Here is a 48,513-nt window from a genome sequence, read left to right as displayed (position 1 = left end):
ATCTGGCACAGGTTGCAGCCTACGCACTCCTCTTCGATCACACGGTGACCAGCGTGATCTTGCGGGGAATAGGGCTGGCGCCGTGAACCGGCATACCAAGTGGACGTGGTCTTTTTGTGGGAGCGGCCTTGTGTCGCGATGGGCTGCAAAGCAGCCCCAATAGTCGATCAGTTAACGCGGAATGACAGGCTGACGCGGCTTCTTGTTGCCCTTGCCGCCCTTGCTCGCCTCTTTGCGCTCCTTGGCCGCCTGCTGGTTGCGCGCAAACGCTTCGGCCTTGGCCTTCTCGCGCTTGTCCCACGGCTTGCTACCATCGCTGCCACGCGGCGGCAGGCCGGTGTGCTGGGTCAGGATCTTCTGGTCCTTGCCCACCTTGTGGCTCCCCGCCGGGGTCGAGTTCTTGCGGCGCGCGCTCTGGTAGCTGTCGGTCTGCGGCTGGTGCGCCGGAATCAGCTGGTGCTTGCCCGGCCCGATCAGGTCGGCGCGGCCCATACGCTGCAGCGCTTCACGCAGCATCGGCCAGCCCTTCGGGTCGTGGTAGCGCAAGAACGCCTTGTGCAGACGGCGTTGCTCGTCGCTCTTGACGATCTCCACCCCTTCGCTCTTGTAGGTCACCTTGCGCAGCGGGTTCTTGCCTGAGTGGTACATGGCCGTAGCCGAGGCCATTGGCGACGGGTAGAACGCCTGTACCTGGTCGGCACGGAACCCATTGCCCTTCAGCCACAGGGCCAGGTTCATCATGTCTTCGTCGGTGGTACCGGGGTGCGCGGCAATGAAGTACGGGATCAGGTACTGCTCCTTTCCCGCTTCTTTCGAGAATTTCTCGAACATGCGCTTGAAGCGGTCATAGGTGCCGATACCCGGCTTCATCATCTTGTCCAGCGGGCCACGCTCGGTGTGCTCCGGGGCAATCTTCAGGTAGCCGCCAACGTGGTGGGTGACCAGTTCCTTGACGTACTCCGGCGATTCCACCGCCAGGTCGTAGCGCAGGCCGGAAGCAATCAGGATCTTTTTCACACCCGGCAAGGCACGGGCCTTGCGGTACAGCTCGATCAACGAGCTGTGGTCGGTATTGAGGTTTTCGCAGATACCCGGGAATACGCACGACGGCTTGCGGCAGTGCTTCTCGATTTCGGGGCTTTTGCAGGCGATGCGGTACATGTTGGCAGTCGGCCCGCCAAGGTCCGAGACCACGCCAGTGAAGCCCGGCACCTTGTCACGCATCTCTTCGATTTCGTGCAGGATCGACTCGTGCGAGCGGTTCTGGATGATGCGGCCTTCGTGTTCGGTGATCGAGCAGAAGGTACAGCCGCCGAAGCAGCCACGCATGATGTTCACCGAGAAACGGATCATCTCGTAGGCCGGGATGCGCTCCTTGCCATAGGCCGGGTGCGGCACACGGGCGTAAGGCATGCCGAACACGTAGTCCATTTCCTCGGTGCTCATGGGGATGGGTGGCGGGTTGAACCACACATCCACTTCGCCGTGCTTCTGCACCAACGCGCGGGCGTTGCCCGGGTTGGTCTCCAGGTGCAGCACGCGGTTGGCATGGGCATACAGCACCGGGTCGTTACGCACCTTTTCGAACGATGGCAGGCGGATCACCGACTTTTCCCGGGTCACGGCCGGGCTGTCGAGAATCTGCACCACCTTGGCTTCGTTCGGGTCTTCCTGGTCGCCCTTGGCCTGTTCGATGGCACAGGCCTGGGTGTCCTGGGTGTTCACGTACGGGTTGATGATCTTGTCGACGCGCCCCGGGCGGTCGATACGGGTGGAGTCGATCTCGTACCAGCCCTGCGGGGTATCGCGGCGCACGAAGGCAGTGCCGCGCACGTCGGTGATGGTCTCGATCTTCTCACCGCTGGACAGGCGCTGGGCCACCTCGACCACCGCACGCTCGGCGTTGCCGAACAGCAGGATGTCGGCGCTGGCGTCGATCAGGATCGAGTGACGAACCTTGTCCTGCCAGTAGTCGTAGTGGGCGATGCGGCGCAGCGAAGCCTCGATGCCGCCGAGCACGATCGGCACATGCTTGTAGGCTTCCTTGCAGCGCTGGCTGTACACCAGGCTGGCACGGTCCGGACGGCTGCCAGCCAGGCCACCCGGGGTGTAGGCATCGTCGGAACGGATCTTCTTGTCCGCGGTGTAGCGGTTGATCATCGAGTCCATATTGCCGGCGGCCACACCGAAGAACAGGTTCGGTTCGCCGAGCTTCATGAAGTCGTCTTTCGACTGCCAGTTCGGCTGGGCGATGATGCCCACGCGGAAGCCCTGGGCCTCCAGCAGACGGCCAATGATGGCCATGCCGAACGACGGATGGTCGACGTAGGCATCACCGGTCACGATGATGATGTCGCAGGAATCCCAGCCGAGCAGATCCATCTCCTCCCTGCTCATTGGCAGGAAAGGTGCTGGCCCGAAGCATTCGGCCCAGTACTTGGGATAGTCGTAGAGTGGTTTGGCTGCTTGCATGTCAGTGACCGGTTCTGGTGTGCAGGGAAATCGCGGGCGCGGAATATAGCACAAATTTTGACCAAATCCGACTGGATTCGTGGGGATTGGTGAGGAGAGCGACAGTTGGGGGGGGCGTCAGGTGGTTGGTTTGGTGGGTGTGGTGAGGGCGCCAGGTGTACGACACAGCAGTTTCAGCGCCTGTGAAATCGAGCGCCGCCCGCGCGGCGCATCGCGACGCAAGGCCGCTCCCACATTTGTTGCAACGTGCCAAACCTGCAAGGCCATGGTTGCCCGTTGCCCGTTGCGCGTTGCCCTTTGCCCGCCTTGGCCGATTTGCAACGAATGCGGGAGCGGCCTTGCGTCGCGATGGGCCGCAAAGCAGCCCCTACAAGGGCCCCTGCTAACGCAATGAGTTATTCGTCGTCATCGAAGTTGTACATACCCGGCGCCAAGTTCTCGAACCGGGTGTACTTGCCGATAAACGCCAAACGCACGAAGCCGATGGGGCCGTTACGCTGTTTGCCGATGATGATTTCCGCCACGCCCTTGTGCTCGGTCTCGGGGTGGTACACCTCGTCGCGGTACACGAACATGATCACGTCGGCGTCCTGCTCGATTGCACCGGATTCACGCAAGTCGGAGTTCACCGGGCGTTTGTTCGGGCGCTGTTCCAGCGAGCGGTTCAGCTGCGAAAGGGCAATGACCGGGCAGTTGAATTCCTTGGCCAGGGCCTTGAGCGAGCGGGAAATCTCGGAAATTTCGTTGGTACGGTTATCACCGGCCGACCCCGGAATCTGCATCAGCTGCAGGTAGTCGACCATGATCATGGCGATTTCACCATGCTCACGGGCCAGGCGGCGGGTACGTGCGCGCATTTCCGAGGGGCTGATACCCGCCGTATCGTCGATGAACAATTTCCGGTCGTTGAGCAGGTTCACTGCCGAGGTCAGGCGCGGCCAGTCGTCGTCATCCAGCTGGCCGGAACGGACCTTGGTCTGGTCGATACGACCCAGAGACGAGAGCATACGCATGATCAGCGACTCACCTGGCATCTCGAGGGAGAACACCAGCACCGCCTTGTCGGTCCGCAGTACGGCGTTTTCCACCAGGTTCATGGCGAAGGTGGTCTTACCCATCGACGGACGGCCGGCGACGATGATCAAGTCCGCCGCCTGAAGGCCGCTGGTCTTCTCGTCGAGATCGGTGTACCCGGTGGAAATACCGGTGATGTCACTGTCGGAGTTGAACAGCGTATCGATGCGGTCGATGGCCATGGTCAACAGTTCGTTGACGCCCACCGGGCCGCCGGTTTTTGGCCGCGCCTCGGCAATCTGGAAGATCTGCCGCTCGGCATCGTCGAGAATCTCGGCAGCGTTGCGCCCCTGCGGGTTGAACGCGTTGTCGGCGATGTCGGTACTGATGCTGATCAGCTGGCGCAACGTGGCCCGCTCGCGAATGATCGCGGCGTAGGCCTTGATGTTGGCCACCGAAGGGGTGTTCTTGGCCAGCTCGGCCAGGTAAGCCAAACCGCCGATCTGCGAGGACAGGCCTTCCTTGTCCAACTGCTCGTGCAGGGTCACCACGTCGAATGGCTGGTTGGCGTCGGCCAACTTGTGCACAGCGCGGAAGATCAGCCGGTGGTCATGCCGGTAGAAATCGCCGTCCGACACCTGGTCCAGCACCCGCTCCCAGGCATTGTTGTCCAGCATCAGGCCACCGAGCACGGCCTGTTCGGCCTCGATGGAATGCGGCGGTACCTTCAGGGCTGCGGTTTGCAGGTCAAGCTGTTCGGAGGTGGTGATCTCGTTCATGGCCACGAAAGAATTCTGGAGGATGAAAAAGACAAAGGGCACGGCCTGTCAAAAACAGGACCGTGCCCGATGTTAACCGCCTGACTCGCAAGGAGCCAGCCAGTTAGCGCAGCTTAGGCAGCTACGACGACCACGCGTACGGTGGCTTCAACGTCGCTGTGCAGGTGCACGGCTACGTCGTATTCGCCAACCTGACGGATGGTGCCGTTCGGCAGACGAACTTCAGCCTTGGCCACTTCAACGCCGGAGGCGGTCAGGGCGTCAGCGATGTCGTGGGTGCCGATCGAACCGAACAGCTTGCCTTCGTCGCCAGCGGTGGCAGTGATGGTCACTTCCAGCTCGGCCAGTTGGGCAGCGCGGCTTTCAGCCGAAGCTTTCTTGTCAGCGGCTGCTTTTTCCAGCTCGGCACGACGCTCTTCGAACGCAGCCAGGTTGGCGGCGTTGGCAACGGTGGCCTTGCCGAATGGCAGCAGGAAGTTACGGCCGTAACCAGCCTTAACTTTTACTTTGTCGCCCAGGTTGCCCAGGTTAGCGACTTTTTCCAGCAGGATCAGTTCCATTTGGTAAAACCTCTTAACTTTTAACCTTCACCGTTCGCGGAGTCTTTCCCCGGAGGGGACTTGCGACCGCGAAAATCAATCAGGCTGTCGACAATGGCCAAAACCATCAGCAACGGATAAATCAGCTGCATGATCAGCGGTAGCGTCACGTACATCCCCACCAGCCAGAAACCGGCCAGTCGGCCCTGTGCCACCAGCCCGTGCATCAAGGCGATGCCGGCCAGCACCAGTACCAGGCTGGAAGCCGATGCCAGGATGATGAACTGCGGGCCGATAAACGGCGCCACCACCATCACTGCCACCAAGACCGCCATGGTCTGTTTCGGCAACTTCAGTTCGCGAAACTCGCGACCGAAGCCTCCAGGGTTGTACAACGCTGCCTGCCAATAGCGCGCCAGCATCAACGCCAGCACACTGAACAATTGCACCGTCACTGCTGTGGAAGCGACCAGCACAGGGCGGATCAGCTCACCGGAGAGCACCGGTTGCCCTTCGATTTGCGGCATGGCTTCGGCAAACGCCTTGGCCAGCACATCGAAGGTTTGCGCCAGCGCCAGATCAAGCACGAGGCTGAAAGCCACGGCGAACACGGCACTGGCGAGCAACACCCGGCTCCAGGGATGCTCGGCACGCAACATGGCGGCCAGGGCCAAGGCACCCGCAATCACCAGAAAGGTGATGGGATCGCCCATGACCCACACGGCCAGCCCGGCCAGCAAGCCGCCGGCGATGACCGATGTAGCATCCTTGAACCCACGCCGCAGCAGCACAAGGCTGCCGGCAGCGGCACTCAACCAGAACAGCAGCGGCAGTACCGCGCTGATGACCACCACCAGGGTGGCCTGCACACGACCGCGCATGATGAAACTTGCTAACGCTCGCATGCTAATCCCTTACTGCTTGTCGACGACCCGGTCTCAGCGGCCGTGGCTGTCGGTGTAGGGCAGCAGGGCCAGGAAGCGGGCGCGCTTGATAGCGGTAGCCAGCTGACGCTGATAACGAGCTTTGGTACCGGTGATACGGCTTGGAACGATCTTGCCGGTTTCGGATACGTAAGCTTTCAGGGTGTTGAGATCTTTGAAGTCGATCTCTTTCACGTCTTCAGCAGTGAAGCGGCAGAATTTACGACGACGGAAGAAACGTGCCATTTAATAGGCTCCTCTAAAGGTCCGTGGATTACTCGTCAGCGTTATCGCTGGAGTCGCTGTCATTGCTGTCGTCGCCTTCGGCGGAGTCAGCATGCTCAGGACGCTCGCGACGCTCACGGCGCTCGCTGCGGTTCTCTTCAGCCTTCAGCATCTCGGACTGGCCGGTAACGGCTTCGTCGCGACGGATGACCAGGTTACGGATAACGGCATCGTTGTAGCGGAAGTTGTCTTCCAGCTCGGCCAGGGCCTTGCCGGTGCACTCAACGTTCAGCATCACGTAGTGAGCCTTGTGAACATTGTTGATTGCGTAGGCCAGTTGACGACGGCCCCAGTCTTCCAGGCGGTGGATTTTGCCACCATCTTCTTCGATCAGCTTGGTGTAACGCTCAACCATGCCGCCGACTTGTTCGCTCTGGTCCGGGTGAACCAGGAAGATGATTTCGTAATGACGCATGAATGCTCCTTACGGGTTAGTAGTCTGCCAGTGAATCTGGTCAGACAAGGAGTGAATGACACTGTATGTCTTGCACGGAGGGGAGGCACATGAGCGCCTGCCAGCTCGGCAAGGGGCGCAATTGTAGAGAAGCCGGGGCGCACAAGCAAGGTGATTGGTGAATATTTGAACAGCCTGAAACATATTTACAGGCTGCGGGCCCTTTCGCGGGTGAACCCGCTCCTACAGGGGAACGCAATCACCCTGTAGGAGCGGGTTCACCCGCGAAGAAGCCGGAACAGGCCGAGAATCAGCGCTTGGCCTGACGCTGACGCACGGCTTCGAACAGGCAAACCCCGGTCGCCACCGACACGTTAAGGCTGCTGACGCTACCTGCCATCGGCAACTTCACCAGGAAGTCGCAATGCTCACGGGTGAGCCGACGCATGCCCTTGCCTTCCGCCCCCATGATCATCACCAGTGGCCCGGTCAGGTCTTGCTGGTAGATCTCCTGCTCGGCCTCGCCAGCGGTACCCACTACCCACAGGCCACGCTGCTGCAACTTCTCAAGCGTACGCGCCAGGTTGGTCACAGCCACCAGCGGAATGACTTCTGCTGCACCACAAGCCACCTTTCGCACAACCGGCGTCAACGTTGCGGATTTGTCCTTGGGCACGATCACTGCCGTGGCACCGGCCGCATCCGCGGTACGCAGACAAGCGCCGAGGTTGTGCGGGTCGGTCACGCCGTCCAGCACCAGGATCAGCGGCGGCGTTTCTGTGCGCTCAAGCAGCTCTTCGAGCATCAGCTCGCCCCACACCTGGCTCGGACTGACCTCGGCCACAACGCCTTGGTGCACACCTTCGACCCAGGCATCCATCTCACGGCGCTCGGCCTGGCCGACCGGCACGCGGTTTTCCGCGGCCAGCGCCAGCAAGGTTTCGAGGCGTGGCTCGCTGCGCCCTTCCGACAGCCAGATCTGCTTGACCCGCTTTGGATGGTGCTGCAGCAATGCCTGCACGGCGTGTACGCCGTAGATCTTTTCCAGCTGACTCATGAATTGCTCTTGTTTTTGCGTGGTGCGCCGGACTTCGGCGGGCCTTTACGGTGCTTGGTCGGTTTGCCGGACGGCTTGCCACCTTTCTCCGATTTGCTGCCAGCACTGCTGCGCGCGTCGGTCATCAGCGCTTTTTTCATCTCGCGGCTTTTACGCACTTCAGCGTTTCGCTGCACAGCATCCTTGGGGAAGTACGCTTCGGACGCTTCGCTTTTGCGGCTGCGCGGCTTGGGCGTGGCTTTCGCTTCGGTTGCCGGCTGCTGCTCGGCTTTTTCGGCAACCGGCGCGGCGCCACGCTGCTTGCGGCCGATCGGTGCGGCGAGGGTCTTTTCCGACACTTCGAAGTCGATCTTGCGCTCATCCAGATCAACACGCATGACCTTGACTTCGATGGTGTCGCCCAAGCGGAAGCTGCGACCGGTGCGCTCGCCAGCCAGGCGATGGTGTACCGGGTCGAAGTGGTAGTAGTCACCTGGCAACGCACTGACGTGCACCAGGCCCTCTACATAGATATCGGTCAGCTCGACGAACAGGCCGAAACCGGTCACCGCCGTGATCACACCCGGGAAGGTCTCGCCCACGCGATCTTTCATGAACTCGCACTTGAGCCAGTTGACCACGTCACGGGTGGCCTCGTCGGCCCGGCGCTCGGTCATCGAGCACTGCTCGCCGAGTTGCTCCAGGGTGTTTTCGTCGTACGGGTAGATACGCGCCTTGGGGATGCTCATGGCGCCGGCACGCTTGACGTGCGGGGTATCGACCTTGGAGCGGATGATGCTGCGAATGGCGCGATGCACCAGCAGGTCCGGGTAACGACGGATCGGCGAGGTGAAGTGGGTGTACGCCTCGTAGTTCAGGCCGAAGTGGCCGTTGTTCTCGGTGCTGTACACGGCCTGGCTCAGCGAGCGCAGCATCACCGTCTGGATCAGGTGGAAGTCCGAGCGACCGGCGATGCTCGCCAGCAGGGCCTGGTAATCCTTCGGTGACGGGTCCTTGCCCTTGTGCAGGCTCAGGCCCAGCTCGCCGAGGAAGGCGCGCAGTTTTTCCAGGCGCTCCGGCGGCGGGCCATCGTGCACGCGGTACAGGGCCGGTACGCCGTGCTTCTGCAGGAACTCGGCCGTGGCCACGTTGGCCGCCAGCATGCATTCCTCGATCAGCTTGTGAGCATCGTTGCGCACGGTCGGGCGGATTTCGGCGATCTTGCGCTCGTCGCCGAAGATGATGCGGGTTTCCTGGGTTTCGAAGTCGATGGCGCCACGTGTGTGACGCGCCTCCACCAGCACCTTGTACAGGTTGTACAGGTTCTTCAGGTCGGGCACGACTTCCTTGTATTCCTCGCGCAGCGCCTTGCCCTCACGGGTACGCGAGTGCTCGAGCATGCTGCTGACCTTGTTGTAGGTCAGGCGGGCATGGGAGTGGATCACGCCTTCGTAGAACTGGTAGTCGACCATCTGGCCGGCTTTGTTCATGGTCATTTCACAGACCATGGCCAACCGGTCGACATGCGGGTTCAGCGAGCACAGGCCGTTGGACAGCTCTTCTGGGAGCATCGGCACCACGCGCTCGGGGAAGTAAACCGAGTTGCCGCGCTGCTGGGCTTCGACATCCAGGGCAGAGCCCAGACGCACGTAGCTGGACACGTCAGCGATGGCCACGTACAGGCGCCAGCCACCGGAGAACAGACGCAGCTTGCCCAGCGGTTCGCAATAAACGGCATCGTCGAAGTCGCGGGCGTCTTCACCGTCGATGGTGACGAACGGCAGATGGCGCAGGTCGACACGCTTCTCTTTGTCCTTCTCCTCGACTTCGGAGCGGAACTTGCGTGCCTCCTTGACCACATCATTGGGCCAGACGTGCGGAATGTCGTAGCTGCGCAGGGCAACGTCGATTTCCATGCCCGGCGCCATGTAGTTGCCGATGACCTCGACCACATCGCCTTGCGGCTGGAAGCGCGGCGTTGGCCAGTGGGTGATCTTGATCTCGACGAACTGGCCGATCTTGGCACCGCCGTTGCGCCCGGCGGTCACCAGCACTTCCTGCTGGATCTTCGGGTTGTCCGGGGTTACGTAACCGATGCCGCCTTCTTCGAAATAGCGGCCGACCACGCTTTCGTGGGCACGGGAGATGACTTCGACCAGCACGCCCTCACGGCGGCCACGGCGGTCGACACCGGAGACGCGGGCCAGGCCACGGTCGCCGTCGAACACCAGTCGCATCTGCGACGGGCTTAGGAACAGGTCTTCGCTGCCGTCATCGGGAATAAGGAAGCCGAAGCCGTCGCGGTGGCCGGAGACGCGACCGCAGATCAGGTCCAGCTTGTCTACCGGGGCATAAGTGCCGCGCCGGGTATAGATAAGCTGGCCATCGCGCTCCATGGCACGCAGGCGGCGGCGCAGGGCTTCGATCTGGTCTTCTTCATACAGACCGAACTCTTTTGCCAGCTCCTCGCGGGCAGCAGGTTCGCCTCGGTCGGCGAGACGCTGCAGGATCAGCTCACGGCTGGGAATGGGGTTGTCGTATTTTTCCGCTTCGCGAGCGGCCTCGGGATCGAGGGATTGCCAATCGGCCATCAGAAGGGGTTCACCTTGGGGTATATAGATATGAATTCTGGCATAGGCGTATTGAAACCGGAAATGTCTGCCTTGGACAGCCCCCGCTGCAGTGCATAAACAGCAGAAATAGGCTTGTGGAATCAACAAGTTGAATTTTTTGAATTTTTTTTCGATTGGGGGCTTTACAGCCTTGGGGAGCGTCCGTATAGTGCGCACCACAACGACGGACAACCCCGAAGTTGTAGTAGAGATGAACGACGCTGTAAAGCATCAAGTAACCTCGAATGTGTGCCCAGGTGGCGGAATTGGTAGACGCGCTGGTTTCAGGTATCAGTGACCGCAAGGTCGTGGAAGTTCGAGTCTTCTCCTGGGCACCAAGTATTTTCAAGTAGCAGATGACCAAGGATCTGTTACTACTGTGTGAAAGCGAACGATAGTCGCCTTCTACAGATGATGTAAAGCTTTGCCCAGGTGGCGGAATTGGTAGACGCGCTGGTTTCAGGTATCAGTGACCGCAAGGTCGTGGAAGTTCGAGTCTTCTCCTGGGCACCATACAAAAACCCACTAGCTTGCTAGTGGGTTTTTTCTTGCCTGCGTTTTTTGTACCCCCTCCCACGATACGCGCACGTCGTAGGAGCGGGTTCACCCGCGAAGAGGCCCGTACAGGCAACACACGCCCAGCCCCCCCCCCTTGCACCATGGTCTGACCATGAATTTCTCGTCACCCGGCCACTTGAGAAACAATTTCGTTTACCATTGTTTCCAAATATGTAGCCGTAAGCGAGGAAGTACCCGCATGACGATCCGCCCGCAACCGCTGATGCGTACCCTGGCCGCCGCAGTGCTGAGCCTGGTCATCGGCGCTCCGGCCGCCATGGCAGACGCACCGGTCACGCTGACCATGTACAACGGTCAGCACAAGGAAATCGGCGAAGCCATTGCCAAGGCCTATGAGGCCAAGACCGGCATTCACATCGACATTCGCAAAGGCAGCAGCAACCAGCTGGCCAGCCAGATCATCGAGGAAGGCGACCGTTCGCCAGCCGACATCATCTATACCGAAGAGTCCCCGCCCCTGAACAACCTGGGCGAGCTGGGCCTGCTGGCCAAGATTGACGACGCCACGTTGAACATGATGCCCAAGGAGTACGTTGGCGCCAACGGCACCTGGATGGGTATCACCGCCCGTACGCGCATCGTGGTGTACAACCCGAAGAAAGTCGACGAGAAAGACCTGCCAACCACGGTGATGGACTTCGCCAACCCTGAGTGGGAAGGCCGCGTCGGCTACGTCCCTACCAGCGGTGCGTTCCAGGAGCAGGCCGTGGCCATTCTGAAGATGCACGGGCGTGAAGCCACCGAGGAATGGTTGACCGGCCTGAAAGCCTTCGGCAAGACCTACACCAACAACATGGTCGCCCTCAAAGCCGTGGAAAAAGGTGAAGTGGCTGCGGTACTGGTGAACAACTACTACTGGTACGCGCTTGAACGCGAACGCGGCAAGCTGGACACCAAGCTCTATTACCTGGCCGACGGCGATGCTGGCAACCTGGTCACTATCTCCGGCGCAGGCGTGGTCAAGGCCAGCAAACACCCGAAAGAAGCCCAGGCCCTGCTCAACTGGATGGCCAGCGAAGAAGGCCAGCGCGTGATCACCCAGACCACCGCCGAGTACCCGCTGCACAAGGGCATGGTTTCTGACCGCGGCCTGAAGCCGTTCGACGAACTGCGCCCGCCGAAGATCTCGCCAGCTGACCTGGGCAATGCCGAGGAAGCCATCGAGCTTGAGCGTGAGGTCGGCCTGCTCTGATGACTGCCGCCCTGTCCGAACCGGTGCCGGTACGCTTCGTACCGCGCCGCAAGCGCCCTTCCATCTGGGTAGTGCTGCCTGTGCTGTTCCTAGTGGCAATGAGCTTGCTGCCACTGGCTTATGTCGCCATCAAAGCCTGGGAGGCCGGCTGGCGCGAAGCCTTGCACCTGCTGTGGCGGCCCTTTGTCTGGGGGCTGATGCGCAACACCCTGATGCTGATGGTCGGGGTGACGCTGACCTGCATGGTGGTCGGCCTGGCACTGGCCTGGCTGCTGGAGCGCAGCAACCTGGCCGGCCGCCGGTTGTGGGGCGTGGTGCTGTGCCTGCCATTCGCCGTGCCGTCGTTCGTCAGCAGCTTCACCTGGGTGTCGCTAAGTTCGGACTTTGAAGGCCTGGGCGGCGCGATCATGGTCATGGCCCTGTCCAAATACCCGCTGGTGTTCCTGCCCGTTGCCGCGACCCTGCGCAACCTCGACACGTCGCTGGAGGAGTCGGCACGCACCCTGGGTTGCAGCCGCTGGGGGGTGTTCAGCAAAGTCACCCTGCCGCTGCTGTGGCCGTCGATGCTCGGCGGTGCGCTACTGATTGCCCTGCATATGCTGGTAGAGTTTGGCGCATTGTCGATCCTCGGCCTGCAAACCTTTACCACGGCGATCTACCAGCAGTTCGAACTGGAGTTCAGCAACGCCAACGCGGCCATGCTGTCTGCCGTGCTGCTGGCGATGTGCCTGGCAATGCTGTGGCTGGAACTGCGGGTGCGCGGCAAAGCCCGCCATGTACGCATCGGCCAGGGCGTAGCGCGCCGTGCGCAACCGGTGCGGCTGCGCGGCTGGGCGGTGCTGGCGCAACTGTTCTGCGTGGGCCTGGCGGTGCTGGGCAGCGGCATTCCGCTGGCGATGCTCGGTTACTGGCTGAGCGTGGGTTCGTCGGCGGCATTCCCGGTGGCGGCCATCTCGAAGGCGTTGTTCACCTCGCTGTCGGTGTCGCTGGGCGGTGCCGGCTTCTGTGTGCTGCTGGCTCTGCCTATCAGCTTTTTGGTGGTGCGCTACAAAGGCCGCCTGGCGATTTGGGCTGAGCGTCTGCCCTACCTCCTGCACGCCCTGCCCGGCCTGGTGATTGCCCTGACCCTGGTGTTCTTCGCCCTGCACTACGTGCCGGCGCTGTACCAGACCACGGCCTTGCTGCTGTTGGCCTATGCGCTGCTGTTCCTGCCGTTGGCGCAATCACCGGTGCGCACCGCGCTGAACAAGGCTTCACCGACGCTGGAAGAAGCCGCACGCACGCTAGGCGCGAGCAGCTTTGCCGCGTTCTGCCGGGTGACCTTGCCGATCATCTTCCCGGCCATGGCAGCGGCCTTTGCACTGGTGTTCCTGGATGCCATGAAGGAGCTGACGGCTACCCTGCTGCTCAGCCCGACCGGCATGACCACCCTGGCCACCGAAGTGTGGGCGCATACGGCCAATGTCGAGTTCGCGGCGGCGGCGCCGTATGCGGCGCTGCTGATCGTGGTGTCGGGGTTGCCGGTTTACTTGCTGACTACGCGGATGTATCTGAACAAGGCATGAACTTCTTCGCGGGTTTGCCCTCAGGTACAGCACTGGTCTCAGGGCCTGCGCTGTACCTGTGGGGGCTCGCCGGTGATCAGGCCATCAGATGTTACGCAGCATGCGCCGCACAATTGGCCCATGGGCCTTGCCGACCGGCAACATGTAAAGCCGGCCGAAGGTGTTGAAGCACTGCACCGAGGTGGTCACGCCCAAGCGCTGACCCCCCTCCCCCTGATCATCTAGATCCACACTCACCATTACAGCCAGGTGCGTATCACGCGAGGTCAGGACCAGTTGCTGGTCGCTGATGGCCTCGACAGTGAAGAAGTCCAGGCGCTCACCGACGGCTGGCACATGCGTTGGATCGCCGCGAGAGAAGCCGTGGATATCGGCGACATTGAAACGGCGTGAGATGAAGTCGCGAATGCGGAAGGCCCGGGCCAGCCAGCCGGGGACGTCCGAGGTCATGGCGCAGTAGGCTTGCAGGGCGGTCATCGGGTCAGTGAGCCGTACGCTGTCACTGTGCAGGAAATTCAGGTCGGCCTGGGCGGCGATTAGCTGGGCGGACATGAGCAACTCCTTTTGCCATGTGTCGCCGACAGCATAGCAACACCGCTCAGGTGTGGGAGCGGCCTTGTGTCGCGAAAGGGCCGCATAGCGGCCCCGGCAATTTCCGCGTTTATGCAACAAACCTGGGGCTGCTATGCAGCCCTTTCGCGACACAAGGCCCACAAAGGACCGCGCAGGATTCAGGCCCGGAACTGGCCCAGGCTGGCGCGCAGCTGAGCCGCCAGATCATCCAGCACCTTGCTACTGGCCGTGGTCTGCATCACCACCTCAGCCGAGCGTTCGGCCTGGGCATGGATGTTCTCCACCCGCCCCCGCACCGCCTGAGCGCCATGGGCCTGTTGTTCGGCAGCGCGAGTCGCCAAACCAATGGCCGCGTGCACCTGCTCCACGGCCGCCTGCACCGACTGCTGGCGGCGTTCGTTGTCACGCAGCACCAGCAACCCTTCACTGGCCTTGAGCCCGGCCTGGCTGATGGTGGCCACGGCTTCCTTGGCGCCCTTCTGCAGCGCAGCGATATGGGCCTGGATATCCCCGGTGGAGCTCTGCGTCTTGCTCGCCAGTGCCCGTACCTCATCGGCCACCACGGCAAAACCACGCCCGGTTTCACCCGCACGGGCTGCCTCAATGGCAGCGTTCAGGGCCAGCAGGTTGGTCTGTTCGGCAATCCCGTGAATCACCGTCAGCACCACTTCGATCTGCTCGCTCTGCTTGGCCAGGCGCTCGATCACCTGGGAGCCGGCATCCACCTGCCCAGCCAGGTTCTCGATCAAACCGGCAAGCTGGGTCGAGGTGCGGCTGTTTTCATCGGTCGCCTGGCGGATATCCACCACTTGCTGCAACGCCGCCTGCATCGCATGACTTTCGGCTTGTGCTTCATCAGCCATGCTCGACAGGTCGCGCAGGCTCGCCGCTACTTCGTCGCGCTGCAACGCGGCGGCAGCATCGGCACCGGCATTACGCTGGGCCATCGCGCCAATCTCGACACCAGTGCGCTGCGCCACTTCACCCGCCTCGCGCACAATAGGCTGCAACTTGTCGACAAAGCGGTTCACTGCTGAGGCCATGTCGCCGATTTCATCTCGGCTGTCGAGCGGCACGCGCTTGGTCAAGTCACCTTCGCCGGCCGCCAAGTCATCGAGCGCGGCAATCAACAGGCGCAGCTTGCTCAGTACCCGGCGGCCTAGCACCAAAGCCACCACTACCAGCACCCCGAGGCCGACCAGCACCAGGCCCAGACCGATACGCCAGCGCAGCTCTGCAGCAGCATCGCGCACGGTTTGCGCGGTATTGGCCTGCATGGCAGCAGCACTGCCCTGCGCCTTCTCCAGGCGCTCACGCAGGGTTTTGCCGCTGTCGGCTGCGGCCCCCACCAGGCTGTCGCCAACCAGTTGCTCACCGCTGGCAATCAGCGCCGCGAAGCGCTGGTCCAAGGCCTTGAGCTCCTGGTCGATGCCCGCCGTGGAAACCCCCATCACCACCTTGCCGATTTCTGCGCCATTGGGGTTGATCGAAGCTTCGACAAAGTACACCGCCGGGTCGTGTCGGGCGGCATTGATCACCTTGTCCAGCGCACGCTCGCCCTGGCCCTTGTCCATCAAAGCCTGGTTGATCGGATTTTGCCGGTTCAGGTACCGGGTCAGGTGCTGGCCCTGTGCATCGTCGTAAACCACGAACAGCACGTTGGGGTTGCGCTGGGCACGCCGGGCAAAGTCGGAGAGCACTGGCACATCGTTGTCCCAGATCGCCCGCGGGGCAACCGAAGCCAGCAGTTCGGCCATGTCGTTGGCGGAGTCCTTGAGGTTCTTTTCCAGGGTGCTGCGCAGTTGCTGCTGTTCGCTTTGCAGGCGCTCCGACAACCCTGCGCTCAGGCGCTGGCGGGTACTGCTGGACAGGCCGTCGAGCCCAGAGCGCACATCTTGCCCGGCTTGCTCCAGATCGCTTGCGAGTTGGCGACTGTCATTACCCAGTCGCTCGCCAAGTTCAGCCTCCAGGGCGGTGACTGTGCTTCGGGTGAGCGCAACGGCAACCAGCACCTGCACCAAAAGAGCGATACCAAGGGCAACAAACACAGGCCGCAAGAGGCGGCTTCGTAACAGTGAGAGGATGGCAGACACGGTGTAACCCTCGTGTTTTCTGGCGCCACTATTTTGATGGCATCTACAGAAACTTCTTACAGCAAGGGTTGTGCCGTAGGCAGCAGGGAAATGCGCCAAGGTCTAGCAAAGGGTTTTCGTGTGCAGGCCCATTCGCGGGTAAACCCGCGCCTACAACGGCCTGTGCCCAACCACCGTTGTGTGCCCACACCCAATCAGTGTAGGAGCGGGTTTACCCGCGAATACGGTAGCGGCGGCAATGGTGGATTACCGGTGGATTGGCCAGCGCCGGCATACCCACAAATGAAAACGCCGCGGCCCTTATCAGGGCCACGGCGTCAGATCAGCCTGGAGGGCAGATCAGGCGAACGGATGACGCAGCACGATGGTCTCGTTGCGGTCCGGGCCGGTCGAAATGATGTCGATCGGAGCGCCAACCAGCTCTTCGATACGCTTGATGTAATCACGCGCAGCTTGCGGCAGCTCTTCCAAGGTTTTCACACCCAGAGTCGACTCGCTCCAGCCTGGCATCTCTTCGTACACCGGCTCCAGGCCAATGTAGCTGTCGGCATCGGAAGGCGCGTCGATGACGGCACCGTTCTCGTTCTTGTAGCCAACGCAGATGTTGATGGTTTCCAGGCCGTCCAGTACGTCCAGCTTGGTCAGGCAGATGCCCGAGATGCTGTTGACGTCGATGGCGCGACGCAGAATCACGGCATCGAACCAGCCGCAACGACGGGCACGGCCGGTGGTGGAGCCGAACTCGTGGCCACGCTTGGCCAGGGTAGCACCAGTCTCGTCGAACAGTTCGGTCGGGAACGGACCGGAACCTACGCGAGTGGTGTAGGCCTTGGTGATGCCGAGGATGTAGTCGAGGTACATCGGGCCGACGCCGGAACCGGTGGAAATACCGCCAGCCGTGGTGTTGGAGCTGGTGACGTACGGGTAGGTGCCGTGGTCGATGTCCAGCAGCGAGCCCTGGGCACCCTCGAACATGATGTCCTTGCCGGCGCGACGCAGGTTGTGCAGCTCGGCGGTGACGTCGAGCATCATCGGCTTGAGCTGTTCGGCGTAAGCCATGCACTCGTCCAGCGTCTGCTGGAAGTCGATGGCTGGCTCTTTGTAGTAGTTCACCAGCTGGAAGTTGTGGTAATCCAGCAGCTCACCCAGCTTGGCTGCGAAACGCTCGCGGTGGAACAGATCACCCACGCGCAGGCCGCGACGTGCCACCTTGTCTTCGTAAGCTGGGCCGATACCACGGCCGGTGGTGCCGATCTTGGCTTCGCCACGGGCTTTTTCGCGGGCCTGATCCAGGGCCACATGGTACGACAGGATCAGCGGCGCAGCCGGGGAAATGCGCAGGCGCTCGCGCACCGGTACGCCTTTCTCTTCCAGCTTGGTGATTTCACGCATCAGTGCATCCGGGGCAACGACCACGCCGTTACCGATCAGGCACTGTACGCCTTCACGCAGGATGCCGGACGGAATCAGGTGCAGAACGGTCTTTTCACCGTTGATCACCAGGGTGTGACCCGCATTGTGGCCACCCTGGTAGCGCACTACGGCGGCAGCATGTTCGGTCAGCAGATCGACGATCTTGCCTTTGCCCTCATCACCCCACTGGGTGCCCAGGACGACGACATTCTTACCCATTACATTGGTCCTCATTCACGCAAACTTGGTTGCCGGCCTGTCGCCGACGCAGAAACTCACTGGGTCAGCGGCAGAACCTGCCAGCGCCCGTCTTGCTGAATCAATTGCCGATCACAATCCGCCTCGAGAGCAGCACTCAACGGCTGGCCAGGCAGAGCCTGAACCACACGCTGGCCCTCGTTGCGCAACTGGCAGACTTGCTGCCAGAGGGCCGCATCGCCACTGTCCGGCATCCAGATGCCGCCAGTTGGCAATACGACCTCCGCTCGCCCCAGTGTGACCAGGGTCTTCAAATCCGTGGAGAAACCAGTGGCCGGGCGCGCCCGGCCAAAGTCGGCGCCGATATCGTCGTAGCGCCCGCCCTGGGCGATCGATTGGCCTTCGCCTGGCACGAACACGGCGAACACCACGCCCGTGTGGTAGTGGTAGCCACGCAGCTCGCCGAGGTCGAAGTACAGCGGCAGGTCCGGGTAGCGCGACGCCAGGCGATCAGCGATCGCCAGCAGGTCGTCCAGCGCCGCCAGCACGCTGGCCGGGGCGCGACCGAGGCGCACGCGGGCTTCAGCCAGTACTTCACGACCACCGCACAGCTCGACCAGGGCGCGCAGCATGCTGCCCAGGTCTTTCGGCAGGTCGGCGGTCAGCGCCTGCACTTCATCGACAGCCTTGCGTTGCATGGCGTCGAACAGCTGCTGTTCGACCGCGCCGGACAGGCCGGCGGCACGGGCCAGGCCGCGGTAAATACCGACGTGGCCCAGGTCCATGTGCACATCCGGCACATCGGCCAGTTGCAGCGTGGCGAGCATCAGGCTGATGACTTCGACGTCGCTGGTAGGGCTGGCATCGCCGTACAGTTCGGCACCCAGCTGGATCGGGCTGCGCGAGGTGGACAGGGCACGCGGCTGGGCGTGCAGCACGCTGCCGGCATAGCACAGGCGGCTCGGGCCCTCACGGCGCAGTGTGTGCGCATCGATACGCGCTACCTGCGGGGTGAAGTCGGCGCGGAAGCCCATCAGGCGGCCGGACTGCGGGTCCACTACCTTGAAGGTGCGCTGATCCAGGTCCTGGCCGGCGCCGGTAAGCAGCGACTCCAGGTACTCGATATGCGGGGTGACGACCAGTTCGTAGCCCCAACTCTGGAACAGGTCCAACACCTGGCGGCGCGCGATCTCGATGCGCGCAGCCTCAGGTGGCAGTACTTCCTCGATGCCATCTGGCAGCAGCCAGCGGTCTACCGTTGCCATTACGCCATTTCCCCTCTGGTCCGGGCGGCTTGCCAGCGGGCAAACCGTCAGAAAAGCCGGTATCGCGCACAGCAGCGGGCAGCACTGATCCCAGCGCAGCCACCGTACCCGACACCCTCAAATTGCCTTGCGAGCTGACCAAACCGTCAACCGGCGCTGAGCCAATCAACCTTGCAGACGCAAAAAAGCCGGGAAATTTCCCGGCTGCCTCATCATACACCCCTTTTCATTCAGGATGCACCCCGCCTGGTGCATTAGCTGCCAGGCGGGGGGCCGCTGCATGAAAATCAGGGCCTGAGCATCACGGCCTGCTCTTGTCCAGGTAACGGAAGAATTCGTTCTTCGGGTCCAGGACCATCACGTCGCTCTTGCTCGAGAAGCTCTCGCGGTATGCCTGCAGACTACGGTGGAACGCATAGAAATCAGCGTCCTGGCTGTAAGCCTTGGCATAGATAGCGGCCGCTTGGGCATCACCATCACCACGGGTTTCTTCTGCTTCGCGATAAGCCTCGGCCAGCAGCACACGGCGCTGACGGTCGGCATCGGCACGGATACCCTCAGCCAGCTCGTTACCCTTGGCACGGTGCTCGCGGGCTTCACGCTCACGCTCGGTGCTCATGCGGTCGAACACGCTGCGGTTGACTTCCTTCGGCAGGTCGATGGCCTTGACGCGCACGTCGACCACCTCGATGCCCAGTTCCTTGCTCGCCATGCGGTTCAGCGATGCAGTGATGTCAGCCATCAGTGCATCACGTTCACCGGAAACCACTTCGTGCAGGGTACGTTTACCGAACTGGTCGCGCAGGCCACTTTCCAGACGACGCGACAGACGCTCGTCGGCGATCTGCTTCATGCCGGACGTGGCGGTGTAGAAGCGTTCAGCGTCCTTGACGCGCCACTTGGCGTAGGCGTCGACCATCACCGCTTTCTTCTCCAGGGTCAGGAACCGCTGGGTAGGCGCGTCGAGTGTCATCAGCCGGGCGTCGAACCTGCGCACCTGGTTCACGTACGGAATCTTCACGTGCAGGCCTGGCTGAACATCCGCCTGGACCACCTTACCGAAACGCAGCAGTACCGCCCGCTCGGTCTGGGACACGATGTAGAAGCTGTTCCAGGCCACAATGGCCAGGACCACGGCGGCGATCAGGGCGATCAGCGATCTATTGCTCATCAGCGGCTCTCCCTAGTACGCAGCGGCTGCTGTTGCTGTTGCATGTCCTGCGCGGCACGAGCGGCCGCATCGTTAGCCGATGGCGACGCGCTGGTGGTTGGCACGGACGGCTTGCGGCTGCCTTCGACCATCTTGTCCAGCGGCAGGTAGAGCAGGTTGCTCTGCCCGTCCTTGGTTGCCACCATGACCTTGCTCGAGTTGCTGTAGACCTCTTGCATGGTCTCCAGATACAGACGCTCACGGGTTACGTCAGGTGCCTTGCGGTACTCGGCAAGCAGCTTGGTGAAGCGGTCTGCCTCACCCTTGGCGCGGGCAATGACTTCGTCGCGGTAACCATTGGCATCCTCGATGATGCGCTGGGCCTGACCACGGGCTTCCGGCACCACGCCATTGGCATAGGACTCGGCCTGGTTGCGGGCACGCTGCTCGTCTTCGCGGGCGCGGATCACGTCGTCGAAGGCTTCCTGCACTTCACGCGGGGCTGCCGCGCTCTGTACGTTGACCTGGGTAACGGTGATACCGGTGCGGTAGTTGTCGAGGAAGCGCTGCAGGCGTTCGCGGATATCCACGGCCATCTGCTCACGACCCTCGGTCAACACCTGGTCCATCGAAGTGGAACCCACCACGTGGCGCAGGGCGCTGTCGGTCGCGTGCTGCAAGCTCACCTCAGGCTGGTCGACGTTGAGCACGAAGTCCTGCAGGTTGCTGATCTTGTACTGGACGGTCAGCGGCACCTCGACGATGTTCTCGTCTTCGGTCAGCATCTGGCCCTGCTTGGTGTAGGCACGCTCACGCGTGACGTTTTCCATGTACTTGCGATCAATCGGCGGGAAGTAGATGTTCAGGCCGGGACCGACCGTCTCATAGTACTTGCCGAAGCGCAGCACAACCGCCTGCTCCTGCTCGTCGACCACATACACGGCGCTGTACAGCCAGATTGCAGCCAGCACCGCCAGGCCGATGCCCAGCAGGCCCAGGCCACCGCCCTTGCCGACATTGCGATCACCGCCGCCACGTTTCTTGCTGCCGCCGAACATGCCATTCAGGCTGTCCTGCAGTTTGCGGAAGGCCTCGTCCAGATCCGGTGGACCTTTCTTGTCACCACCGCCGCCACCGCCACCGCGGCGGCCGCCCCAGGGATCCTGATTGTTCGAGTTGCCACCCGGCTCGTTCCAAGCCATAGCGCTCTCCATCTGATAAAGCAAAGACGCGCCCACGGCGCGCCGTCCAATGCTACAGAATGCCTGTCACTGCTGCCCGGCGACCTCGACGAGCATTTATTGCAAAGTGTGTTGCTGGACAAACACTTGCGGCTCCATGCCTTCGCGGCTGACCAGGCGATTCAGTTCGACCATGGGCAGTCGCACGCTCAGCAGGCTGCGCCCTTCTTCATCATGCTCTTCACTCTGCACGGCACCCAAGGCAAAGAATTGCGCGCGCAAGCGGGCAAAACGCTGCTCCAGGCACAGGGTACCGACAAACAGATCATCCCCCAGCAACTCGGCAACCGCCTGGCCAACCAGCTCCAGGCCACGCCCATCGCGTGCCGATACCCAGACCCGTTCCGGCTTGCCATCGGCATTGCGCTGGATCTGTGGTTCGACATCTTCGAGCAAGTCGAGTTTGTTGTACACCTCCAGGATCGGCAACCCCTCGGCACCAATCTCGCCCAACACCGCCAGCACCTGCTCGATCTGCTCCATGCGCTCTGGCTCATGGGCGTCGATCACATGCAGCAACAGGTCGGAGTTGCTCGACTCTTCGAGCGTAGCCCGAAATGCCTCGACCAGCTTGTGCGGCAGGTGGCGAATGAAGCCTACGGTATCGGCCAGCACGATCGGCCCCAGGTCGTTGAGCTCGAGCCGGCGCAGGGTCGGGTCGAGGGTGGCGAACAACTGGTCCGCGGCATACACCTCGGATTCGGTCAGGGCGTTGAACAGCGTGGACTTGCCGGCGTTGGTATAACCCACCAGCGACACCGAGGGGATATCCGCGCGCTTGCGCCCGCGACGCGCCTGCTCACGCTGGCTGCGCACTTTCTCCAGGCGTGACTTGATCTGGCGTATACGCACCCGCAACAGGCGGCGGTCGGTTTCCAGCTGGGTTTCACCCGGGCCGCGCAGGCCGATACCACCTTTTTGTCGCTCAAGGTGAGTCCAGCCGCGCACCAGCCGCGTGCTCATGTGCTCCAGCTGGGCCAGTTCGACCTGCAGCTTGCCTTCATGGGTACGCGCCCGTTGGGCGAAGATATCGAGGATCAGCCCGGTACGGTCGAGCACACGACACTCGAACACACGTTCAAGGTTGCGCTCCTGACTGGGCGTGAGGGTGTGATTGAAAATCACCAGGTCTACCTGTTCGGCATGGACCAGATCGTGCAGCTCTTCGACCTTGCCACTGCCAATCAGGTATTTGGCGGAAGGCTGATGCCTTGTCACCGTGACCAGCGAGACGATGTCGGCACCGGCCGACAATGCCAACTCCTGAAACTCCTGCGGGTCTTCGCGCGCCTCAGGGTTCTGACCTTCTAAGTGAACGAGCAACGCCCGCTCACCACCACCGTGGCGCTCAAAGAACAATGCAGGCTCCTATCAGGCGTTGCCTGGCTCGCTGTCGCCGTGCTCGCTGTCGGTCGGGCTTGGCAGGCGGACTGGACGGGCCGGAACTACGGTCGAGATGGCGTGCTTGTAGACCATCTGGCTGACGGTGTTCTTCAGCAATACCACGAACTGGTCGAACGATTCGATCGAGCCCTGCAGTTTGATACCGTTGACCAGGTAAATGGACACCGGGACCTTTTCTTTTCTCAAGGTGTTCAAGTAAGGGTCTTGTAGCGAATGCCCTTTTGACATATGCCGCACTCCTGTAAGGATAAATAATAGAAAATCAATAAAATCGATAAATTAGGCCGCCCCTTCGCAAGAATAGACGGCAATCAGCAGGGACTCAGCTCAATATGGAGATGGCCCCAAGGTATTTCAAGGTGCGGGACAGATTGTCGCAGGCCAGGCTGTCAAGCCAGTGCACGTCAGGCCAGCCACGCAACCAGGTGAACTGCCGCTTGGCCAGCTGCCGGGTAGCGATGATACCGCGTTCACGCATCTCATTCTCAGTCAGCTTGCCATCCAGGTAATCCCAGACTTGCCGATACCCCACTGCCCGTATAGACGGCAGCCCGGCGTGCAAGTCACTTCTGGCTCGCAGCGATCGGACCTCGTCAACGAAGCCCTGTTCCAGCATCTGCGAAAATCGTAACGCAATTCGCTGATGCAAAATGTGACGATCTGTAGGAGCAATCGCCAAACTGGCGACAGTATAGGGCAAATGTCCGCCGGCGCCTGCGTCTGCGCCGCGACTTTCCGCGAATTGACGCCGACGATGAGCTGTCATGCTCTCGCCGCTCACCCGGTATACCTCCAAGGCCCGGATCAGCCGCTGCGGGTCATTGGGGTGGATACGTGCCGCGGACTCCGGGTCCACTTCGGCCAACTGGCGGTGCAGCTCGGCCAGGCCCAGGGCTTCAGCCTGCGCTTCCAGCTCGGCGCGCACCGTCGCATCGGCGGCCGGCATATCGGCCAGGCCATCGATCAACGCCTTGTAATAGAGCATGGTGCCGCCGACCAGCAGCGGGATCTTGCCGCGCGCGGTGATCTCGGCCATGGCCTCCAGCGCGTCGGCACGGAACTGCGCGGCGGAATAGCTCTGGGCCGGGTCGCGAATGTCGATCAGCCGGTGCGGGTGAGCAGCGAGGATTTCTTTCGACGGCTTGGCCGAACCGATATCCATGCCACGGTACACAAGTGCCGAATCGACGCTGATCAGTTCACACGGCAGCACCGTGGTCAGTTCGATGGCAAGATCGGTCTTGCCGGCCGCCGTCGGACCCATCAGGAATATTGCAGGGGGCTTGCCGCTCATTTCATCGACCGCGCAGGAAAAGTTTGTCCAGATCGTCCAGGCCCATCTGAGTCCAGGTAGGACGGCCATGGTTGCACTGGCCGCTGCGCTCGGTGTTTTCCATGTCGCGCAGCAGGGCGTTCATCTCGGGAATTGCCAGGCGCCGGTTGGCGCGCACGGCACCGTGGCAGGCCATGGTACCGAGCAGTTCGTTGAGGTGCGCCTGAATGCGATCACTGGTGCCGTACTCCATAAGGTCGGCAAGCACGTCCTGCACCAGGCGGTTGGCTTCAGCCTGCTTGAGCAAGGCCGGGATCTGGCGAATCGCCAGGGTCTCAGGGCCCAGGCGCTGCAATTCGAAGCCCAGGCGCTGAAACCACTGTGCATGCTCTTCGGCACAGTCGGCTTCACGCTGGCTAAGGGCCAAGGTTTCAGGCACCAGCAGCGGCTGGCCGCTCAGACCCTCGCTGGCCATGGCCACCTTGAGGCGCTCGTACATTATCCGCTCGTGGGCGGCGTGCATGTCCACCAGCACCAGGCCAACAGCGTTCTCGGCCAGGATGTAGATACCCTTGAGCTGCGCCAGGGCATAGCCTAGCGGGGGAATGTCGCCCTGGCTTTCGGGCAGTGCCGTCGCAGGCGCTGCACCGGTTTCCAGCGGTTTATAGAACTCGCGATACACCGCCTGCGCCTCTGCGGCCGGCAGCGGCTGTGAGGGACGTGGGGTGTATTGATACTGGTAACCGGCGCCACTGCCACCATTGGAAAACGACTGTTGTGGGGCTCGAGGCTGTTCAAGCACCGGCGAGGCCAGGCGCATTTCACCCTGAGGCCCGAACTCACCGGCCTGCTGGCCCGTGGGACGAACCAGCTCAGGTACGGCAGCAGGCGCGGCCAGCTGGTCTTCCGGACGTACATCGGCCAAGGCACGGTGCAAGGTGCCATACAGGAAGTCATGCACCGAGCGCCCTTCACGGAATCGCACTTCATGCTTGGTAGGGTGCACGTTCACATCGACGCCGTTGGGCTCCAGCTCCAGGAACAGCACGAACGTGGGGTGACGGCCGTTGAACAGCACGTCCCGGTAGGCCTGACGCACGGCATGGGCGACCAGTTTGTCGCGCACTGCCCGGCCATTGACGAAGAAGTACTGCAGGTCTGCCTGGCTGCGCGAGAACGTCGGCAAGCCGACCCAGCCCCAAAGGCGCAGGCCGTTGCGCTCGACGTCGATCGGCAGTGCCTGCTCCATGAAGCCCGGGCCGCAGATGGCACCCACCCGCCGTGCACGGGCGGTTTCGTCGTGGGCCTCGTGCAGGCTGAGGATGCTCTTGCCATTGTGGCGCAGGTGGAAGCCGACATCGAAACGGGCCAGCGCCAGCCGCCGGATCACTTCCTGCAAGTGATCGAATTCGGTTTTCTCGGCTTTGAGGAACTTGCGCCTGGCCGGGGTATTGAAGAACAAATCGCGCACTTCCACCGAGGTACCGACCGGGTGCGCCGCCGGCTGCACGCGCGGCGTCATGTCACGGCCTTCGGTTTCTACTTGCCAGGCCTCACTGGCACTGGCGGTACGCGAGGTCAGGGTCAGGCGCGCCACCGAACTGATCGAGGCCAAGGCCTCGCCACGGAAGCCCAGGCTCAATACCCCTTCAAGGTCTTCCAGCTCGCGGATCTTGCTGGTGGCGTGTCGGGCCAGGGCCAGCGGCAGGTCGTCGGCAGAAATGCCGCTGCCATCGTCCCGCACCTTGAGCAGTTTGACGCCGCCCTGCTCGACTTCGATATCGATGCGCCGGGCACCGGAGTCCAAGCTGTTTTCCAGCAGTTCCTTGGCTACAGACGCCGGCCGCTCGACAACCTCGCCGGCAGCAATCTGGTTGGCCAGCCGCGGGCTGAGCAGCTGAATTCGCGAACCGCCACTCATCATTGCGCAGCCAAGGTTGTGGCGGGTACATCCAGGCGCTGGCCAACCTTCAGCTCATCGGTCTTCAGGCTGTTGATGCTGCGCAGACTGGCCACACTGACCTGGTAACGCACGGCGAGCATCGCCAGGGTTTCGCCAGGGCGCACGGTGTGTTCACGCGGGCCGGCGGCGATCTTGCCGGTGTCACGCAGCCAGGCGATGTAGGTGCCAGGTGGCGGGTTCTGCTGGAAGTACTGGTGCACCCCAGTGCGGATCGACCGGGCCAGCGCCTGCTGGTGGCTGGAGGAGGCCAGTTTGGCTGCTTCGTTGTTGTTCGAGATGAACCCGGTTTCAACGAGGATCGACGGAATATCCGGCGACTTCAGCACCATGAACCCGGCCTGTTCCACACGCTGCTTGTGCAACGAAGTGACACGCCCCATGTTGCCCAATACCTTTTGCCCCACGTTGAGGCTGGAGCTGAGCGTAGCGGTCATCGACAGATCAAGCAGCACGCCCGCGAGCATGCGGTCCTTGTCGTCGAGGCTGACATTACCCGCACCACCGATCAGGTCAGAACGGTTTTCCGTGTCGGCCAGCCAGCGCGCCGTCTCGGAGGTGGCGCCACGATCGGACAGGGCGAACACCGAGGCGCCAAAGGCTGCGCGCGACGGGGCCGCGTCGGCGTGAATCGAAATGAACAGGTCGGCGCCTTTCTTGCGGGCGATTTCCGTACGCTTGCGCAGCGGGATGAAGTAATCACCGGTGCGGGTCAGCTCTGCACGGAAACCTTTTTCGCTGTTGATCTGACGCTGCAGCTCCTTGGCGATCTGCAACACGATGTCTTTTTCGTGCTGGCCACGCGAGCCGGAAGCGCCAGGGTCTTCGCCGCCGTGCCCGGCATCGATGGCAACCACAATGTCACGCTTGCCACTGGGTACCGGTGGCAGCTTGATCGCCGGCTGGGTCGGCGTCACCGGCACCGCGGGCGTTGTCGCAGGCGTTTGTACCGGGGCCGGCGCAGGTGGCGGCGCGCTGGCCGCGATAGCGTCAGCCTCCTGGTCATACAGGTCGACCACCAAGCGGTTGCCGTACTGTGCATTGGGCGCCAGGGTGAAGCTTTTCGGGGTAACCGACTTTTTCAGGTCGACCACAACCCGAAGGTCGGTTGGCGTACGCTGAGCCGAACGCACACTGCTTATCGGCGTGTTGGAGGTGGCCACATTCAGTGGCGCGGCCAGTGTTGCGCCATTGATGTCGATGACCAGGCGATCGGGTGCGCTCAGGGTGAAGACACTGTGCTGCACGGGGCCAGACAGGTCGAAGACCAGCCGCGTGTTGTCCGGTGCGCGCCACAGGCGCATGCTCTTGACTTGAGTGACGGCCAGAGCCTCAACGGTCACCGTTGTCAGCAGCAGCCCAACGATGGCGACCAGTGCGCGTATGCGCATACCTACCCCACTTACTGTTTATAGTGTTCGGCCAGTGCCACGCACCAGGCCTCGCCGCGAGCCCCCTGCGGCGAAAGGTTCAGCGAGCGTCCACTCGCTTGGGGGCTTATGGTAATGGTCAGGTCAGGCTTTGGCAAAACGCCCGCACCCTTTTGTGGCCATTCGAACAGGCACAGCGGGTCGCCCTCGAAATAGTCACGAATGCCCATGAACTCAAGCTCCTCCGGGTCGACCAGGCGATACAGGTCGAAGTGAAAGGCTCGGACCTCGCCGATTTCATAGGGTTCGACCACGGTGAACGTCGGGCTTTTCACAGCCCCAGTATGGCCCAGACCGCGGATCAGGCCACGCGACAGGGTTGTTTTACCCGCGCCCAGGTCGCCCTCGAGGAAAATCACGCCGCGACCGCCGGTCACCTCGGCCAGCGCTGCACCGAATTTGACCGTGGCCTCTTCATCGGCCAGAAACAGATTTAAGCCAGACACGCAGAATGCTCCTCCAACAACTCACGAATGACCGGCGCCAGATCACTGGCCGCCAGGCCTCTACCTTTTTTCCCAAGGCGCTCGCCGGCACAGGCGTGCAGCCACACCCCCAGACAGGCTGCGCCCCAGGCATCCAGGCCTTGGGCCAACAGGGCTGCCAGCACGCCAGTCAGCACATCGCCCAGGCCGGCGCCGGCCATCGCCGGGTGCCCGCGCTCGCACAACGCCAGCTGCCCGCTCGGGGCTGCCACCAGGGTGCCGGCACCTTTGAGTACACAGACGCTGTTATAACGGCGCGCCAGCTTGCGCGCAGCACCAGGGCGGTCGGCCTGTACGGCCTCAGTGGCAATGCCCAGCAGCCGCGCCGCCTCCCCCGGGTGCGGAGTAAGGATGCTGCCACTGGGCAGGGCCAGCGGGGTTCGCGCCAGCAAATTCAAGGCATCGGCATCCCACACTTGCGGCCGCTCGGCGTTGGCCACCGCCGACAACAGGCTGCAGCCCCACGCCGCCTGCCCCAGGCCGGGCCCGACCACCAGGACCGAGGCGCGCTCCAGCACACCCATCAGTTGGTTGGCCGAACGGACACCCAGGCACATGACCTCGGGCAGGCGCGCCAGGCTGGCCGACACGTGCTCGGGCCGGGTTGCCACGCTGACCAGCCCGGCGCCGCAACGCAGGGCGGCTTCGGCACTGAGCAACACAGCGCCTCCGGTACCCAGGTCGCCACCGACCACCAGTACATGGCCAAAGTCGCCTTTGTGGGCATGCGCCTGCCGCGCCGGCAGGCGGGCAACCGTCACGCTGCTGAGCAATTGTGGGGCATTACTGGGGTGTTTGGTCTGCGGCATGGGGTCAAAGGCTCCAATGTCTGGCAGAATTATACGCACCTGAGCCCGTATTGCCTTGCCCATCCATGTCCGCCTCTACACCTGACCTCGCCCAACTGGCCCAATCGATCAAGATTTGGGGCCAGGAACTCGGTTTTGCCCATGTTGGCATCGCCGGGGTCGACCTTGGCGAACACGAACACCACCTGCAGCGTTGGCTCGACGCCGGTTATCAGGGTGAAATGGAATACCTGGGCGCCCACGGCAGCAAAAGGTCACATCCCGACCAGCTGATCCCCGGCACGGTACGCGTGGTCTCGCTACGTATGGACTACCTGCCCGGCGACACGCAGATGGCGCAGCGCCTTGCCCAGCCCGAGAAGGCCTACGTGTCACGCTACGCGCTTGGCCGGGACTACCACAAGCTGGTGCGCAAGCGCGTGCAGTTCCTCGCCGACCGCATCCAGGAAGCCATCGGCCCGTTCGGCTACCGCGCCTTTGTGGACAGCGCCCCGGTACTGGAAAAAGCCCTGGCCGAACAGGCTGGGCTGGGCTGGATCGGCAAGAACACGCTATTGCTCAACCGCAAGGCGGGTAGCTACTTCTTCCTTGCCGAACTGTTCGTCGACCTGCCGTTGCCGGTGGACGAAGCCACCACCAGCGAGCACTGCGGGCGTTGCCAGGCCTGCCTGGACATCTGCCCGACACAAGCGTTTGTCGGGCCCTATGTGCTGGATGCGCGACGCTGTATCTCGTACCTGACCATCGAGCTGAGGGGCGCGATCCCTGTCGAGTTACGCGCAAAGATGGGCAACCGGGTGTTCGGTTGCGACGACTGCCAGATCGTCTGCCCCTGGAACCGCTTTGCCAAGCACAGCCAGGAGCAGGATTTCCAGCCACGGCATGGGCTGGAAAATACCGACCTGGCGGCGATGTTCCTGTGGGATGAACGCACCTTCCTGCGCAAGACCGAGGGCGGGCCTTTGCGGCGTGCGGGGTACGAGCGGTTCTTGCGCAACCTGGCGGTGGGGTTGGGCAATGCGCCCTCCACGATTCCGGTGATCGAGGCGCTGAAGGCCAGGCGTGACGATGAATCTGAATTGGTGCGTGAGCATGTGGAGTGGGCGCTGGCCCGACACGGAGCTCAATAGCGACCAGCCTCAGAGCATGCGCCATCCTTGTGGGAGCGGGCGCGCCCGCGAAGCAGGCAACACAGGGAATGGCACCGGCTTCGCCGGTGTTCGCGGGCACGCCCGCTCCCACATGGGCCATGTTGCGCTTATAAATTGCGTCACTGCTGGTCGTTGTAGTGGAACTTGGGCATTTCCCAGTGGAAGCGTATCGCCAACAGGCGTACCAGGAAGCCGCCAAACAGAGTCAGCAACGTCGCCTGCTCCGCCGGCACCTTGAAATACACGCATCCCAGATAGAACCAGGCCGCCGCAAATGACACACTGGCATACAGCTCACGGCGGAACACCAGCGGGATGTCGTTGCAGAAGATATCCCGCAGGATCCCGCCAAACACCCCGGTGATCACCCCGCTGATCGACGCCACCAGCATGCCCTGCCCCATCTCCAGCGCCGTCATGCAACCTATCAGGGTAAACGCCACCAGCCCCAGGGCATCGAGCACCAGGAACAGCGAGCGAAGGCGGCGCATCATTGGCGCAATGAAAATGGTCAGCAGCGCCGCAAAACTGGTCAGCACCAGGTACTCAGGGTGCTTCACCCAGGTCAGCGGGTAGTGCCCGAGCAGCACATCACGCACCGAGCCGCCCCCAAGCGCAGTGACGCAGGCGATCAGCACCACGCCAAACCAATCCATGCCGCGACGCCCGGCAGACAGAGCGCCAGTCATGGCTTCGGCGGTAATGGCGATAAGGTAGAGCATCAACAACATGGTGCGGGTCCGTGCAGGAAAGGCGCGCAGTCTAACCAGTTGCCCAAGGCACCAAAAGGGGGCGCAGATACAATATCTGCGCCGTTTCGACTCACAGCTTGATGAAGTGCTCGCGATAGTGACGCAGTTCGGCGATCGATTCGCGGATATCGTCCAGCGCCAGGTGGGTATTGCCCTTCTTGAAGCTGTCACGCACGTCCGGCGCCCAGCGCGCGGCCAGCTCCTTGAGGGTGGAGACATCCAGGTTGCGGTAGTGGAAGTAGTTTTCCAGGTTGCGCATGTGGCGGTAGAGGAAACGACGATCCTGGCAGATGCTGTTGCCGCAGATCGGCGACTTGCCTTTAGGCACCCACTGCTCGAGGAAGGCGATGGTCTGTGCCTCGGCTTCGGCCATGCTGACCTTGCTCTCGCGCACGCGCTGGGTCAGCCCCGAAGCGCCATGGGTGCGGGTGTTCCACTCGTCCATGCGCGCCAGCACTTCGTCACTGTGGTGGATGGCGATTACCGGGCCTTCGGCCAAGGTATTGAGCTCGCTGTCGGTGACGATGGTGGCCATTTCGATGATGACGTCGCTGTCCGGATCCAGGCCGGTCATTTCCAGGTCGATCCAGATCAGGTTCTGTGGGTTTTGCATGCAGGGGCTCCTCATATAGGCGGTCATATTAGCCTAGTGGCCAAGGCACGCCCATTCACGGCACAAAGGTGAGCAGAATAGTCCAGCGGCTGGCGTGCTAAACTGCCTGCCGTTTTCAATGCCCCACGCCGGGCCTCTCTTACGGTACCTTCATGGCCAAACGCCAGCTCAATCGCCGCCAAAACTGGCGGATCGAAAAAATCCAGGGCGAGCGCGCCGCTCGCGCGGCCAAACGCGAGCAGCATGCACTGCAGGAACTGGAAGGTGGCGACCTGGGGCCGGAGCAACTGGGCCTGGTGATCGCGCACTTCGGCGTGCAGGTAGAAGTTGAAGCTCAGGATGGCGAAACCGCAGGCCAGGTGTTCCGCTGCCATTTGCGCGCAAACCTGCCAGCACTGGTCACCGGCGACCGTGTCGTGTGGCGTGCGGGTAACCAGGGCATCGGCGTAATTGTGGCGCAGATGCCGCGCAGCACCGAGCTGTGCCGGCCGAACAACCATGGTCAACTCAAGCCGGTGGCAGCCAACGTCGACCTGATCGTGATCGTGTTCGCCCCGGCGCCGGAGCCGCACCCGAACCTGATCGACCGCTATCTGGTAGCGGCCGAGCACGCCGGCCTGCGCCCGCTGCTGCTGCTGAACAAAGCCGACCTGATCAACGACGAGAACGGCCCAGGCCTGCATGCGCTGCTGGAGGTCTACCGCGAACTGGGCTACCCGCTGCTGGAAGTTTCGGCACACCACGGCGACGGCATGCAGCGCCTGCAGCAACAACTCGACGGCCATATCAGCGTGTTCGTCGGCCAGTCGGGGGTGGGCAAGTCGTCGCTGGTCAACAGCCTGCTGCCAGACGCTGGCACCCGCGTCGGGGGCTTGTCGGAATGGTCAGGCCAGGGTACCCACACCACCACCACGGCGCGGCTTTACCACTTCCCCAATGGCGGGGACCTGATCGACTCGCCGGGTATTCGCGAGTTCGGCCTTGGCCATGTCAGCCGCGACGACGTGGAGGATGGCTTCATCGAGTTCCGCGACCTGTTCGGCACCTGCCGCTTCCGCGACTGCAAGCATGACCGCGAACCGGGCTGCGCGCTGCTCAAGGCACTGGAAGAGGGGCGCATCAAGCCGCAGCGCATGAACAGCTACCGCTCGATCATCGCCAGCCTGGCAGAAGACAGCTACTGAAACGCTCGAAATGAAAGTTGCCGCGATCCCTTGTAGGGGCGGGTTTACCCGCGAATACGGTGGCGACTGCAACGGTGAACGGCGGGTGGAAATTGGCCAGCAGGTCCGGCCCTTTCGCGGGTGAACCCGCTCCTACGACGGCCTGCGCCCAATCACCGATGCGTATGTAGTAGCGACTCTAGCCGCGAACACCGGCAACGCCGGTGCCATTCACCGCACTGGCGGCTTCGCGGGTAAACCCGCTCCTACAGTGATCGCGCCGGCGTTCGGGTGTTGTGTAGAACCGTTGCCCACACAGAAAAGCCGCTTACTGCTCCTTGGCTTCATCCATCTTCAGCGTGCCATCTTCAAAGATGTTCAGCTTCTGGCGCAGCTCGCGCGGTTGCATCGGAGGCTGTTCAGTTGCCCCTGGGTCAGCCGGTGCCGAAGCCCCTGGCGCAGCACCACTGGCTGGCGCTGCAGGTGCAGTTGGCGCAGCTGGCGGTGTTTCCGGCGCACCCTGCTCACCTTCGATATTGCGCTGGGCTTTCTTGGTCAGCACGATGATGTCGATACGGCGGTTGACCGGGTTGAACGGATCCTTGCGGTCGAACAGTGACGACGAGGCGTACCCCACCACCCGTGCCACCTGGCCGTCCGGGTAACCACCCGCCACCAGGGCACGCCGCGCGGCGTTGGCGCGGTTGGCCGACAGCTCCCAGTTACCGTACTCGCCAGTGCCAGCATACGGCTTGGCATCGGTATGGCCGCTGATGCTGATCTTGTTCGGCACCGCTTTGATGGTGTCGGCCATGGCCAGCAGGATATCTTCGAAGTAAGGCTGCAGGCGCGCGCTACCGATGTCGAACATCGGTCGGTTCTCAGCATCCATGATCTGGATGCGCAGGCCGTCCTGGGTGATCTCGAACAGGATCTGGTCCTTGAACTTCTGCAGTTGCGGGTTCTCTTCCACCTTGTTCTGCAGCTCCTGCAGCAACAACTCCAGACGCTCGCGCTCGACCTGCTCGGCCATGGTCTCGACCTGGTCCTTGTTCAGCTGAGTGGGGGACTGCTGCGTCGGCTCGGTCTTCACTTCCGGATTGATGGTTTTGTCCGGCGCCATCTCCGGGGAACCCCCAAGGTCGATGACATAAGGCGTGCCACTCTCGGAGAAACCAATAGGGTCCTGGAAGTAGCCGGCAATGGCGATCTTCTGCTCAGGCGTGGCCGTGGACAACAGCCACAGCACCAGGAAGAACGCCATCATCGCCGTGGCGAAGTCGGCAAAGGCGATTTTCCAGGCGCCACCATGGTGGCCGCCGCCAAAGCGCTTGACGCGCTTGACGATGATGGGCTGATTGTTCTCCATGACTCAGCGACCGCGAACCGCTTGTTCCAGTTCGGCGAAGCTTGGGCGGTGCTTGGGGTACAGCACCTTGCGCCCGAACTCGACCGCCAGCGAAGGTGGCATGCCCGACGCCGAGGCCACCAGCGAAGCCTTGATCGATTCGTAGAGGTTCAGTTCTTCCTTGGCATCGTGCTCCAGGCACTTGGCCAACGGGCCGAAGAACCCGTAAGCCGCCAGAATACCGAAGAAGGTACCCACCAGCGCCGCACCTACGTGCATGCCGATGGCCGCCTGATCGCCATCGCCCAGCGAGGCCATGGTCACCACGATACCCAGTACCGCCGCAACGATACCGAACCCGGGCATACCGTCGGCGATGCCGGTCACCGCGTGGGACGGGTGCTCCAGCTCTTCCTTCATGCTCAGCAGTTCCATGTCGAACAGGCCCTCGAGCTCGTGCGGGGCCATGTTGCCGGTGGACATGATGCGCAGGTAATCGCAGACGAACGCGGTCATGCGCTCATCGGCCAGTACCGTCGGGTACTTGGCGAAGATCGGGCTGGCAGCGGCGTCCTCGATGTCGGCCTCGATGGCCATCATGCCTTCGCGACGGCTTTTGTTGAGGATTTCGTAAACGAGGCCCAGCACCTCCAGGTAGAAGGCATGGCTGAAGCGCGAGCCGAACATCTTCATCGACTTCTTGATGACGTGCATGGTCATGTGGCCAGGGTTGGCCTGCAGGAATGCACCAAAGGCCGCACCGCCGATGATCAGTACTTCGAACGGCTGGATCAGCGCTGCGATCTTGCCGTGGGAGAGCACGTAGCCGCCGAGCACGCTCGCGAATACGACGATGATGCCGATAATTTTAGCCATAGGTTCAAAGCACTTGCTGTCGTGGTCAGGGGAAGAGACGGGAGCTTTAAAACTCTTCTTCTACTTATCGGCAGAACTGCGCCAGACTATAGCCACTCAATGCGAAAAGCCAGTTCGGACTGATGTCAAAATGCCAATTGAAACCAAGGTGCCCACTCAGGCCCCGCGTACGCTAGAGGCCTGGGTAAAGCTGCTCGAGAGTGTTCGCATCCCCGTGCCGAAGCACAGCTACGACCGGGTCATGGCTGCCATCCACGATAGCCGTCGCTCGCTGCGCGATATCGCCGAACTGATGCAGGATAGCCCGGCACTGGTGCTGTCAGTGATGCGCGAAGCCAATCACCCCACCAATGCCAGCCTCGCCGAACCCGCCGAAAGCCTGGAAGTCGCCCTCAACCGCCTGGGCCTGGAGCGCAGCGAGCAGCTTCTCAAACGCTTGCCGGCACTGCCCGTGGAGGAAATTCCGCCGGTATTGTGCCAGTTCCAGATGATCAGCCAGCATGCGGCACAGCAGGCCAGCGGCCTGTTCGCCAGCCGCCTGGCACGGCTGTGGCAAGAGATTCACTGGGGCAGCCTGCTGTTCCTGTCGCCACTCTGGCCACTGGCACTGGCCTACCCCAAGCTGCTTGACACTTGGGAACTGCGGGTTATCCACAAAGGTGAAGACGCCGCCCACGTCGAGGAAGAACTGTTTGGCGTGCGCATCATGGCGCTGTGCCAGACCATGGCCGAGTATTGGCGCCTGCCCCAGTGGGTCACCCAGGGTTATCGCCTGCTACTGGAAGAGCGCGAACAACTGGCCCAGGTGCTGAATATCGCCCGCGACGAAGACCTGCTCAGCCAGCAACACCGCCTGGACGCCGAGCCCGGCCTGCGGCGCTGGTTCAACCAGCCGGCCAATACCGTACTGCTGGCCAACAACCTGGCCCTGGCGGCACAGGTCGGCTGGGACAACCCGCACCTGCTGCGCTGGCAACTGCTGACCGCGCTGTACCTGCAAACCTCGCTGGAAGATGTGCAGCAGCAGGTGCACCAGCAGGCTGCCGCCAGCGCCCGCCGCCACGCCCGGCATGCCCTGTTCCACCCGGCCGAGGCCTTGATCTGGCCGTGGCACCAACGCCGGCCGCACCCGGACATGCTGGCTCCACCACCGCCCAGCAGCGACGACCTGGCACGCTGGCGCACGCTGTGCCAGCACCTGCTGGCCCAACCCAGCCCGTTCACCAACACCGTGCACCTGGCCACGCAGGCCCGTGAGGCCCTGCTGGCCTGCGGCATGCAACGCATCATGCTGCTTAGCCTGGACAAGGCCAGTGACTACCTGCGCGTGCAGCAAATTGCCGGCCTGCCCAAGGAGGCCGGGGCTCTGGCCCTGCAGGTATCGCAGAACAAGCTGCTGCAAAAGCTGCTGAGTCAGGCCGGGCAGTTGCGCATCACACCGGAAAACCACAGCCAGTTCTCGGCGCTGTTGCCCGCCCCGCTGCGCACCTTGTTCCGCAGCGAACATGTACTGCTTCGCTCGCTGGCTGCGAACGACCAGGTGCTGATGCTGTTGGTGGCCGACCAGGGCTGCCGGCCTTTGGCCGATATCAGCGTGCAAGCCTTCGGCAAGACCGCGCAATGCATCGAGCGGGCCTTGTCGGTGTTTACCAACCGCAAGGGTTGAGCCTTGCGCTACAATCGCCCCTCTTTCCACACTGGAGACCGTGGATGACCGACTTTTCCGGCCTGCCCCTGGTGATCGAAGCTGCAGACCTGCTGCCACGCCTGGATTCGCCGCAGCTGATCCTGGTCGACCTGAGCAGCGCCAACCGCTATGTCAGCGGGCATATCCCCGGCGCGCGCTTTGTCGAAGGCAAGCGCACCCAGCTCGGCCAGCCCCCGGCGCCCGGCCTGCTGCCAGCCCTGGGCGAGCTCGAAAAACTGTTCAGCGAACTCGGCCACCGCGCCGATGCCGTGTATGTGGTGTACGACGATGAAGGCGGCGGCTGGGCCGGGCGCTTCATCTGGCTGCTCGATGTCATCGGCCACGAGCGCTACCACTACCTCAATGGCGGTATCCAGGCCTGGCCGGCAGACAAGCTGTCCACCGCAGTGCCTGCCATTGGCAGCGCCCCGGTGCACCTGCACATAGACAGCGCACCCACTGCCACCCGCGAGTACCTGCAAAGCCGCCTGGGCGCCGATGACCTGGTCATCTGGGACGCGCGCGGCCCGCAGGAATTCAGCGGCGAAAAAGTGCTGGCAGCCAAAGGCGGCCACATCCCCGGCGCAATCAACTTCGAGTGGACCGCCGGCATGGACCTCAACGACCACCTGCGCATTCGCCAGGACATCAAACAAGTCCTCGAGCAACTGGGCATCACCCCTGACAAGGAGGTGATCACCCACTGCCAGACCCACCGCCGCTCCGGTTTCACTTACCTGGTGGCCAAGGCCCTCGGCTACCCACGCGTCAAGGCCTACGCCGGCTCGTGGAGCGAATGGGGCAACCACCCGGACACGCCTGTAGAAGTCTAAGGAACCTGCATGAAATCCCGTCTGTTCATCATCAGCCAGTACCTGCTGCCGCACCACCTGCTGTCGCGGCTGGCCGGCTGCATCGCCGAGTGCCGCGTGCGCTGGTTCAAGAACGCCTTCACCGCATGGTTCGCCAAGCGCTACCAGGTGAACATGAGCGAGGCGCTGGTCGAAGACCTGAGCGCTTACGAGCACTTCAATGCGTTCTTCACCCGCGCCTTGAAACCTGGTGCCCGTCCACTGGACGAAACCCCGGGCGCCATCCTGTGCCCGGCCGACGGTGCGGTCAGCCAGCTTGGCCCGATCGAGCACGGTCGTATCTTCCAGGCCAAAGGCCACGGTTTCAGCGCGCAAGAGCTGCTGGGCGGTGATCCGGCCATGGCCGCGCCGTTCATGGGCGGCGAGTTTGCCACCATCTACCTGTCGCCCAAGGACTACCACCGCGTGCACATGCCGCTGGCCGGCACCCTGCGCGAAATGGTCTATGTGCCGGGCCGCCTGTTCTCGGTCAACCAGACCACCGCAGAGAATGTCCCCGAGCTGTTCGCTCGCAACGAGCGTGTGGTCTGCCTGTTCGATACAGAGCGTGGGCCAATGGCTGTGGTACTGGTCGGCGCGATGATCGTCGCCTCGATCGAAACAGTCTGGGCCGGGCTGGTCACGCCGCCCAAACGTGAGCTGAAGACCTTCCGCTACGACGAAGCCAGCCGCACGCCGATCCACCTGGAGAAAGGTGCCGAACTAGGCCGCTTCAAGCTGGGTTCGACCGCCATCGTGCTGTTCGGGCCGGAGCAGGTGAAGTGGGCTGAGAGCCTGGGTGCGGGTTCTGCAGTGCGCATGGGGCAGCAGCTGGCGGCGCCTGTGCAGGCTTGATTCGAGCCATATGAGAAAGGCCCTGCATAGGCAGGGCCTTTTTCGTTGGGCCGCCATGCGGCCCCGGATTTACGGATCAGCCGCGGGCGTCGCGATCACGCAGGCCCAGCAGATACAGCACCCCGTCCAGCCCCAAGGTGGAAATCGCCTGCTTGGCCGACTGGCGCACCAGCGGCTTGGCACGAAACGCCACACCCAAACCGGCCAGCGACAGCATCGGCAGGTCATTGGCACCATCGCCCACGGCGATGGTCTGCTCCAGTTGCAAGCCTTCGTCACTGGCCAGCTTCTTCAACAAATCGGCCTTGCGCTGGGCATCGACAATCGGCTCAACAGCCACGCCCGTCACCTTGCCATCGACCACTTCAAGTTCGTTGGCGAACACATAGTCGATACCCAGACGCGCCTGCACCTGACGAGCGAAATAGGTAAAGCCACCGGACAGAATCGCGGTCTTGTATCCCAGGCGCTTGAGCTCGGCAAACAGGTTCTCGGCACCCTCGGTCAGGCGCAGCGATGCCCCGATCTCGTCCAGTACCCCCACATCCAGGCCCTTGAGCAGCGCCATGCGCTCTTTGAAGCTGGCGCGGAAGTCCAGTTCACCGCGCATGGCGCGCTCGGTGATCGCCGCCACCTGCTCACCCACACCCGCCGCCTTGGCCAGTTCGTCGATGACTTCGGCCTCGATCAGCGTGGAGTCCATGTCGAACACCGCCAGGCGGCGGTTGCGGCGGAACAGATCGTCCTTCTGGAAGGCGATGTCGACGCTCAGCTCTTCAGCCAGGGCAAAGAAGTCGGCACGCAAGGCCTGGGCATCGCTCGGCACACCGCGCACGGAGATCTCGACGGCTGCCTTGCCCTTGTCGGTTTCGGCATCCAGTGCCACCCGGGCCGACAGGCGCTCGATACGCTCGATGGTCAGGCCGTACTGGCTGATCACCGCACTCACCCGCTGCAGTTGCTCGGGAGTGATCTTACGGCTGAGCAGGGTAACGATGTGGCGCGCTTCGCCATGCCCATCAGCCCAATGCTGGTAGTCCGCCTCGGAAATCGGCGTGTAACGGGCCTGCAGGTTCAGTTCGTGGGCTTTAGCCTGCACGCTTTGCAACAGCGCGGTAGCCACTTCGTTGTCCGGGATGTCGACCAGGATGCCAAACGACAAGGTGCCGTGCATGACCGCCAGGCCGATGTCGAGGATACTCACACCGCCCTGCAGCAGGACGCCGGTGATAGCCGCAGTGAGACCGGGACGGTCCTCACCGGTGATGTTGATCAGGACGATTTCGCGCACAACCTGGCTCCGACTTCGATGAAAAATGCGCATTCTACCGATTTTCCATGACCATCGGGCGCCAACGATACTTTGCCGACAAAACCCGGCTCGCTATACTCCCCCCACTTTCATGCCATTAAGAGCCGAGCTCTGTGAACCGGCCCACGCCAGTCAAACCAGACAATTTCTTCCTGATGATCTATCGCGCCCTGAGTCAACGTCGCGTGCCGCTGGCACTGCGCATCGCCTGCACCAACATTTTCCTGGTGGCGCTGGCGCTGGTGATCTACGCCTGCGTGATGGGCCTGCAGTTCAAGCAGGCCATGCATGAGCAGGCCGATGCCTTGGGCCAGAGCCTGACCACCCAGACGGCCACATCGGCAACCGAGCTGCTGGTGTCCAATGACATCCTCAGCCTCAACGTGCTACTGGGCAACCTGGTTAAAAACCCGCTGGTGGCCCATGCGGCAATCTACAGCGTGGATAACCGCATCCTCGCCGAAGCGGGCCAGCGCCCGCGCAACAGCCTGCTGGGCGAGGCCGAAGGCCTGTACCAGACCAAAATCACGTTCCAGGACGTGACGGCCGGGCAGCTGCGCATCAGCCTGGACATGAGCCAGTTCCAGCAACCGATGCTGATCAGCCTGCAGAGCATGGGCATTCTGGCCGCTATCCTGCTGGCCCTGGCCTTGGCCCTCAGCTTGCGTCAGGGCCGCTTCATCACCCTGCCACTGCTGCAGCTGCGGGTATGGCTGCGCGACCCGCAGCCCTATACCCCGGCCACCGACCGCCAGGACGAAATTGGCGACATCGCCCGCCAGCTGCATGCACGCCTGGCCCCGCCTCCGCCCCCGGAGCCGGAGCCTGAGGAAGAAGACGACGAGCAGTTCGACGACCTGCCCGCCGCTGCCCCGGCACCCAAGGCCGTACCGCGCGCCAAACCTGCCCTGGAAGACGAGGATGACGACGAGGCCTTCGCCGGCCTGCTGGACGACGACACTGCACCCAAGGCCGCCGCAGAGGTCGAGTCCGACGAGCCGCAGTACAGCGCCGTACTTGCCGTGCAGCTGGGCTCGCAGGAGCAACTGCGTCGCCTGCCACGCACACGCCTGGCCGAGCTGACCGAGCGCTACCGCGATTGCCTGGAGCACGCGGCCTCGCTCTACGACGGTGAAACCCACACGCTGAACGACGGCAGCACCTTGGTGCTGTTCCACAGCCGCGAGTGTGGCGAGGACTACCTGACCAACGCCATTTGCTGTGGCGAACTGTTGCGCGCCCTGGGCCACGCCCTGCAGATCGAGGTAGCCGACAGCGGCATTACCCTGCAACTGCAGCTAGGCCTGGTCTTGGGCAACGACCTGCATGGGCTGGAACTGGTTGACCTGTTGATGGCCGAGAAGGTCCAGGATGCCCTGGCACTGTCGCAGCACAGCCGTAACCTGTTGCTGGTAGAGCGGCAGATCAACGATGACGCCCTCATTCGCCAGCGTGCGCGTATTCGCCCGATCGCCAGCCCCGAAGGCGCCTGCTGTGTGGAGCGACTGATGGAGCCTTACCCGTCAATGCTGGAACGGCAACTGGCGCGCATGCATGAGCACCGCGCCTGACAGGCATACGCTGCATCTACAGCGCATGTCTTGAGCCAGGCTGGTTTCCTTGCGATCACGTGCCTGGCGCAAGATCCAGCCAATAGCGCAAACCCCGGTAGGAGCGGGTTTACCCGCGAATACGGTGGCGGCGGCAACGGTGAACGGCGGGTGCAAATTGGCCAGCAGGGCCGGCCTCTTCGCGGGTGAACCCGCTCCTACGAAGACTGGCAGATACAAAAAAGCCCGCAGCGAATGCGGGCTTTGTCGTATCTGGCCGCTTGATCAGAACCGATAAACTTCCATATCGGTGCGAATCGGCGAGGCCATCGGGATTTTGGGTTTCTCCGGCCCCTTCTTCACCTGCGTCGGTGCAGCGGGCTTTTTCGGTGCTTCTTCGGCAATCGCCGGCTGGTTGGCCAGCGGCTTCACCGCTGTGCTCAGCTGTTCGGCCAGCTTCTGCAGCAGTTGGCCCTGAGCCTGCACCTGCGACGACTCACTGCCCTCATGCTGCTGCTCGAGGTGAATGATACGGTTGTCACGCACACGGCCACGGCGGTCAAGCAGACGCCACTGGGCATCCAGGATGGCCGGCTGGTTCTTGCCCGAGTCCAGGCGTGTAATCGACAGCAGCACTTGCACGTCCGGGCTGAAGCCTGCGGTCGCCGGAGCCAGTACTACGCGTTGGCTGTCCAGGCGCCAGGCCAGTTGACGCACCAGCAGCTGGTCGATATCCGATGACAGGCTGCCAGCCCAACGACCGTCGGTCGCCGCGCTCAGGCTGCCATCAGGTTGACGCTGCAGGAACGTCTCACGCTGAAGGTAATCGGCCACCGATACCGGGCCGAGTACCACGGCCATGCCCGCACTCTGCGACGGCTGGCCAGGATCACCACTGTCGAGCTGATACAGGGCAACCGGCTGATGCATGGTGCACCCGCCAAGGCCCAGCAGGCCAGTCATCAACAGCGCAAATGGAAGGCGCAGAAATTTCATCATCCCATCCAGGCGGCTGCCACAAGGCACACCGCAGTGATACATGTAGATTCAAACGGGCACACGGCCACGCCGGCACCGCAAGGGGCATATCATCCGCGAAATAACCGTCCGACTCCAGCATTTCTGCCCGAAACGGCGTTGAAATTGCCGTTCCAGACATTACAACCGGTTATGTCGGCACTTCCACCTGCAACCCATCGACGCGCTGGAACCCGCGTGGCAGCTTGCTGCCGCGCCGACCGCGCTCGCCCTTGTAGTGCTCCAGGTCGTCCGCCTTCAAAGACAGGGTACGCTTGCCGGCCTGCAATACAAGGGTCCCGCCTTCGGGAATCACGGCCAGATCGGTAACAAACTCTTCACGGCTGGCCACCCGGTCACCCGGCACGCCAATGATCTTGTTGCCCTTGCCTTTACCCAGCTGAGGCAAGTCGCTGACCTTGAACACCAGCAGGCGGCCTTCGGTGGTCACGGCCGCCAACCAGTCCTGCTCGCGATCAGCCACTGGGCGCGGGGTCATGACCTTGGCCCCGTTGGGCAAGCTGAGCAGGCCTTTGCCGGCCTTGTTCTTGGCCTGCAGGTCTTCACCCTTGACCACGAAACCGTAACCGGCATCCGAAGCCACCACGTACAGCGCATCGTCGTCAGGCAACAACACACATTCGAAAGTCGCCCCCGGTGGCGGCGTCAGACGGCCAGTCAGCGGCTCGCCCTGGCCACGCGCCGATGGCAGGCTGTGGGCCGCCAGCGAGTAGCTGCGACCGGTGGAATCGATAAGCACGGCAAACTGGTTGGAACGCCCAGCCGCAGCAGCCTTGAAACCGTCGCCGGCCTTGTAGGAAAGGCCAGTGGCGTCGATATCGTGGCCCTTGGCGCAGCGCACCCAGCCCTTCTCCGACAGCACCACAGTGACGGGCTCGGTCGGCATCAGCTCGTTTTCCGACAGGGCCTTGGCTTCGGCACGCGCTACGATCGGCGAGCGACGATCATCGCCATAGGTTTCGGCATCCTTGATCAGCTCGCTGCGCACCAGCTTGCGCAGTTTGGCCTCGCTCCCCAGCAAGGCCTGCAGCTTGGCTTGCTCCTTCAGCAACTCATCCTGCTCACCGCGGATCTTCATCTCTTCCAGGCGCGCCAACTGCCGCAGGCGGGTCTCGAGGATGTAGTCGGCCTGGATCTCGGTCAGTTCGAAACGTTCGATCAGGGCCTGCTTGGGGTATTCCTCAGTACGGATGATGTGGATCACTTCATCCAGGTTGAGGAATGCGGTGAGCAAACCGTCCAACAGGTGCAGACGCTTCTCGACCTTATCCAGACGGTGCTGCAGGCGGCGACGAACGGTATTGGTGCGGAATTCCAGCCACTCCACCAAGATGGTTCGCAGGTTTTTCAACTGCGGCCGGCCGTCCAGGCCGATGATATTCACGTTGACCCGGTAGGTGCTTTCCAGGTCGGTGGTAGCGAACAGGTGCTGCATCAGCTCGTCGACATCGACGCGGTTGGATCGCGGGATGATGACAATACGGCAAGGGTTCTCGTGGTCCGACTCGTCGCGCAGGTCGGCGACCATCGGCAGCTTCTTGGCCTGCATCTGCGCGGCAATCTGCTCCAGCACTTTGGCCCCGGAGACCTGGTGCGGCAGCGCAGTGACGACGATGTCGCCATCCTCGACGCGGTACACGGCGCGCATGCGGATCGAGCCGCGGCCGCTTTCGTACATCTTGAGAATTTCAGCCCGCGGCGTGACGATCTCGGCCTCGGTCGGGTAATCCGGCCCTTGGATGTGCTCGCACAACTGCTCAATGGTTGCCTTGGGCTCATCGAGCAGTCGCACACAGGCACTGGCCACCTCTCGCAGGTTGTGCGGCGGCACGTCGGTGGCCATGCCCACGGCGATACCGGTGGTACCGTTGAGCAGGATGTTGGGCAGGCGCGCAGGCAGCACGGCCGGCTCCTGCAACGTGCCGTCGAAGTTCGGCACCCAGTCCACGGTGCCCTGGCCGACTTCGCTGAGCAGCACTTCAGCGTAGCGTGACAGCCGCGCCTCGGTGTAGCGCATGGCGGCGAACGACTTCGGATCATCCGGCGCACCCCAGTTGCCCTGGCCATCGACCAAGGTGTAGCGGTAGCTGAACGGCTGCGCCATCAGCACCATGGCCTCGTAGCAGGCCGAATCGCCATGGGGATGGAACTTGCCGAGCACGTCACCGACGGTACGTGCCGACTTCTTGTGCTTGGCATCGGCATCGAGCCCCAACTCGCTCATGGCGTAGACGATGCGGCGCTGCACCGGCTTCAGGCCGTCGCCGATGTGCGGCAGGGCACGGTCCATGATCACGTACATGGAGTAGTTGAGGTAGGCCTGTTCGGTGAATTCAGCCAGCGAGCGGCGTTCTACGCCGTCCAGGCTGAGTTCCAGTGAGTCGCTCATGCGGGCCTCGTCATTTCAGGTTCTGGCGCAGCAGCATGGTGCCACCGCGCTGGGTAAATTCAAGTTGTTGCAGGGCACTCATACCCAGCAGTACGGTGGACCCATCCAGGCCCGGCACCACGATGGCGCGTACGTTCTGCAGGCGGATATCGCCCAGTTGCAGGCTGGTCAGGCGCGTGCGGTAGCCTTCGGTGCGGCCGTTGGCGGTGCTCAGTAGCACCGGGCTACCGCGCTCCAGGCTCAGGTCATGAGCCAACGCCTCCGGGATCGCCACATCGGTGGCGCCCGTGTCGAGCATGAAATGCACCACCTGGCCGTTGATGGCACCATCCACCACAAAGTGGCCCTGGCCATTACTCAGCAGGCGCACTTCGATAAAGCCTTGACCATGTTCGGATTGCACCTGGCTGTTGGGGTTACGCTGGCTGTCTTCCCACTGGCCGAAAAAACGCGTGGCAAGAAACAGCGCCGCCGCCCAAGCGACGATCATCAGCAACTTGCCCGCGCGCTTGCCCGGCGCCTGGCTCATGGTTTGGCGCTCCAGCCGCCTTCCGGTGCGTCGAAGCGCCAGACGACTGGGCGGGTTTCACCGTCGGCACGGGCGCCGTTGTTATTGTCCAGGCCAATCCAGGCGCCCTTGGCATCGATCACCAGTGCTTCGGCCAGGCCAAACGGCTGCGCGTAGCGCCGTGACTCGACCAGCGCATCAGCAGCGAACGACCAGCAACGCTCGACCTTGCCACTGTCGACATCACGTCGGCACACCCGGTAGGCGTTGCGTTCGAGGGTAAACAGCTTGCCCTCGAACCAGGCCAGGTCAGCGAAGTCGCGCGACAGGGCCCTGGCATTGGGCATCTGCGCGGGTTGCATTTCGACCCCCGCCTCGCTCAGCAGCACGCAACCACGCCCGCAGGTCCAGACCGACTGCTGGCGCTCGATGGCCACCAGGCCACGGCGCTCACGCTCCGCAGCCAGCCACAGGCGATCACCCGCCGGGTTGATCGCCAGGCCTTCGAACAGGGCATTGAAGTTCAGCAGCATGCCGCTTGCCCGGGCCTGGCGCACCATGGCCGAGTCGATCCTCAACCAGTCCGGCTCGCCTTTCAGCGGCAATTGCAGCACCGCGGCATGCGCCTCGCTGACCAGATAGAGGTTACCCGCCTGATCACAGGTGATACCTTCGAAATCCAGCTCGCCACCGCGAATGTACGATGCCGCCCAGTTGCGCGACTTCAACCCCCATGGGAGGCCGCTTTCCGGGACAGCCGGCGGGGTGAAGGTAAGCGGCTGCGCGCGCCAGGTGGGGTTCTGCTGATCGAAGCGGTAGATACGGTCGTCGTCACGGTCGGACACGCCCCACAACCCGCCCCGGCATTCCACCAGCCCCGACAGGTTGCCACCGCGCATACCGTCGATCGGGTGCTCGGCTGTCATCTTCAGCTCTGGCCAGCTGCCCGCCAGACAAGGCAGGGCAACCAGCGCCAGGCAAACGGCAAGTACTTGCCGAATCAAACCATGACCTCGGCCAGGTTGCCCTTGGTCTCCAGCCAACTCTTGCGGTCACCGGCGCGCTTCTTGGCCAGCAGCTTGTCCATCAGCTCGCAGGTGGCTTCTACGTCGTCCAGGGTCAGCTGCACCAGGCGTCGGGTGTTCGGGTCCATGGTGGTTTCGCGCAACTGCGGCGGGTTCATCTCGCCCAGGCCCTTGAAGCGTGTTACCTGCGGCTTGCCGCGCTTCTTCTCGGCTACCAGGCGGTCGAGGATGCCGTCACGCTCGGCTTCGTCGAGGGCGTAGTAGATTTCCTTGCCCAGGTCGATGCGGTACAGGGGCGGCATGGCCACGTAAACGTGCCCAGCTTCGACCAGTGCCCGGAAGTGCTGAACAAACAGCGCACACAGCAATGTGGCGATGTGCAGACCATCGGAGTCAGCGTCGGCGAGGATGCAAATCTTGCCATAGCGCAGCTGCGCAAGGTCGGTTGCCCCCGGATCGACGCCAATGGCCACGGCTATGTTGTGCACTTCCTGGCTGGCCAGGACTTCGCCACCGTCCACTTCCCAGGTGTTGAGGATCTTGCCGCGCAGCGGCAGGATGGCCTGGAACTCCTTGTCCCGCGCCTGCTTGGCCGAACCACCGGCCGAGTCACCCTCGACCAGGAACAACTCGGCACGCATCGGGTCCTGGCCCGCACAATCGGCCAGCTTGCCGGGCAATGCCGGGCCCTGCGTGATGCGCTTGCGCTCGACCTTCTTGCTGGCCTTGAGGCGGCGCCCGGCGTTGCTGATGGCCAGTTCTGCCAGTTGCATGCCCAGCTCGGGGTGGGCGTTGAGCCACAGGCTGAAAGCATCCTTGACCACACCGGAGACGAACGCGGCGGCCTCGCGTGATGACAGGCGCTCTTTGGTCTGCCCGGAGAACTGCGGGTCCTGCATCTTCATCGACAGTACGAAGGTGATGCGCTCCCAAACGTCTTCCGGCGCCAGCTTCACCCCGCGCGGCAGCAAGTTGCGGAACTCGCAGAACTCACGCATGGCATCCAGCAGGCCCTGGCGCAGGCCGTTGACGTGGGTGCCGCCCTGGGCGGTGGGGATCAGGTTGACGTAGCTTTCCTGAATGCTGTCGCCGCCTTCGGGCAGCCACAGCAAAGCCCAGTCAACCGCTTCCTTGTTACCTGCCAGGCTGCCACAGAACGGCTCGTCGGGCAGGCGCTGGAATTCGTTGACCGAGTCGACCAGGTAGGAGCGCAGGCCATCCTCGTAGTGCCATTCCACCTTTTCGCCGCTGGCCTTGTCCTCGAAGCTGACCAGCAGCCCCGGGCACAATACCGCCTTGGCCTTGAGCACGTGCTTGAGGCGGCTGATGGAAAACTTGGGTGAGTCGAAGTACTTCGGGTCTGGGCTGAAGTACACGCTGGTGCCGGTGTTGCGCTTGCCGACCGAGCCGACCACTTCCAGCTCGCTGGCCTTGAAGCCATCGGCAAAGGTCATCTGGTATTCATTGCCGTCACGCTTGACGCGCACACGCACCTGCGTCGACAAGGCGTTGACCACCGAGATACCCACCCCGTGCAGGCCACCGGAAAACTGATAGTTCTTGTTGGAGAACTTGCCGCCGGCGTGCAGCTTGGTGAGGATCAGCTCGACCCCGGACACGCCCTCTTCCGGATGGATGTCCACCGGCATGCCGCGGCCGTCGTCGCTGACTTCCAGCGAATGGTCGGCATGCAGGATTACCTGCACCGAACGCGCGTGGCCGGCCAGTGCTTCGTCGACACTGTTGTCGATGACTTCCTGGGCCAGGTGGTTGGGGCGGCTGGTATCGGTGTACATGCCCGGCCGCTTGCGGACCGGATCAAGGCCCGAGAGGACTTCGATGGCGTCTGCGTTATAGGCGCTAGCGCTGGGATTGGCCATAGGGTCTCGTCGTCAGTCTGGTGAATGCAAAAAAGTCAAAATACAGAAAAATCGAGCGCCGCATACTGCCCACGGGCAATGCCGGCGAAGGCCAGCAGTGCCGGCAGGCGCTCGGCGAAGCCCTGGAAGCTGTGGTCGCCACCGGCCTGGATACGCAGGGCACAAGCACGGTAATAGCGCTCGGCGTGGCGATAGTCCAGGGTTTCATCGGCGGTCTGCAGCCACACTTGATAGCGGTCGGCATCGGCCGGGGCCGCGACTTCCAGCTCGGCCAGGGCCTGCACGTGATCGTGGGTCAGCTCCCAGGTTTCACCGCTGTAATGGTTGCGCTGGGTGCCCAGGTAACCGTCGAAATGCTTGTGCGGGGTTACCGCCGGGTTGACCAGAAGGGCCTTGAGGCCATGGCGCTCGGCCAGATGGGTGGCATAGTAGCCGCCGAGCGAACTGCCCACCAGCAGTGGCGCACCCAGTTCGGCGATGGCCGCTTCGAGCTGGACCATGGCTTGCCGTGGGTGGTGGTGCAGGGCCGGCACTCGCAGCTGGTCGGCCAGGCCGAGCTGCTGCATGACTGCCTCCAGCTGACGCGCCTTGGTTGAAAGCGGCGAGCTGTTGAAGCCATGGATATAGAGGATGGAACCCGACATGCTGCCCCCGGAATCTGTGGCTTCGCGCCTGATAATGCGGGCGCAGGGACGCGCAGTGTAGCGCGTTCGCCGGGTTTTGGCGCCGCACAGGGGTTTTAGCAACACATTCTTCAACAGCTTTGAGAGTGCCGGGGGCGCTTTGCGCCCCTGTCGCGACACAAGGCCGCTCCCACAGGGGTACGCGATC

39 protein-coding genes, 2 tRNA genes and 2 pseudogenes are annotated in these 48,513 nt (G+C 62.7%); 10 read left to right on the top strand and 33 right to left on the bottom strand.

Going from position 1 to position 48,513, the window contains the following annotated elements; all coding sequences use genetic code 11:
* Positions 1-171 precede the first annotated feature (171 nt).
* From ACF8Q6_RS14435 to rnr, 8 genes are all read right to left on the bottom strand, one after another.
* On the bottom strand, positions 172-2,472 hold the full coding sequence (locus ACF8Q6_RS14435; RefSeq protein ID WP_012053852.1) for a YgiQ family radical SAM protein: 2,301 nt from the start codon (positions 2,470-2,472) through the stop codon (positions 172-174).
* A 395-nt stretch (positions 2,473-2,867) separates the two neighbouring features.
* Positions 2,868-4,265, bottom strand: a complete 1,398-nt coding sequence (dnaB, locus tag ACF8Q6_RS14430; RefSeq protein WP_003249571.1) for a replicative DNA helicase — start codon at positions 4,263-4,265, stop codon at positions 2,868-2,870.
* Positions 4,266-4,378: 113 nt separating this feature from the next.
* Positions 4,379-4,825: a 50S ribosomal protein L9 gene (gene rplI, locus ACF8Q6_RS14425; protein ID WP_003249568.1), complete on the bottom strand. Its 447-nt coding sequence runs from the start codon at positions 4,823-4,825 to the stop codon at positions 4,379-4,381.
* Positions 4,826-4,845: 20 nt separating this feature from the next.
* Entirely contained in the window at positions 4,846-5,709 is an 864-nt protein-coding gene (locus ACF8Q6_RS14420) for a hypothetical protein (RefSeq protein WP_012053856.1), read from the bottom strand.
* 33 nt (positions 5,710-5,742) lie between these two features.
* Positions 5,743-5,973, bottom strand: a complete 231-nt coding sequence (gene rpsR, locus ACF8Q6_RS14415) for a 30S ribosomal protein S18 (RefSeq protein WP_003249563.1) — start codon at positions 5,971-5,973, stop codon at positions 5,743-5,745.
* A gap of 28 nt (positions 5,974-6,001) precedes the next feature.
* Entirely contained in the window at positions 6,002-6,427 is a 426-nt protein-coding gene (gene rpsF, locus ACF8Q6_RS14410; RefSeq protein ID WP_003249557.1) for a 30S ribosomal protein S6, read from the bottom strand.
* A gap of 289 nt (positions 6,428-6,716) precedes the next feature.
* Entirely contained in the window at positions 6,717-7,463 is a 747-nt protein-coding gene (gene rlmB, locus ACF8Q6_RS14405; RefSeq protein ID WP_003249554.1) for a 23S rRNA (guanosine(2251)-2'-O)-methyltransferase RlmB, read from the bottom strand.
* Entirely contained in the window at positions 7,460-10,033 is a 2,574-nt protein-coding gene (gene rnr / locus ACF8Q6_RS14400; RefSeq protein ID WP_392494387.1) for a ribonuclease R, read from the bottom strand. Before rnr ends, rlmB begins: the two co-directional genes overlap by 4 nt.
* Positions 10,034-10,305: 272 nt before the next feature.
* On the opposite strand from rnr, the gene ACF8Q6_RS14395 reads away from it, so the two are divergent.
* The 4 genes from ACF8Q6_RS14395 (at position 10,306) to ACF8Q6_RS14380 (ending at position 13,390) form a co-directional block, all read left to right on the top strand.
* Positions 10,306-10,392 (top strand) — tRNA-Leu (locus tag ACF8Q6_RS14395).
* Between the two features lie 88 nt (positions 10,393-10,480).
* Positions 10,481-10,567: transfer RNA gene (locus ACF8Q6_RS14390), tRNA-Leu, on the top strand.
* 244 nt (positions 10,568-10,811) lie between these two features.
* Complete coding sequence (locus tag ACF8Q6_RS14385; RefSeq protein WP_003249550.1) at positions 10,812-11,825, top strand: extracellular solute-binding protein; 1,014 nt, start codon at positions 10,812-10,814, stop codon at positions 11,823-11,825.
* A complete protein-coding gene (locus tag ACF8Q6_RS14380; protein WP_003249548.1) occupies positions 11,825-13,390 on the top strand; it encodes an iron ABC transporter permease in 1,566 nt (521 codons plus the stop codon). The genes ACF8Q6_RS14385 and ACF8Q6_RS14380 overlap by 1 nt, the downstream gene beginning before the upstream one ends.
* 84 nt (positions 13,391-13,474) lie before the next feature.
* Here ACF8Q6_RS14380 and ACF8Q6_RS14375 read toward each other — a convergent pair whose 3' ends face one another.
* The 14 genes and pseudogenes from ACF8Q6_RS14375 to ACF8Q6_RS14310 form a co-directional block, all read right to left on the bottom strand.
* Entirely contained in the window at positions 13,475-13,942 is a 468-nt protein-coding gene (locus ACF8Q6_RS14375) for a DUF2867 domain-containing protein (protein WP_392490131.1), read from the bottom strand.
* Between the two features lie 179 nt (positions 13,943-14,121).
* Positions 14,122-14,667, bottom strand: a pseudogene (locus ACF8Q6_RS14370) (methyl-accepting chemotaxis protein); the annotation flags it as partial.
* A gap of 360 nt (positions 14,668-15,027) precedes the next feature.
* A pseudogene (locus tag ACF8Q6_RS14365) lies at positions 15,028-15,240 on the bottom strand (methyl-accepting chemotaxis protein); the annotation flags it as partial.
* A 1,155-nt stretch (positions 15,241-16,395) separates the two neighbouring features.
* Positions 16,396-17,688 carry an adenylosuccinate synthase gene (locus tag ACF8Q6_RS14360; RefSeq protein ID WP_003249542.1) on the bottom strand — a complete coding sequence of 431 codons (1,293 nt, stop codon included), beginning with the start codon at positions 17,686-17,688 and terminating at the stop codon, positions 16,396-16,398.
* A 56-nt stretch (positions 17,689-17,744) separates the two neighbouring features.
* Positions 17,745-18,932 carry an ATP phosphoribosyltransferase regulatory subunit gene (locus ACF8Q6_RS14355; protein WP_161774314.1) on the bottom strand — a complete coding sequence of 396 codons (1,188 nt, stop codon included), beginning with the start codon at positions 18,930-18,932 and terminating at the stop codon, positions 17,745-17,747.
* 301 nt (positions 18,933-19,233) lie between these two features.
* A complete protein-coding gene (hflC, locus tag ACF8Q6_RS14350; protein ID WP_003249538.1) occupies positions 19,234-20,103 on the bottom strand; it encodes a protease modulator HflC in 870 nt (289 codons plus the stop codon).
* Positions 20,103-21,284: an FtsH protease activity modulator HflK gene (gene hflK / locus ACF8Q6_RS14345; RefSeq protein WP_003249536.1), complete on the bottom strand. Its 1,182-nt coding sequence runs from the start codon at positions 21,282-21,284 to the stop codon at positions 20,103-20,105. Before hflK ends, hflC begins: the two co-directional genes overlap by 1 nt.
* Positions 21,285-21,380: 96 nt before the next feature.
* On the bottom strand, positions 21,381-22,682 hold the full coding sequence (gene hflX, locus ACF8Q6_RS14340; protein ID WP_003249534.1) for a ribosome rescue GTPase HflX: 1,302 nt from the start codon (positions 22,680-22,682) through the stop codon (positions 21,381-21,383).
* A 12-nt stretch (positions 22,683-22,694) separates the two neighbouring features.
* Entirely contained in the window at positions 22,695-22,955 is a 261-nt protein-coding gene (gene hfq / locus ACF8Q6_RS14335; protein ID WP_003249532.1) for an RNA chaperone Hfq, read from the bottom strand.
* Positions 22,956-23,049: 94 nt separating this feature from the next.
* On the bottom strand, positions 23,050-24,021 hold the full coding sequence (gene miaA / locus ACF8Q6_RS14330) for a tRNA (adenosine(37)-N6)-dimethylallyltransferase MiaA (RefSeq protein WP_392493145.1): 972 nt from the start codon (positions 24,019-24,021) through the stop codon (positions 23,050-23,052).
* A gap of 1 nt (position 24,022) precedes the next feature.
* Positions 24,023-25,921 carry a DNA mismatch repair endonuclease MutL gene (gene mutL, locus ACF8Q6_RS14325; protein WP_004577531.1) on the bottom strand — a complete coding sequence of 633 codons (1,899 nt, stop codon included), beginning with the start codon at positions 25,919-25,921 and terminating at the stop codon, positions 24,023-24,025.
* On the bottom strand, positions 25,921-27,351 hold the full coding sequence (locus ACF8Q6_RS14320; protein WP_014754620.1) for an N-acetylmuramoyl-L-alanine amidase: 1,431 nt from the start codon (positions 27,349-27,351) through the stop codon (positions 25,921-25,923). Before ACF8Q6_RS14320 ends, mutL begins: the two co-directional genes overlap by 1 nt.
* A gap of 11 nt (positions 27,352-27,362) precedes the next feature.
* Positions 27,363-27,836 carry a tRNA (adenosine(37)-N6)-threonylcarbamoyltransferase complex ATPase subunit type 1 TsaE gene (tsaE, locus tag ACF8Q6_RS14315; RefSeq protein WP_003249523.1) on the bottom strand — a complete coding sequence of 158 codons (474 nt, stop codon included), beginning with the start codon at positions 27,834-27,836 and terminating at the stop codon, positions 27,363-27,365.
* Complete coding sequence (locus ACF8Q6_RS14310) at positions 27,824-28,684, bottom strand: NAD(P)H-hydrate dehydratase (RefSeq protein ID WP_003249520.1); 861 nt, start codon at positions 28,682-28,684, stop codon at positions 27,824-27,826. Before ACF8Q6_RS14310 ends, tsaE begins: the two co-directional genes overlap by 13 nt.
* A gap of 65 nt (positions 28,685-28,749) precedes the next feature.
* Between ACF8Q6_RS14310 and queG the strand changes: the two genes are divergently transcribed.
* Positions 28,750-29,814, top strand: a complete 1,065-nt coding sequence (gene queG / locus ACF8Q6_RS14305; RefSeq protein WP_014754621.1) for a tRNA epoxyqueuosine(34) reductase QueG — start codon at positions 28,750-28,752, stop codon at positions 29,812-29,814.
* 140 nt (positions 29,815-29,954) lie between these two features.
* On the opposite strand, the gene ACF8Q6_RS14300 is transcribed toward queG, so the two are convergent.
* Entirely contained in the window at positions 29,955-30,566 is a 612-nt protein-coding gene (locus ACF8Q6_RS14300; RefSeq protein ID WP_392493065.1) for a trimeric intracellular cation channel family protein, read from the bottom strand.
* Between the two features lie 91 nt (positions 30,567-30,657).
* Positions 30,658-31,200, bottom strand: coding sequence for an oligoribonuclease (gene orn / locus ACF8Q6_RS14295; RefSeq protein ID WP_003249514.1), 543 nt, complete (start codon positions 31,198-31,200; stop codon positions 30,658-30,660).
* 152 nt (positions 31,201-31,352) lie between these two features.
* Here orn and rsgA point away from each other — a divergent pair, with 152 nt between their 5' ends.
* A complete protein-coding gene (gene rsgA, locus ACF8Q6_RS14290; RefSeq protein WP_392493067.1) occupies positions 31,353-32,384 on the top strand; it encodes a small ribosomal subunit biogenesis GTPase RsgA in 1,032 nt (343 codons plus the stop codon).
* Between the two features lie 307 nt (positions 32,385-32,691).
* Here rsgA and motB read toward each other — a convergent pair whose 3' ends face one another.
* Complete coding sequence (gene motB / locus ACF8Q6_RS14285) at positions 32,692-33,732, bottom strand: flagellar motor protein MotB (RefSeq protein ID WP_392489599.1); 1,041 nt, start codon at positions 33,730-33,732, stop codon at positions 32,692-32,694.
* Between the two features lie 3 nt (positions 33,733-33,735).
* Entirely contained in the window at positions 33,736-34,587 is an 852-nt protein-coding gene (gene motA / locus ACF8Q6_RS14280; protein WP_003249507.1) for a flagellar motor stator protein MotA, read from the bottom strand.
* Between the two features lie 130 nt (positions 34,588-34,717).
* On the opposite strand from motA, the gene ACF8Q6_RS14275 reads away from it, so the two are divergent.
* Genes ACF8Q6_RS14275 through asd form a run of 3 tightly spaced genes read left to right on the top strand, consistent with a single transcriptional unit; the run spans position 34,718 to position 37,980 of the window.
* A complete protein-coding gene (locus tag ACF8Q6_RS14275; protein ID WP_003249505.1) occupies positions 34,718-36,253 on the top strand; it encodes an HDOD domain-containing protein in 1,536 nt (511 codons plus the stop codon).
* 44 nt (positions 36,254-36,297) lie between these two features.
* A complete protein-coding gene (locus ACF8Q6_RS14270) occupies positions 36,298-37,107 on the top strand; it encodes a rhodanese-like domain-containing protein (protein WP_014859346.1) in 810 nt (269 codons plus the stop codon).
* 9 nt (positions 37,108-37,116) lie between these two features.
* Positions 37,117-37,980: an archaetidylserine decarboxylase gene (gene asd / locus ACF8Q6_RS14265; RefSeq protein ID WP_003249501.1), complete on the top strand. Its 864-nt coding sequence runs from the start codon at positions 37,117-37,119 to the stop codon at positions 37,978-37,980.
* A gap of 76 nt (positions 37,981-38,056) precedes the next feature.
* Here the strand turns inward: asd and serB are convergent, their stop codons facing one another.
* The gene (gene serB / locus ACF8Q6_RS14260) at positions 38,057-39,271 is read right to left on the bottom strand and encodes a phosphoserine phosphatase SerB (protein ID WP_003249498.1); all 1,215 of its coding nucleotides are present in this window, start codon (positions 39,269-39,271) and stop codon (positions 38,057-38,059) included.
* A 134-nt stretch (positions 39,272-39,405) separates the two neighbouring features.
* On the opposite strand from serB, the gene ACF8Q6_RS14255 reads away from it, so the two are divergent.
* Complete coding sequence (locus ACF8Q6_RS14255; RefSeq protein ID WP_003249496.1) at positions 39,406-40,863, top strand: AhpA/YtjB family protein; 1,458 nt, start codon at positions 39,406-39,408, stop codon at positions 40,861-40,863.
* Between the two features lie 264 nt (positions 40,864-41,127).
* Here the strand turns inward: ACF8Q6_RS14255 and ACF8Q6_RS14250 are convergent, their stop codons facing one another.
* The 6 genes from ACF8Q6_RS14250 to ACF8Q6_RS14225 form a co-directional block, all read right to left on the bottom strand.
* Positions 41,128-41,838 (bottom strand): membrane integrity-associated transporter subunit PqiC, encoded by a 711-nt coding sequence (locus ACF8Q6_RS14250; protein ID WP_003249494.1) that lies wholly within the window; start codon positions 41,836-41,838, stop codon positions 41,128-41,130.
* A 172-nt stretch (positions 41,839-42,010) separates the two neighbouring features.
* Positions 42,011-44,269 (bottom strand): DNA topoisomerase IV subunit A, encoded by a 2,259-nt coding sequence (gene parC / locus ACF8Q6_RS14245; protein WP_012053864.1) that lies wholly within the window; start codon positions 44,267-44,269, stop codon positions 42,011-42,013.
* Between the two features lie 10 nt (positions 44,270-44,279).
* Positions 44,280-44,798, bottom strand: coding sequence for a TIGR02281 family clan AA aspartic protease (locus ACF8Q6_RS14240; protein WP_392493993.1), 519 nt, complete (start codon positions 44,796-44,798; stop codon positions 44,280-44,282).
* The gene (locus ACF8Q6_RS14235) at positions 44,795-45,781 is read right to left on the bottom strand and encodes an esterase-like activity of phytase family protein (protein WP_392493994.1); all 987 of its coding nucleotides are present in this window, start codon (positions 45,779-45,781) and stop codon (positions 44,795-44,797) included. The genes ACF8Q6_RS14240 and ACF8Q6_RS14235 overlap by 4 nt, the downstream gene beginning before the upstream one ends.
* Entirely contained in the window at positions 45,778-47,682 is a 1,905-nt protein-coding gene (gene parE, locus ACF8Q6_RS14230; protein WP_003249486.1) for a DNA topoisomerase IV subunit B, read from the bottom strand. The genes ACF8Q6_RS14235 and parE overlap by 4 nt, the downstream gene beginning before the upstream one ends.
* A 35-nt stretch (positions 47,683-47,717) precedes the next feature.
* Positions 47,718-48,326, bottom strand: coding sequence for a YqiA/YcfP family alpha/beta fold hydrolase (locus tag ACF8Q6_RS14225; protein WP_003249484.1), 609 nt, complete (start codon positions 48,324-48,326; stop codon positions 47,718-47,720).
* Between the last annotated feature and the right edge of the window lie 187 nt (positions 48,327-48,513).

The sequence above is a fragment of the Pseudomonas sp. GLN_2 genome (assembly GCF_043106005.1).
GTDB lineage: Bacteria > Pseudomonadota > Gammaproteobacteria > Pseudomonadales > Pseudomonadaceae > Aquipseudomonas > Aquipseudomonas alloputida.
The sequence above is the reverse complement of the archived record's forward strand: the minus strand, read 5'-3'. Positions and strand labels throughout refer to the sequence as shown.

Bases quoted from the DNA above. Each gene is read 5' to 3' on its own strand.
- ACF8Q6_RS14270 (WP_014859346.1), top strand. From the start codon at position 36,298: ATGACCGACTTTTCCGGCCTGCCCCTGGTGATCGAAGCTGCAGACCTG.
- ACF8Q6_RS14275 (WP_003249505.1), top strand. From the start codon at position 34,718: ATGCCAATTGAAACCAAGGTGCCCACTCAGGCCCCGCGTACGCTAGAG.
- ACF8Q6_RS14355 (WP_161774314.1), bottom strand. From the start codon at position 18,932: ATGGCAACGGTAGACCGCTGGCTGCTGCCAGATGGCATCGAGGAAGTA.
- ACF8Q6_RS14435 (WP_012053852.1), bottom strand. From the start codon at position 2,472: ATGCAAGCAGCCAAACCACTCTACGACTATCCCAAGTACTGGGCCGAA.
- ACF8Q6_RS14385 (WP_003249550.1), top strand. From the start codon at position 10,812: ATGACGATCCGCCCGCAACCGCTGATGCGTACCCTGGCCGCCGCAGTG.
- ACF8Q6_RS14360 (WP_003249542.1), bottom strand. From the start codon at position 17,688: ATGGGTAAGAATGTCGTCGTCCTGGGCACCCAGTGGGGTGATGAGGGC.
- miaA (WP_392493145.1), bottom strand. From the start codon at position 24,021: ATGAGCGGCAAGCCCCCTGCAATATTCCTGATGGGTCCGACGGCGGCC.
- rpsF (WP_003249557.1), bottom strand. From the start codon at position 6,427: ATGCGTCATTACGAAATCATCTTCCTGGTTCACCCGGACCAGAGCGAA.
- ACF8Q6_RS14380 (WP_003249548.1), top strand. From the start codon at position 11,825: ATGACTGCCGCCCTGTCCGAACCGGTGCCGGTACGCTTCGTACCGCGC.
- ACF8Q6_RS14250 (WP_003249494.1), bottom strand. From the start codon at position 41,838: ATGAAATTTCTGCGCCTTCCATTTGCGCTGTTGATGACTGGCCTGCTG.
- hfq (WP_003249532.1), bottom strand. From the start codon at position 22,955: ATGTCAAAAGGGCATTCGCTACAAGACCCTTACTTGAACACCTTGAGA.
- mutL (WP_004577531.1), bottom strand. From the start codon at position 25,921: ATGAGTGGCGGTTCGCGAATTCAGCTGCTCAGCCCGCGGCTGGCCAAC.
- ACF8Q6_RS14320 (WP_014754620.1), bottom strand. From the start codon at position 27,351: ATGCGCATACGCGCACTGGTCGCCATCGTTGGGCTGCTGCTGACAACG.
- rlmB (WP_003249554.1), bottom strand. From the start codon at position 7,463: ATGAGTCAGCTGGAAAAGATCTACGGCGTACACGCCGTGCAGGCATTG.
- ACF8Q6_RS14375 (WP_392490131.1), bottom strand. From the start codon at position 13,942: ATGTCCGCCCAGCTAATCGCCGCCCAGGCCGACCTGAATTTCCTGCAC.
- ACF8Q6_RS14240 (WP_392493993.1), bottom strand. From the start codon at position 44,798: ATGAGCCAGGCGCCGGGCAAGCGCGCGGGCAAGTTGCTGATGATCGTC.
- orn (WP_003249514.1), bottom strand. From the start codon at position 31,200: ATGCAAAACCCACAGAACCTGATCTGGATCGACCTGGAAATGACCGGC.
- parE (WP_003249486.1), bottom strand. From the start codon at position 47,682: ATGGCCAATCCCAGCGCTAGCGCCTATAACGCAGACGCCATCGAAGTC.
- parC (WP_012053864.1), bottom strand. From the start codon at position 44,269: ATGAGCGACTCACTGGAACTCAGCCTGGACGGCGTAGAACGCCGCTCG.
- motA (WP_003249507.1), bottom strand. From the start codon at position 34,587: ATGGCTAAAATTATCGGCATCATCGTCGTATTCGCGAGCGTGCTCGGC.
- hflK (WP_003249536.1), bottom strand. From the start codon at position 21,284: ATGGCTTGGAACGAGCCGGGTGGCAACTCGAACAATCAGGATCCCTGG.
- motB (WP_392489599.1), bottom strand. From the start codon at position 33,732: ATGGAGAACAATCAGCCCATCATCGTCAAGCGCGTCAAGCGCTTTGGC.
- ACF8Q6_RS14310 (WP_003249520.1), bottom strand. From the start codon at position 28,684: ATGCCGCAGACCAAACACCCCAGTAATGCCCCACAATTGCTCAGCAGC.
- ACF8Q6_RS14420 (WP_012053856.1), bottom strand. From the start codon at position 5,709: ATGCGAGCGTTAGCAAGTTTCATCATGCGCGGTCGTGTGCAGGCCACC.
- rplI (WP_003249568.1), bottom strand. From the start codon at position 4,825: ATGGAACTGATCCTGCTGGAAAAAGTCGCTAACCTGGGCAACCTGGGC.
- asd (WP_003249501.1), top strand. From the start codon at position 37,117: ATGAAATCCCGTCTGTTCATCATCAGCCAGTACCTGCTGCCGCACCAC.
- ACF8Q6_RS14300 (WP_392493065.1), bottom strand. From the start codon at position 30,566: ATGTTGTTGATGCTCTACCTTATCGCCATTACCGCCGAAGCCATGACT.
- rpsR (WP_003249563.1), bottom strand. From the start codon at position 5,973: ATGGCACGTTTCTTCCGTCGTCGTAAATTCTGCCGCTTCACTGCTGAA.
- queG (WP_014754621.1), top strand. From the start codon at position 28,750: ATGTCCGCCTCTACACCTGACCTCGCCCAACTGGCCCAATCGATCAAG.
- ACF8Q6_RS14225 (WP_003249484.1), bottom strand. From the start codon at position 48,326: ATGTCGGGTTCCATCCTCTATATCCATGGCTTCAACAGCTCGCCGCTT.
- rsgA (WP_392493067.1), top strand. From the start codon at position 31,353: ATGGCCAAACGCCAGCTCAATCGCCGCCAAAACTGGCGGATCGAAAAA.
- dnaB (WP_003249571.1), bottom strand. From the start codon at position 4,265: ATGAACGAGATCACCACCTCCGAACAGCTTGACCTGCAAACCGCAGCC.
- hflC (WP_003249538.1), bottom strand. From the start codon at position 20,103: ATGAGCAATAGATCGCTGATCGCCCTGATCGCCGCCGTGGTCCTGGCC.
- rnr (WP_392494387.1), bottom strand. From the start codon at position 10,033: ATGGCCGATTGGCAATCCCTCGATCCCGAGGCCGCTCGCGAAGCGGAA.